This is a genomic window from Shewanella scandinavica (assembly GCF_031932065.1).
Lineage (GTDB): Bacteria > Pseudomonadota > Gammaproteobacteria > Enterobacterales > Shewanellaceae > Shewanella > Shewanella baltica.
Map to the genome: position 1 here is coordinate 173,014 of NZ_JAUOES010000006.1, position 57,671 is coordinate 230,684.

General features: G+C 46.2%; 49 protein-coding genes and 7 tRNA genes (1 of these 56 running past the window's edge). 22 read left to right on the top strand and 34 right to left on the bottom strand.

What is annotated here, in order from left to right:
- Nucleotides 1-81: 81 nt before the first annotated feature.
- Entirely contained in the window at nucleotides 82-315 is a 234-nt protein-coding gene (locus Q4Q50_RS07050; protein WP_106650271.1) for a sulfurtransferase TusA family protein, read from the bottom strand.
- Nucleotides 316-428: 113 nt separating this feature from the next.
- On the opposite strand from Q4Q50_RS07050, the gene bepA reads away from it, so the two are divergent.
- The 4 genes from bepA (at nucleotide 429) to Q4Q50_RS07070 (ending at nucleotide 5,052) form a co-directional block, all read left to right on the top strand.
- Nucleotides 429-1,898, top strand: coding sequence for a beta-barrel assembly-enhancing protease (gene bepA, locus Q4Q50_RS07055; protein WP_259581719.1), 1,470 nt, complete (start codon nucleotides 429-431; stop codon nucleotides 1,896-1,898).
- A gap of 128 nt (nucleotides 1,899-2,026) precedes the next feature.
- A complete protein-coding gene (arsC, locus tag Q4Q50_RS07060; protein WP_106650269.1) occupies nucleotides 2,027-2,377 on the top strand; it encodes an arsenate reductase (glutaredoxin) in 351 nt (116 codons plus the stop codon).
- Between the two features lie 47 nt (nucleotides 2,378-2,424).
- Nucleotides 2,425-2,799, top strand: coding sequence for a DUF2069 domain-containing protein (locus Q4Q50_RS07065; protein WP_107947135.1), 375 nt, complete (start codon nucleotides 2,425-2,427; stop codon nucleotides 2,797-2,799).
- A gap of 297 nt (nucleotides 2,800-3,096) precedes the next feature.
- A complete protein-coding gene (locus Q4Q50_RS07070; protein ID WP_311898905.1) occupies nucleotides 3,097-5,052 on the top strand; it encodes a hypothetical protein in 1,956 nt (651 codons plus the stop codon).
- Nucleotides 5,053-5,226: 174 nt separating this feature from the next.
- Here Q4Q50_RS07070 and hda read toward each other — a convergent pair whose 3' ends face one another.
- Both hda and Q4Q50_RS07080 read right to left on the bottom strand, forming a co-directional pair.
- The gene (hda, locus tag Q4Q50_RS07075; protein ID WP_006081292.1) at nucleotides 5,227-5,937 is read right to left on the bottom strand and encodes a DnaA inactivator Hda; all 711 of its coding nucleotides are present in this window, start codon (nucleotides 5,935-5,937) and stop codon (nucleotides 5,227-5,229) included.
- 68 nt (nucleotides 5,938-6,005) lie between these two features.
- Entirely contained in the window at nucleotides 6,006-7,097 is a 1,092-nt protein-coding gene (locus tag Q4Q50_RS07080; RefSeq protein WP_259581717.1) for a DUF2066 domain-containing protein, read from the bottom strand.
- A gap of 216 nt (nucleotides 7,098-7,313) precedes the next feature.
- Here Q4Q50_RS07080 and Q4Q50_RS07085 point away from each other — a divergent pair, with 216 nt between their 5' ends.
- On the top strand, nucleotides 7,314-8,564 hold the full coding sequence (locus Q4Q50_RS07085) for a uracil-xanthine permease family protein (RefSeq protein WP_006081290.1): 1,251 nt from the start codon (nucleotides 7,314-7,316) through the stop codon (nucleotides 8,562-8,564).
- Between the two features lie 147 nt (nucleotides 8,565-8,711).
- Here the strand turns inward: Q4Q50_RS07085 and grxD are convergent, their stop codons facing one another.
- A complete protein-coding gene (grxD, locus tag Q4Q50_RS07090) occupies nucleotides 8,712-9,044 on the bottom strand; it encodes a Grx4 family monothiol glutaredoxin (protein ID WP_006081289.1) in 333 nt (110 codons plus the stop codon).
- A 224-nt stretch (nucleotides 9,045-9,268) separates the two neighbouring features.
- On the opposite strand from grxD, the gene sodB reads away from it, so the two are divergent.
- The 4 genes from sodB (at nucleotide 9,269) to Q4Q50_RS07110 (ending at nucleotide 14,944) form a co-directional block, all read left to right on the top strand.
- A complete protein-coding gene (sodB, locus tag Q4Q50_RS07095; RefSeq protein WP_028760317.1) occupies nucleotides 9,269-9,853 on the top strand; it encodes a superoxide dismutase [Fe] in 585 nt (194 codons plus the stop codon).
- A 285-nt stretch (nucleotides 9,854-10,138) separates the two neighbouring features.
- Complete coding sequence (locus Q4Q50_RS07100; RefSeq protein WP_006081287.1) at nucleotides 10,139-12,073, top strand: PrkA family serine protein kinase; 1,935 nt, start codon at nucleotides 10,139-10,141, stop codon at nucleotides 12,071-12,073.
- Between the two features lie 66 nt (nucleotides 12,074-12,139).
- Complete coding sequence (locus Q4Q50_RS07105) at nucleotides 12,140-13,408, top strand: YeaH/YhbH family protein (RefSeq protein WP_311898906.1); 1,269 nt, start codon at nucleotides 12,140-12,142, stop codon at nucleotides 13,406-13,408.
- A 9-nt stretch (nucleotides 13,409-13,417) separates the two neighbouring features.
- A complete protein-coding gene (locus tag Q4Q50_RS07110) occupies nucleotides 13,418-14,944 on the top strand; it encodes a SpoVR family protein (RefSeq protein WP_259512880.1) in 1,527 nt (508 codons plus the stop codon).
- Between the two features lie 84 nt (nucleotides 14,945-15,028).
- On the opposite strand, the gene fadR is transcribed toward Q4Q50_RS07110, so the two are convergent.
- Nucleotides 15,029-15,745: a fatty acid metabolism transcriptional regulator FadR gene (gene fadR, locus Q4Q50_RS07115; protein ID WP_311898935.1), complete on the bottom strand. Its 717-nt coding sequence runs from the start codon at nucleotides 15,743-15,745 to the stop codon at nucleotides 15,029-15,031.
- Nucleotides 15,746-16,046: 301 nt separating this feature from the next.
- Between fadR and nhaB the strand changes: the two genes are divergently transcribed.
- From nhaB to Q4Q50_RS07130, 3 genes are all read left to right on the top strand, one after another.
- Nucleotides 16,047-17,648, top strand: a complete 1,602-nt coding sequence (gene nhaB, locus Q4Q50_RS07120) for a sodium/proton antiporter NhaB (RefSeq protein WP_006081283.1) — start codon at nucleotides 16,047-16,049, stop codon at nucleotides 17,646-17,648.
- An 89-nt stretch (nucleotides 17,649-17,737) separates the two neighbouring features.
- Nucleotides 17,738-18,265, top strand: a complete 528-nt coding sequence (dsbB, locus tag Q4Q50_RS07125; RefSeq protein ID WP_012587866.1) for a disulfide bond formation protein DsbB — start codon at nucleotides 17,738-17,740, stop codon at nucleotides 18,263-18,265.
- 181 nt (nucleotides 18,266-18,446) lie between these two features.
- Nucleotides 18,447-21,077, top strand: coding sequence for a PAS domain-containing protein (locus Q4Q50_RS07130; RefSeq protein WP_311898907.1), 2,631 nt, complete (start codon nucleotides 18,447-18,449; stop codon nucleotides 21,075-21,077).
- Between the two features lie 10 nt (nucleotides 21,078-21,087).
- On the opposite strand, the gene Q4Q50_RS07135 is transcribed toward Q4Q50_RS07130, so the two are convergent.
- The 8 genes from Q4Q50_RS07135 to Q4Q50_RS07170 all read right to left on the bottom strand — a co-directional run bounded on the left by Q4Q50_RS07135 (nucleotide 21,088) and on the right by Q4Q50_RS07170 (nucleotide 28,040).
- The gene (locus Q4Q50_RS07135) at nucleotides 21,088-21,450 is read right to left on the bottom strand and encodes a SpoIIAA family protein (RefSeq protein WP_311898908.1); all 363 of its coding nucleotides are present in this window, start codon (nucleotides 21,448-21,450) and stop codon (nucleotides 21,088-21,090) included.
- Nucleotides 21,451-21,924: 474 nt separating this feature from the next.
- The gene (locus Q4Q50_RS07140) at nucleotides 21,925-22,281 is read right to left on the bottom strand and encodes a DUF3802 family protein (RefSeq protein WP_259573508.1); all 357 of its coding nucleotides are present in this window, start codon (nucleotides 22,279-22,281) and stop codon (nucleotides 21,925-21,927) included.
- A gap of 176 nt (nucleotides 22,282-22,457) precedes the next feature.
- Nucleotides 22,458-23,033: a YceI family protein gene (locus tag Q4Q50_RS07145; RefSeq protein ID WP_311891168.1), complete on the bottom strand. Its 576-nt coding sequence runs from the start codon at nucleotides 23,031-23,033 to the stop codon at nucleotides 22,458-22,460.
- Between the two features lie 155 nt (nucleotides 23,034-23,188).
- Nucleotides 23,189-23,641 (bottom strand): YaiI/YqxD family protein, encoded by a 453-nt coding sequence (locus Q4Q50_RS07150; protein WP_220776286.1) that lies wholly within the window; start codon nucleotides 23,639-23,641, stop codon nucleotides 23,189-23,191.
- 73 nt (nucleotides 23,642-23,714) lie between these two features.
- Entirely contained in the window at nucleotides 23,715-24,353 is a 639-nt protein-coding gene (gene pdxH, locus Q4Q50_RS07155) for a pyridoxamine 5'-phosphate oxidase (protein ID WP_220592711.1), read from the bottom strand.
- A gap of 28 nt (nucleotides 24,354-24,381) precedes the next feature.
- Complete coding sequence (locus tag Q4Q50_RS07160) at nucleotides 24,382-25,323, bottom strand: adenosylmethionine decarboxylase (protein WP_311898909.1); 942 nt, start codon at nucleotides 25,321-25,323, stop codon at nucleotides 24,382-24,384.
- A gap of 163 nt (nucleotides 25,324-25,486) precedes the next feature.
- Entirely contained in the window at nucleotides 25,487-27,400 is a 1,914-nt protein-coding gene (speA, locus tag Q4Q50_RS07165) for a biosynthetic arginine decarboxylase (RefSeq protein WP_311898910.1), read from the bottom strand.
- A gap of 487 nt (nucleotides 27,401-27,887) precedes the next feature.
- Nucleotides 27,888-28,040: a hypothetical protein gene (locus tag Q4Q50_RS07170; RefSeq protein WP_011846564.1), complete on the bottom strand. Its 153-nt coding sequence runs from the start codon at nucleotides 28,038-28,040 to the stop codon at nucleotides 27,888-27,890.
- A 714-nt stretch (nucleotides 28,041-28,754) separates the two neighbouring features.
- On the opposite strand from Q4Q50_RS07170, the gene Q4Q50_RS07175 reads away from it, so the two are divergent.
- From Q4Q50_RS07175 to Q4Q50_RS07195, 5 genes are all read left to right on the top strand, one after another.
- A complete protein-coding gene (locus tag Q4Q50_RS07175; RefSeq protein ID WP_006086322.1) occupies nucleotides 28,755-29,597 on the top strand; it encodes a CvfB family protein in 843 nt (280 codons plus the stop codon).
- Between the two features lie 133 nt (nucleotides 29,598-29,730).
- Nucleotides 29,731-30,402 carry a YceH family protein gene (locus Q4Q50_RS07180; RefSeq protein ID WP_311898911.1) on the top strand — a complete coding sequence of 224 codons (672 nt, stop codon included), beginning with the start codon at nucleotides 29,731-29,733 and terminating at the stop codon, nucleotides 30,400-30,402.
- Nucleotides 30,403-30,640: 238 nt separating this feature from the next.
- A complete protein-coding gene (locus tag Q4Q50_RS07185; RefSeq protein ID WP_311898912.1) occupies nucleotides 30,641-31,471 on the top strand; it encodes an ABC transporter permease subunit in 831 nt (276 codons plus the stop codon).
- Complete coding sequence (locus Q4Q50_RS07190) at nucleotides 31,468-32,379, top strand: ABC transporter ATP-binding protein (protein WP_012088908.1); 912 nt, start codon at nucleotides 31,468-31,470, stop codon at nucleotides 32,377-32,379. Before Q4Q50_RS07185 ends, Q4Q50_RS07190 begins: the two co-directional genes overlap by 4 nt.
- A 280-nt stretch (nucleotides 32,380-32,659) precedes the next feature.
- Entirely contained in the window at nucleotides 32,660-32,935 is a 276-nt protein-coding gene (locus Q4Q50_RS07195) for an HU family DNA-binding protein (RefSeq protein ID WP_006086318.1), read from the top strand.
- 164 nt (nucleotides 32,936-33,099) lie between these two features.
- On the opposite strand, the gene bioD is transcribed toward Q4Q50_RS07195, so the two are convergent.
- The 4 genes from bioD to bioB form a co-directional block, all read right to left on the bottom strand.
- Nucleotides 33,100-33,840: a dethiobiotin synthase gene (gene bioD, locus Q4Q50_RS07200; RefSeq protein ID WP_311898913.1), complete on the bottom strand. Its 741-nt coding sequence runs from the start codon at nucleotides 33,838-33,840 to the stop codon at nucleotides 33,100-33,102.
- A 180-nt stretch (nucleotides 33,841-34,020) separates the two neighbouring features.
- Nucleotides 34,021-35,109: a methyltransferase domain-containing protein gene (locus Q4Q50_RS07205; RefSeq protein ID WP_311898914.1), complete on the bottom strand. Its 1,089-nt coding sequence runs from the start codon at nucleotides 35,107-35,109 to the stop codon at nucleotides 34,021-34,023.
- A gap of 64 nt (nucleotides 35,110-35,173) precedes the next feature.
- Nucleotides 35,174-36,394 carry an aminotransferase class I/II-fold pyridoxal phosphate-dependent enzyme gene (locus Q4Q50_RS07210; protein ID WP_311898915.1) on the bottom strand — a complete coding sequence of 407 codons (1,221 nt, stop codon included), beginning with the start codon at nucleotides 36,392-36,394 and terminating at the stop codon, nucleotides 35,174-35,176.
- A gap of 151 nt (nucleotides 36,395-36,545) precedes the next feature.
- The gene (bioB, locus tag Q4Q50_RS07215) at nucleotides 36,546-37,598 is read right to left on the bottom strand and encodes a biotin synthase BioB (RefSeq protein ID WP_220592702.1); all 1,053 of its coding nucleotides are present in this window, start codon (nucleotides 37,596-37,598) and stop codon (nucleotides 36,546-36,548) included.
- A gap of 122 nt (nucleotides 37,599-37,720) precedes the next feature.
- Here bioB and bioA point away from each other — a divergent pair, with 122 nt between their 5' ends.
- Complete coding sequence (gene bioA / locus Q4Q50_RS07220) at nucleotides 37,721-39,073, top strand: adenosylmethionine--8-amino-7-oxononanoate transaminase (RefSeq protein WP_311898916.1); 1,353 nt, start codon at nucleotides 37,721-37,723, stop codon at nucleotides 39,071-39,073.
- 644 nt (nucleotides 39,074-39,717) lie between these two features.
- Nucleotides 39,718-41,319, top strand: a complete 1,602-nt coding sequence (locus Q4Q50_RS07225) for a methyl-accepting chemotaxis protein (protein ID WP_311898917.1) — start codon at nucleotides 39,718-39,720, stop codon at nucleotides 41,317-41,319.
- A 187-nt stretch (nucleotides 41,320-41,506) separates the two neighbouring features.
- On the opposite strand, the gene Q4Q50_RS07230 is transcribed toward Q4Q50_RS07225, so the two are convergent.
- Complete coding sequence (locus tag Q4Q50_RS07230) at nucleotides 41,507-44,947, bottom strand: hybrid sensor histidine kinase/response regulator (protein ID WP_311898918.1); 3,441 nt, start codon at nucleotides 44,945-44,947, stop codon at nucleotides 41,507-41,509.
- A gap of 174 nt (nucleotides 44,948-45,121) precedes the next feature.
- Here Q4Q50_RS07230 and acs point away from each other — a divergent pair, with 174 nt between their 5' ends.
- The 3 genes from acs to Q4Q50_RS07245 all read left to right on the top strand — a co-directional run bounded on the left by acs (nucleotide 45,122) and on the right by Q4Q50_RS07245 (nucleotide 49,370).
- Nucleotides 45,122-47,074 carry an acetate--CoA ligase gene (acs, locus tag Q4Q50_RS07235; protein WP_311898919.1) on the top strand — a complete coding sequence of 651 codons (1,953 nt, stop codon included), beginning with the start codon at nucleotides 45,122-45,124 and terminating at the stop codon, nucleotides 47,072-47,074.
- Between the two features lie 220 nt (nucleotides 47,075-47,294).
- On the top strand, nucleotides 47,295-49,049 hold the full coding sequence (radD, locus tag Q4Q50_RS07240) for a DNA repair helicase RadD (RefSeq protein ID WP_311898920.1): 1,755 nt from the start codon (nucleotides 47,295-47,297) through the stop codon (nucleotides 49,047-49,049).
- Between the two features lie 60 nt (nucleotides 49,050-49,109).
- Complete coding sequence (locus Q4Q50_RS07245; protein WP_006081259.1) at nucleotides 49,110-49,370, top strand: GrxA family glutaredoxin; 261 nt, start codon at nucleotides 49,110-49,112, stop codon at nucleotides 49,368-49,370.
- A 79-nt stretch (nucleotides 49,371-49,449) separates the two neighbouring features.
- Here the strand turns inward: Q4Q50_RS07245 and Q4Q50_RS07250 are convergent, their stop codons facing one another.
- The 16 genes from Q4Q50_RS07250 to Q4Q50_RS07325 form a co-directional block, all read right to left on the bottom strand.
- A complete protein-coding gene (locus tag Q4Q50_RS07250) occupies nucleotides 49,450-50,613 on the bottom strand; it encodes a DcaP family trimeric outer membrane transporter (protein WP_311898921.1) in 1,164 nt (387 codons plus the stop codon).
- A gap of 239 nt (nucleotides 50,614-50,852) precedes the next feature.
- Nucleotides 50,853-50,928: transfer RNA gene (locus Q4Q50_RS07255), tRNA-Lys, on the bottom strand.
- 60 nt (nucleotides 50,929-50,988) lie between these two features.
- A tRNA-Lys gene (locus Q4Q50_RS07260) sits at nucleotides 50,989-51,064 on the bottom strand.
- 37 nt (nucleotides 51,065-51,101) lie between these two features.
- Nucleotides 51,102-51,177: transfer RNA gene (locus Q4Q50_RS07265), tRNA-Lys, on the bottom strand.
- A gap of 188 nt (nucleotides 51,178-51,365) precedes the next feature.
- Nucleotides 51,366-51,441: transfer RNA gene (locus Q4Q50_RS07270), tRNA-Lys, on the bottom strand.
- A gap of 60 nt (nucleotides 51,442-51,501) precedes the next feature.
- Nucleotides 51,502-51,577 (bottom strand) — tRNA-Lys (locus Q4Q50_RS07275).
- A 59-nt stretch (nucleotides 51,578-51,636) separates the two neighbouring features.
- A tRNA-Lys gene (locus Q4Q50_RS07280) sits at nucleotides 51,637-51,712 on the bottom strand.
- Between the two features lie 58 nt (nucleotides 51,713-51,770).
- Nucleotides 51,771-51,846: transfer RNA gene (locus Q4Q50_RS07285), tRNA-Lys, on the bottom strand.
- 142 nt (nucleotides 51,847-51,988) lie between these two features.
- On the bottom strand, nucleotides 51,989-52,738 hold the full coding sequence (gene ybgF / locus Q4Q50_RS07290) for a tol-pal system protein YbgF (RefSeq protein WP_106650236.1): 750 nt from the start codon (nucleotides 52,736-52,738) through the stop codon (nucleotides 51,989-51,991).
- A gap of 24 nt (nucleotides 52,739-52,762) precedes the next feature.
- Nucleotides 52,763-53,299, bottom strand: a complete 537-nt coding sequence (gene pal, locus Q4Q50_RS07295) for a peptidoglycan-associated lipoprotein Pal (protein ID WP_220592695.1) — start codon at nucleotides 53,297-53,299, stop codon at nucleotides 52,763-52,765.
- Nucleotides 53,300-53,345: 46 nt separating this feature from the next.
- Complete coding sequence (gene tolB, locus Q4Q50_RS07300) at nucleotides 53,346-54,674, bottom strand: Tol-Pal system beta propeller repeat protein TolB (protein ID WP_006081255.1); 1,329 nt, start codon at nucleotides 54,672-54,674, stop codon at nucleotides 53,346-53,348.
- A gap of 13 nt (nucleotides 54,675-54,687) precedes the next feature.
- Nucleotides 54,688-55,710, bottom strand: a complete 1,023-nt coding sequence (tolA, locus tag Q4Q50_RS07305; RefSeq protein WP_311898922.1) for a cell envelope integrity protein TolA — start codon at nucleotides 55,708-55,710, stop codon at nucleotides 54,688-54,690.
- Entirely contained in the window at nucleotides 55,711-56,145 is a 435-nt protein-coding gene (gene tolR, locus Q4Q50_RS07310) for a protein TolR (RefSeq protein WP_006081253.1), read from the bottom strand.
- Nucleotides 56,145-56,831, bottom strand: a complete 687-nt coding sequence (gene tolQ, locus Q4Q50_RS07315) for a protein TolQ (RefSeq protein WP_006081252.1) — start codon at nucleotides 56,829-56,831, stop codon at nucleotides 56,145-56,147. Before tolQ ends, tolR begins: the two co-directional genes overlap by 1 nt.
- Complete coding sequence (gene ybgC / locus Q4Q50_RS07320) at nucleotides 56,821-57,222, bottom strand: tol-pal system-associated acyl-CoA thioesterase (protein WP_006081251.1); 402 nt, start codon at nucleotides 57,220-57,222, stop codon at nucleotides 56,821-56,823. The genes tolQ and ybgC overlap by 11 nt, the downstream gene beginning before the upstream one ends.
- A gap of 171 nt (nucleotides 57,223-57,393) precedes the next feature.
- A protein-coding gene (locus Q4Q50_RS07325; protein ID WP_311898923.1) for a prolyl oligopeptidase family serine peptidase crosses the window boundary here: on the bottom strand, nucleotides 57,394-57,671 show its 3' end. The gene runs 1,906 nt beyond the window's last position; only the last 278 of its 2,184 coding nucleotides appear in the window; the start codon falls outside the window, past its right edge; it ends in the stop codon at nucleotides 57,394-57,396.

Here is a 57,671-nt window from a genome sequence, read left to right on the forward strand (position 1 = left end):
AACTTATTTAGTGAACTTATCTAGCGTGCACATTAAATTAGGCCACGACTCGGAAAGGATTTAAACATGAAAATCCTCAATTTATCCCTGAGATAGATCAACTTTGGTGACCATCAAGGCTAACAGACTCACATCATTACGCAACTCTTGCACGACATGACCTTGTTTTTTTAAATATTGGGGAACATCTCGCCGCGAACCAGAGTCTGAGAGTAAGATATGCAATTGCTCGCCGTCTCGCATTGGCTTCAATGCAAGTTTCACTTTAACTAAAGGTACAGGACAGCGAAATAGCGTTAAATCAATAAAAATCATAATGAACTTGCTATAGACGAACTTGGGCTATTATCCTAAGTTGCACCTCAAACTACAAGCTAAGTGCAGTATCTCTGCCTTTAGTTGAGATAATTAGAAATAAAAGGATCCGCTTGCGTAATTTGACTTTTTTAACTCGATTAAAACCTTTTGTTGCAGGCGCACTCTCTTTGATGCTGCTAACCTTCGCCGCCAAAAGCTTTGCTAACAATGACTTACCGGATTTAGGTACGGCCGCAGTTAACACCTTCAGCCTTGAAAAAGAAATGGTTTACGGTGATGCCTATATGCGCATCATTCGCTCCTCGGCGCCTATGTTAAATGATCCCGTGTTGAGTCAATATCTTACTGAGCTTGGCAACAAACTGGTCGCCCATGCCACAGGGGTAAAAACGCCCTTCTATTTCTTCCTGTTACAAAATGATGAAATCAACGCCTTCGCCTTCTTCGGCGGCCATGTTGCCGTACACACAGGCTTATTTCTCAATGCCGATAACGAAAGCGAACTCGCCTCAGTACTCGGTCACGAAATTACCCACGTTACCCAACGTCACCTTGCGCGTTCGCTCGAAGCACAGCAAAAGAGCAATCCTGCGACGATTGCGGGTTTACTCGGCGCCATTTTACTAACCATCGCCGTACCACAAGCCGGTATGGCTGCACTGGCGACGACCCAAGCGATGGCAACACAATCAAAAATCAACTATACCCGTTTGCACGAGAAAGAAGCCGACCGCATCGGTATGCAAATTTTGGTGGATGCAGGCTTTGATCCCAACGCTGCAGCGGATTTCTTTGGCAAGTTAGCCACTCGTTACCGCTTTACCACCACACCGCCACAAATGCTGCTAACTCACCCATTACCAGAGTCGCGGATCACTGAAGCCCGTAACCGCGCCGAGCAATATCCTAAGCGTTATATTCCCGATAACCTGAACTTCCAGCTGGCGAAAGCTCGTATTCAAGTCCGTTTTTCCAGTTATAGCGACGAAGCGGTTTTGAGCATGTTTGACAAGCAACTAAACAAACAGACCTACAGCTTTAAAGAGGCGGCGCTCTATGGCAAAGCGCTGGCGTTATTTAGATTGAAGAAGTTTGATGAGTCGGAAAAAATCGTCGATGAACTGTTAAAAATTGATGATAACAACCTGTTTTATATCGATACTAAAGCCGACTTATTGACCGAACGTAAGGACTACGCAAAGGCGATTGCTATGCTTGAAGCCCAGCGAAAAATGAAGCCAACATCGCAAGTGATTAACGCCAACTTAGCCAATATTTACATCGAAGCTGACCAAGCCCCTAAGGCTATTCCTTTATTGGAGGACATGATATTCCTCGATAAACAAAATCAGCTGCCCTACCAATTACTGAGCGCTGTTTATAAAAAAACAGGCAATCAGGCGTTAGAATATTTTTCTACCGCTGAGCTCATGGCTTTGGGAGCTAATTATAAGGGCGCTATCGATCAGCTTAACTTTGCCTACCGTGCATCCGAAAGTAATCCCTTACAGCTTGCACGTATTGAAGCCCGTATACGCCAGTTCAAAATGGCCGATAAAGAGATGGAAGCGCTTAAGTAATCAGTTGTTTTACAAATTGATTTAACTTCATTACCCATTTATACGCCCCGAACACACTGACGGGGCGTTGTTTTTTCTGTTATCATCCGCTCAATTGTTATTTCAGCCCGTATTGAGCCTCTAGCACTATGACCCAAGCGACGATTTACCATAACCCACGTTGTTCAAAAAGCCGTGAAACCTTAGCTCTACTTGAGCAACAAGGTTGTGACATTACCCTAGTGGAATACTTAAAAACGCCTCCTACGGCTGAAGTCATTGGCGACATTCTGACAAAATTAGGCATCAGTGCTCGCGAATTAATGCGCACCAAAGAAACGGAATATCAAGCCTTGGGGCTTGCCGACACCTCATTGACTGAGCAGCAATTGATTGAAGCCATGGTGAACACGCCTAAACTCATCGAACGGCCAATTGTGCTCGCCAATCAACGCGCTGCCATCGGCCGTCCTCCAGAGAATGTGCTCGCTATTCTTTAATTATGATTTTTATAAAATCGCTTTAATTTTAATTCTTAGGTAGACATATGACGTCCAACACCTTATTTACTCTTAGCCGTTTAGGTTACTTTGCGCTCGTCCTGCTATTAGGCGGCTGGTTTGTTGGTCAGGGTATTAGCGGTGAGTATACTCTGCTATTTAGCCTCTTATGGATAGTGCCATTGTTACTGCCTGCAAAAGGGGTTTTTCAAGGTAATCCATATACTTATGCTTGGGCGAGTTTTATTCTGTGCCTCTATATGCTACATGGGCTGACGCTGCTTTATGTCACTACCGATGCCTTCGCCTTTGCATTAATCGAAGTATTGTTGATTGGTGTACTGCTGATTGCCTTCCCCTTCTACGCTCGGATCCGTGGTCGAGAACTGGGATTAGGCCTGAAGAAAAAATCCAAAGAATAAGCCATTGCATACAATGTGATTTCAGCGCCGTCTTGCCTTACTGGGTATGACGGCATTTTTAAATCGCAACGCCAAACTCCGCTGCAGATCTGGGTTCAAATATCCTCTTCATCCTCAGTTCAATGCACAGTTAATCGAACAACTAAATCGCATAAAAATTAACACTTAACATACCTATAGCGACTTTTTGCAACTTAACCCCCATGCTATAGTCAGTTTTTCATCGTGGAGTATTGATGTCCCGCGAGTTACAAAAAGCCTGATTGCACCGCTGAGTTAACATGGGAGAATGTTGTAATGGGGATATCGATACCACTGAAACTTTTAGGATTAATAACCTGCTCTAGCCTACTTATGGCGTGCGGAGGCGGTGGAGACAGCAACACAGATAATGGCGGAGTCACGCCCCCCTCTAGCTCGTTGCCACGCTGCACAGAAAGCATTTCGCCGCTTCTTGTTACCACATCATCCTCAATCCGTTTTCAAACTGAGCCGACGTATGTGGCAGGTCAATCCAGTGCCATCATTGCCAACATCCTTAATCGCGATAGCCAAAACTTAACCTTTCGCTGGCAGCAAATCGATGGGCCGAACATACAATTAGTCAGTCAAAACAGTCCAGTATTAGCATTCGATGCTCCTACCGCTGGCGACTACCGTTTTAGCTTGCATGTGACGGGAAGTAATCTAGATGTCAGCGGAGAAATCGGCATTAATGTCGACCCAGCATCGTCGGCTATACTGAACGTTCGCCAAGATCACCAAGTGGTTGAAGGCAACAGTGTCAGCTTAAGGCTCGAACAACAATCAGGATTAAGCGCAGCGAATATCTCTTGGTGCGTGGCGTCTGGCCCAGATTTAATGGTCGATTTGAGCGACCCATTTAGACCTTTATTTACCGCGCCATCAGTCGCCCAAGATACAATCACTCGGCTCAAAGTGAACGCCAGTATCAACGGTAACCCACTCAGTGATGATGCTTTTGTGCTAACAACCGCCGCGCCGGCGATCAGCTCGCAGTATTTCGATACTCCAGTGGCGCGCACTCACGCCTATCGTCCCGCCTCGCCTTACGCCAATGTGCTAGCGGGCTGTGTTTACTCTAATCAGCTCAATGATAGTTGCACTATCAATACCTTACCTTTGATAGGACAAACCTCAAGCGATCTAAATCGTGAGACCATTCTTAATCGTGTACTGGTTTCCCACGACTGGATGGGCGATAACTTTGCCGCCTTTTTAGCTCAGATGGACCCCAACAGCGATTTTGCTCGCCTGTTACAATCCGTCACGGCCGTGGTGATTAGCTATGACGTGCGCCCTTCCTTCTATTGGGTAGTTACAGGAGCGATTTATCTCGATCCCGACGATTTATGGCTTACGCCAAGCCAGCGTGACACCATTAATGAGGCGCCGGATTACCGCAGTAATTTCGGTGATGATCTTAACTTTGTGATGCCTTGGCGTTATGTGAAAGACAATCAATATGCGTCACTTGGCGTACCTATCGCCGTCAGAGCAGACCGAACATTAGCACAAATCAATCCCGATCTAGCCTCCTTGCTGTATCACGAGCTAGCCCATGCCAATGACTTCTTCCCCCGCAGCGTACATGCCTCACTCACAGGGCCAAGACTGCTAGATGATTACAGTCGCCGCAATGCCAACAAGAGCCTGATATCTGATCAAGTCAGCACCAGCTATCCATTAATGAGCACTGAAATGATGGGGCTTGCCAATGTCAGTTTCCTCGGCGCAGCGGCGAGTAATGCACAGAAGGCCTATCAGCCATCGGATGTGAGTACTTTCTTTTCTACCGATATCGCCAGCGACTTCTATGCCTATTCCAGTACCCGTGAAGACACGGCTATGCTATTTGAAGAAGCCATGATGAGTTATCGCTATCAAATATTGCGTGATGTCGCCGTCACCAACAAACCTGCGGTGTTAACTGCGGATACGCTGATTATTGATTGGGGACAAAGAGGTCGAATTGCACAAGACAGTCTAGAAAATCGCGCCGCACTGGTGATTGATGAAATTCTACCAGAGCTTGATGGGATCAGTCTGATAGAAAGCCTGCCCGAGCCGATTGCCATGACCCAAGGTCAAAGCTGGCGTCAAACATTAGCCACATCGCCTGCGAATGCGCAGCTCAAAGGCCAAAACAATGCACCGACAAACGATGTACAGCCACGCTTTGAGCCTGAACTTCACTTAAGTGGCGACCGTCACCGTCATCCTCAACAATAGAGTGTTTAAGTTTTAGATAAACAAAAAGCCCGTCTGCATTCAGCATGACGGGCTTTTGATTGTTAGGCTTTAGGCTTTAGGTTTTAGGTTTTAGGTTTTTTACATTTTCTAGCGTTTACATCGCTCAAGGCTAATTCAAAACCACTCAAACCGTGTCTCTAACCAATCATGCTTTTAAAGATGCAGCATCTCTTTGGCAAAGGGAATGGTGAGCTTGCGCTGGTGCACTAATGAGGCTTTATCTAACTTATCCAATACATCGAACAAGGTACGTAAATCCCGCGCCATTCGGTTCAACAAAAAACGCCCAACGTCTTCTGGTAATTGCAGACCACGCATAGCGGCGCGGCGTTGCAGAGCGGCAAGTTTCTCATCATCAGCCATAGGTTGCAGTTGATAATTTAACCCCCACTGCATGCGTGAAACGAGATCAGGTAACAGGAAACCCGCGTCCGCAGGTGACGAACTGCCACTGACAACTAAAGCACAATTTTTATGTTCGGCGACGCGATTATAGAGATCAAAAATCGCTTCTTCCCAGACGGGGTGACCAGCGATGGCATCGACATCATCGATACAGACTAAATCTAACTGTTCTAGTCCTTCAAGCAAGGCGGTCGAAATGCTCGCATGTATGCCTAAGGGAATATAAAAGCTGCGACGCTCAACTTCGTTGGCGTGAGCACAAGCGGCGTGCATTAAATGAGTTCGACCCGATTTAACTGGGCCCCACAAATAAATGGCGGCTTCACCCTGTCCTTCGGCATTGGCTCTCAGTTTTTGAATAAGTTCATCATTACCCGCAGCGGGGTAATAACTATTAAAGGTTTCGTCATCTGGCAAATGCACAGGTAACGAGAGTTGCAGAGGTGAGTTTAAGGGCACTCGGTCTTCTCAATATCAAATAAAAACAATGCCGTGCTTAGCATAACTCAGCACGGCCGATAACATCTTTAAGGTAAACGCCATTCATATACAGGCTTGCCTGTTTGGTTAGAGACAGGGCTAAATTCCCCCGAACTCACAGGTGCGACCACAGAAATCCGCGGCTCTAAGCTTAATAAACGTTGTAAATCCGTTTCTGAGCCAAACAAATCTAACGAGAAGGTCGCGGTATGGCCTTGAATATGCGTTAAAGTGGCATTTTTAATCGCGCTAAGTTGCTTCAAATATCTTTCAACTTCTACTAATTGCGCCATTTTTTGAATATTAACAAAAGTGACACTCGCGCCTTGCTGTGTACCAGTATCAGCAATCGCGTACTTAGTAAAATAGTATTCGCCTAACGCCGCCATCATGGCTTCAATCGCCTGAGTCGAATTTTCAGCAGTGCCGTTGTAGCTGAATAACGGTGGCGTCAAAGAGTCAATGGTGGCCTTAGTATAGAGATTTAAACGATAACGAACTTGACTGCCAGCGGCATCAATCGCCACCAGCGCCAAAAAGTCAGCTTGATAGCGGCCGGAGACACTGGCCACGATATCTGCAAACATACCTTTGATATCGTTAGGATTAATCCCCATCAACTCATCAAGATCTAAGATAGGCAAAAGTACAGGAATACCACGTGCATCGGAAAAATCACTAAAGAGTTTACGTTCGGCTAACGCAGACGAGTCACCCAATATCACAGTGTCGCCATCACCTGGCATTGCGACCCAAAATAAGGTCAGCGGGCGTTGTGTTCCCCAAACCGGTAATTGCGCCTGACGCAGTAGCGCCACGATGCGACGGTGTTCAAAACTGGCAGTTAGCAGTAATTGGCCATTCTGCTCGATATAACCATACTGGCTCAGCAAGGTATCAGGATTACTGAGCTGTGATTGGATCAGACTGTTGTCGAGGGAACGCGCCGTCCCAGTATTCTTGATAATGACTTGCTCAAGTGCACTTTTTAGGGCTTTGTCGCGTTCTGCAACCGCGCGCGAAGACACAGGCACATTGGCCTCATCTAATTTACTCACCTCAACAGCATTGACGCTATTAATCGTGAACAGACAATATAGAAATGCAATTAAGCTCGGCTTCAATAGGAATTTCAGCATCTTTGAGTAGTTGAAGTAACGTCAGATGGGGCAAATTGTACCATAGTTAGCGCCTTAAGCGAGTCTTGGCAAAATTTAGCCCCATTTCAGTGCCAACCATGGCACGGAAAACCCAAACAGTGATCCGAGTCGGCAAAACGGGCGATTTTCTTCTGCTCAAAATCCAACAAACTGATATCATTTGGCGGTTTACCCTAAAATTAACGAGAATAATAAATGAGACGACTCGCTATCCCCCTTCAGGGCGCGCAAATGCTGTTTGTGGCCTTCGGTGCCCTAGTGCTAATGCCGCTGCTGACAGGACTCGACACCAGTGTGGCATTGTTTACCGCAGGTATCGGCACCCTACTGTTCCAATTGATCACTAAACGCCAAGTGCCTATCTTCCTTGCCTCTTCCTTCGCCTTTATTGCCCCCATACTCTATGGCGTGCAAACCTGGGGTATTCCCTCCACCATGGGCGGCATTATGGCCGCGGGCGTGGTCTACGTCATGCTCGGCGCCTTGGTCAAAGTGCGCGGCACCGACTTCATCCATAGGCTGTTACCGCCTGTGGTGGTAGGTCCTGTGATCATTATCATCGGCCTTGGCTTAGCACCTGTCGCTGTGAACATGGCCTTAGGTAAAAGTGGCGATGGCAGCTTGACTCTCGTTGACACCAATACTGCGTTATTTATTTCGCTTGCATCACTCTGCACCACTATAGCAGTGGCGATTTTTGCCAAGGGCTTACTGAGAGTGATGCCAATTTTAGCCGGGATTATCGTGGGTTACGGCTTAAGCCTTGCCTTTGGTATTGTTGACTTTGCGGTTGTGACTGCCGCCAGTTGGATTGCGATTCCTAAATTTGTCGCCCCCGAATTTAACTGGCATGCCATCGCCTTTATGATCCCAGTCGCCATCGCTCCGGCGGTTGAACACATTGGCGATATTCTGGCGATATCCAATGTCACAGGTAAAGATTTTATGAAAAAACCGGGACTACACCGCACGCTAACAGGTGATGGTATTGCCACAATTGCGGCGGCAGCCTTTGGTGGCCCGCCAAACACCACTTACTCAGAAGTCACTGGTGCTGTAACCCTAACGCGCAATTTTGATCCGAAAATCATGACTTGGACCGCTATTACCGCCATCACGTTGGCCTTCGTCGGCAAATTAGGTGCGCTGATGCAAACCATTCCTGTCCCAGTCATGGGCGGTATTATGTGTTTGTTATTCGGCTCAATTGCAGCCGTTGGCCTCAACACCCTTATTCGCAATCATGTGGATTTGTCTGAGCCGCGGAATTTAAGCATTGTCGGTGTTACCTTAGTATTTGGTATCGGCGGCATGGCATTTGGCATAGGTTCATTCAGTCTGACTGGTATCAGCTTGTGCGGCATTGTCGCAATTACCATGAACTTATTATTACCCGCGACCAAGCCACACGATAAGCACAATGAGTCTGATGTCACCCCTCACTAGTCGTTGTTTGAGGAATCGCCGTTTTATTAAAGTGTTTGTTGTAATGTTTTTTTAGCGATAGCTCTTTGAAAAACAGCGACAAAAAAGCCGCCGTGATATTAATCATGGCGGCTTTTTCATTCATACTTATAAAAAAAGCATTAACGCTTATTCTTCAGTCTTGATTTTAGCGGCAGCGGCTTTGATCAAAGGTTGTAATTCGCCTTTTTGGAACATGTCCACCACGATATCACAGCCGCCGATCAACTCACCTTCGACCCACAATTGTGGGAAAGTCGGCCAGTTAGCAAACTTAGGTAATTCTGCGCGAATGTCTGGATGCTGAAGAATATCCACGAATGCAAACTGCTCACCGCAGTTAATCATGATCTGAGCTACCTGTGACGAGAAGCCACAGCTAGGCAACTTAGGAGAGCCTTTCATATAAACAATGATAGGGTTTTCCGTGATCTGCTGCTTAATTTTCTCTACTGTTTCCATTTTGATTCCTAAGTAGGATGACATTGACTCAATGCGACTATTGTACGTCAGCTAGAGGCAGAACAAAATCCCACAGTTTGTAAGGTTATGCCCACATTTGATTTTTCGATGGCGTCTATCTAGTCAATTAGCTAAACAATGATTCACATCACAAATTTTATCGGTACAATAGTCCTAAGTGAGCACGTTTAAAAACGATAACCTAAGACCATGGAGAGATACTAATGGCTTTCGAATTACCCGCATTACCATATGCAAAGAACGCACTAGAACCACACATTTCTCAAGAAACCATTGAATACCACTACGGCAAGCATCACAACACTTATGTTGTTAAGCTAAACGGCTTAATCGAAGGAACTGATTTCGCTGGTAAATCTTTAGAAGACATCATCAAAACTTCTACGGGTGGCGTATTTAACAACGCAGCTCAAGTGTGGAACCACACTTTCTACTGGAACTGCCTAGCACCAAACGCTGGCGGCGAGCCAACTGGCCCAGTTGCTGATGCAATCAATGCTGCTTTTGGTTCATTCGACGCATTCAAAGCGCAATTTACTGATTCAGCAGTAAACAACTTCGGTAGCGCTTGGACATGGTTAGTGAAAAAAGCCGATGGCACTCTTGCTATCGTTAACACTAGCAATGCAGCAACGCCACTGACTGACAGCACAGTAACGCCAATCATGACAGTTGACGTGTGGGAACACGCTTACTACATCGATTACCGTAACGTGCGTCCTGACTACCTTGCCCACTTCTGGCAATTAGTTAACTGGGACTTCGTTAACCAAAACTTCGCTGGTTAATTCATTTAACCTATCGTTGTTGACTGCTGTATGAGCAGTGGGTTAATCCCAGTAAAAAGAGCCCTAGTGGCTCTTTTTTTATGCCCCTCGTTTGCCGTCCATCCCTTCTCCCGCTGATTGCCCCTCCGTAAACTACAAGTGCAATAATTGCGTTTGCAACTATTTGTTATTGTTTTATTTGATATTTTTTTGACACAGATAGTGAGTTTATGTCTAAGATTAGAGTAGGAAGCTGGCTAGCCAGTTATCCGTTCCATGACATCACTGGCGTTTCAGGGGGTTTATATGGGCATTTTCGAGCATTACCAAAAGCGCTACGAACAAAAACTCGATGAAGAATATTCTTTGCAAGAGTTTCTGGATATCTGCAAAGGAGATCGCAGCGCTTACATGTCAGCATCAGAGCGACTACTGCTTGCAATCGGTGAAGCAGAAGTCATTGATACCGCAAAAAATCCAACACTTAGCCGTATTTTTTCGAATCGACTTATTTCACGCTATCCCGCATTTAAAGATTTCTTCGGCATGGAAGATGCCATAGAGCAAATCGTGGCTTACCTAAAGCACTCGGCTCAAGGATTAGAAGAATCCAAACAAATTTTATACCTACTGGGCCCTGTGGGCGGCGGTAAGTCATCGCTCGCCGAAAAACTAAAAGCCCTCATGCAAAAAGTACCCATTTATATTCTGAGCGCAAATGGGGTACGTAGCCCTGTCAACGATCATCCCTTCTGTCTGTTTGATTTAGAAGAAGATGGTCAGCTGTTAAAAGATGAGTTCAACATTCCCAACCGCTATCTCAAAACCATCATGTCGCCTTGGGCGGTAAAACGTCTGCATGAGTTTGGTGGTGATATCTCCAAATTTCGCGTGGTGAAAGTCTTTCCATCAATTCTGGACCAAGTGGCGATAGCGAAAACAGAGCCCGGTGATGAAAACAACCAAGATATTTCATCCCTCGTCGGTAAAGTGGATATTCGTCAGCTCGAGCATTTCTCCCAAGATGATGCCGATGCTTACGCTTATTCGGGTGCATTATGCCGCGCCAACCAAGGGGTGATGGAATTCGTCGAGATGTTTAAGGCACCGATAAAAGTGCTGCATCCGCTACTGACTGCAACGCAAGAAGGTAACTATAACGGCACAGAAGGCTTATCGGCCCTGCCCTATAGCGGAATTATTCTGGCTCACTCAAATGAATCAGAATGGTCAACCTTCAAAAACAACAAAAACAACGAAGCCTTCCTCGACCGTGTTTACATCGTCAAAGTCCCGTACTGTTTGCGGGTTTCGGAAGAACTGCAAATCTATCAAAAACTGCTGATCAACTCTGAATTATCAAAAGCGCCCTGTGCTCCAGGGACCTTAGAAACCCTAGCGCAATTTAGTGTGTTGTCGCGCATCAAGCCACCTGAAAACTCCTCCACCTACTCTAAGATGCGGGTGTACGACGGTGAAAGCCTGAAAGATACCGATCCTAAGGCTAAGTCTTACCAAGAATACCGTGATTACGCGGGTGTCGATGAAGGCATGAATGGGCTATCCACCCGTTTCGCCTTTAAGATTTTGTCGCGGGTATTTAACTTCGACCATTCAGAAATCGCGGCCAACCCAGTGCATTTATTCTATGTACTCGAACGACAAATTGAACAAGAACAGTTCCCCGGCGATACCGCCGAACGTTATCTGGAGTTTCTAAAAGGTTATTTGATCCCTAAATATGTGGAGTTTATCGGTAAAGAAATTCAAACCGCTTACTTAGAGTCTTACTCTGAATACGGCCAGAATATCTTCGACCGCTATGTCACCTACGCCGATTTTTGGATCCAAGATCAAGAATACCGCGATCCAGAAACGGGTCAGCTATTCGACCGCGCCGCCCTCAATGCTGAACTAGAGAAAATTGAGAAGCCCGCGGGGATCAGCAATCCTAAAGATTTCCGTAATGAAATCGTCAACTTTGTGCTGCGCGCCCGCGCGAACCATGAGGGTAATAATCCGCTCTGGACCAGCTACGAGAAACTTCGCACTGTGATCGAGAAGAAAATGTTCTCCAACACAGAAGATTTACTGCCTGTTATTTCCTTTAACGCTAAAACATCGAACGACGATCAACGCAAACACGATGATTTCGTCAATCGCATGATGGAGAAAGGCTATACCAAAAAACAAGTCCGACTCTTGTCTGAGTGGTATTTACGGGTTCGTAAATCTTCTTAAACTTGCGCTAACTAAGTACAGGGCTTTGGTGTTGCCAAAGCCTTCGCTGGGTTTTGGGAGGTGCGTATGGCGAACTTTATCGATAGACGGTTGAATGCGAAAGGAAAAAGCACAGTCAACCGCCAGCGCTTTATCAATAGATATAAGCAACAAATTAAAAAAGCCGTCAGCGATGCAGTGACTCGCCGCAGCGTAACTGATGTAGATAAAGGCGAAAAAATCAGTATCCCCACTCGGGATATCAGTGAACCTATGTTTCACCAAGGCAAAGGCGGTATCAGAGACAGAGTGCATCCCGGTAATGACCAATTTACCCGTGGCGATAAAATTGACCGGCCACCCGGTGGTTCTGGCGGCGGTTCGGGCAAAGGTGAAGCCTCAAATTCGGGTGAAGGCGACGATGACTTTGTGTTCGAAATCTCTAAAGACGAGTATCTAGAGTTATTGTTTGAGGACTTAGAACTCCCCAATCTACAAAAAAATCGCCTTAATAAACTGGTGGAATACCAAATCTACCGTGCAGGGTTCACCAATGATGGCGTCCCCGCTAACATCAATATTGTCCGTTCATTACGTTCATCACTGGCACGTCGCATTGCGATGTCGGCCAGTAAAAAGAAACTATTAAAAGAGTTAGAACAAGAACTTACCGAGCTGGAAAATATTCCAGGCACTAAGGCCGAGTTGATTTTGGATTTAAAAGCCCAAATTGAGGAGTTAAAACAAAAAATTGCCAGAGTGCCGTTTATCGATACCTTCGATCTGCGCTTTAATAATTATGCCAAACGAGAAATCCCTTCTAGCCAAGCTGTGATGTTCTGCTTGATGGATGTGTCTGGTTCTATGGATCAGGCAACCAAAGATATGGCAAAACGCTTCTATATCTTGCTGTATCTGTTCCTCACCCGTACCTATAAAAATTTAGAAGTGGTCTATATTCGTCACCATACCCAAGCTAAAGAAGTCGATGAACATGAGTTTTTCTACTCCCAAGAAACGGGCGGCACTATAGTATCGAGTGCATTGAAATTAATGCATGAAATTCAACAAGCCCGCTACCCCGCCGATGAGTGGAATATTTACGCAGCCCAAGCATCCGACGGTGATAACTGGGCCGACGATTCACCTACCTGTAGGCAATTGTTAGAACAAAAAATCTTGCCACTGGTGCGCTACTACAGCTACATCGAAATCACCAATCGCGCCCATCAAACCCTGTGGCGTGAATATGAATCCCTGCAACAGCATTACGACAACATCGCCGTGCAGCACATACGTCAAGCCGAAGATATTTACCCTGTCTTTAGGGAGCTATTCAAGAAACAAGCGGTTTAAGGGGGCACTATGGGGATAACTAAATCAACACCTTGGACACCACTGAGCGATGGTCCCGACTGGAGCTTCGAGCTACTGCAGGACTATCTCAAGGAAATTGAACGGGTAGCGGCACTGTATAAGCTCAGCACTTACCCAAATCAAATTGAAGTCATCACCGCTGAACAAATGATGGATGCTTATGCGGGCATAGGTATGCCCATAGGTTACACCCATTGGTCCTTTGGCAAACGTTTTATCGAAACCGAGCAAGGTTATAAACGCGGGCAAATGGGGCTCGCCTACGAGATAGTCATTAACTCTAATCCTTGTATTGCCTATCTTATGGAGGAAAACACTATCACAATGCAAGCACTGGTGATCGCCCACGCTTGTTTCGGACATAATAGTTTCTTTAAAAACAATTACTTATTTAAAACATGGACAGATGCGAGCTCGATTATTGACTACCTAGTGTTTGCTAAAAACTACATCAGTAACTGCGAACAAAAATACGGTGTAGAGCAGGTCGAAAGTGTCATAGATTCCTGCCATGCGCTAATGAACTATGGTGTAGATCGCTATAAACGCCCCTCTGAAATATCATTCCGAGAAGAACAAGCAAGACAAAAAGATCGCGAAGCGTACCTGCAAAGCCAAGTAAATGATTTATGGCGCACTATACCTAACCAACACCAAGAACTGTCTCAAACAAAAAAACGTCGTTTCCCCGCAGAACCGCAGGAAAACATCTTATATTTCATCGAGAAAAATGCCCCTTTACTTGAACCATGGCAAAGAGAAATAATCCGTATTGTGCGTAAAATGGCGCAATATTTTTATCCACAAAAACAAACTCAAGTGATGAACGAAGGCTGGGCCACCTTCTGGCACTACACTATTTTGAATCACTTGTACGACGATGGTGTGGTCACTGATCGCTTTATGATGGAATTTTTGCAAAGCCACACGGGTGTGGTTGCCCAACCCGACTACAACAGTCGTTATTACAGTGGCATCAATCCCTATGCTTTAGGTTTTGCCATGTTCACCGACATTCGGCGTATTTGTGAAAATCCAACCGATGAAGATAAAGCTTGGTTTCCCGACATTGCCGGCAGCAATTGGGTCGAAACCTTACACTTTGCAATGCAAAACTTTAAAGACGAAAGCTTTATTAGCCAATATCTTTCACCTAAAGTTATCCGCCAATTTAAATTGTTTGGTATCCATGATGATGAGAAGCGCAATTATCTGTCGGTATCGGCTATTCACGATGAACAAGGTTATCAAGATATTCGCCAGTTATTATCGCAGCAATATAACTTGTCGAACATTGAACCAAATATCCAAGTGCATAATGTGGAGATCAACGGTGACCGTTCCTTAACCTTACGCTATGTGCCAAATAACGATATTCCCTTAGCCAGCAGCCATAAAGAAGTATTAAAGCATTTACATAGATTATGGGGTTTTACTGTCACCTTAGAGCAAAAGAATGCTGATGCGAGTATTACCGTATTAGCATCCTGCCCTGAAGTGGCTAAAGCAGAATAATAATAAGCCTAATAAAAAGCCGTTTCCATTGGAAACGGCTTTTGTGTATTTATCGCTATTTTAATGCGACATCAATAGCCGCAATTAATTGTCCTGTGCAATAGACGCGGGCATATCATCGCGTAATTGTAACCACATCTTACCACTGTTCATACCGTAGGTGCGCATCAGCGTAGGGACGTCGAGATAATTTTTCGCCTGGGCCAGTAGCTCTAATTCTTTGTAAAAGTTCAAAGCCAATAAACGCGCATCGGAACTGGTAAAATAATAGCGTCCGACTCGGCTATACAATCCCTTAAATCCATTTAATATCAATACGTAAAGTGGATTCCCAGAGGAGAAAGCTAAGGTGTGATGCAATAAATAGTCAAATTCGGCATAGGATTCAGCCGTATCTTCAAGCTGATGAATTTTGGCGAGCACATCCACAGCCGTGTCTGGGTTATAACGCAAAGCACCGCGGAAATAGATAGCGCTGACGTTAGTACGGGCTGACAAGAGTTGGTCAACCAATACCGGAAATCCTTCGGGATTGAGATCGGCAATCGTCTCAAGAATGTTTAAGCCTGAGGTTTCCCAGAAGTTGTTCACTCGCGTTGGTTTACCGTGTTGGATTTTCAACCAACCGTCACGAGCCAAGCGCTGTAGCACTTCACGCAGAGTGGTGCGAGTCACACCTATCAATTCCGAAAGCTCACGTTCAGCCGGTAAAATGGACCCTGGAGGAAATTTATTATCCCAAATGGATCTCACAATATACTTCTCTGCAAAACTTGCAGGTCCTTTGGCATTGATAATCATCAGCCCACTTATCCAGTTGTTGTGCGTCGTAATGGTCACTGATCATACCAGAGCGGTAAAAAATGGAAACCATTCACTTAAATTCACTGTGTTATCGCCGTGTAAATGTCACACAATCGCTCAAAAAAACGACCAAGATCAAGGCAACAAACGTCAATTTTGCCGATTAGCTCCGCTTTTTGAAATGTGGGTATCAGTATCTCGTTACATTAGCTTTCTCTTTAGGCTAGACTGATTTAACAAACGCAGGTATTGATATTAAACACGTGCAATTTTTAACATAATTAGAAGAGAGGCTGCCATGCCGGCGACAATGAGTCAGGCGTTTATTGGGAACTTCTTAGGAAACTCTCCTAAGTGGTACAAAACCGCAATACTGTCATTTTTAATTATCAATCCACTACTCTTTTTCTATGTCGACCCCTTCGTGGCCGGCTGGGTATTGGTGCTTGAATTTATTTTTACCTTAGCAATGGCATTAAAATGTTATCCATTACAGCCTGGCGGGTTATTAGCAATTGAAGCTGTCGCAATTGGCATGACATCCGCAAGCCAAGTCTTACATGAAATAGAAGCCAACCTCGAAGTATTATTACTCTTGGTGTTTATGGTCGCTGGTATTTATTTCATGAAGCAATTGCTGCTATTTGGCTTCACGAAAATTATTACCAAAGTGCGTTCTAAAGTTTTAGTGTCACTGATGTTTTGTTTGGCATCGGCGTTTTTATCTGCCTTCTTAGATGCGTTAACGGTTATTGCCGTGATTATCGCGGTCGCTGTGGGTTTCTATTCTATTTACCACAAGGTCGCTTCTGGAAAAGATTTCGGCGCCGATCACGATCATACCTCCGAAGGTAAAAACGCTGCGGGCGAAGATCAGTTAAACGAAGAAGAACTCGGTGCATTCCGTGGCTTCCTGCGTAATCTGTTAATGCATGCGGGTGTCGGTACTGCACTCGGCGGTGTATGTACTATGGTGGGCGAACCTCAAAACTTGATCATTGCTGCACAGGCCAATTGGCAGTTCGGTGAATTCGCCGTACGTATGTCACCTGTTACAGTCCCAGTATTGATTTCTGGCATCTTAACTTGCTACTTAGTTGAAAAATTTGGTATTTTTGGTTATGGCGCTAAATTACCAACGGCCGTTCATCGGATCTTATGTGAATATGCCGCCCATGAAGATGCGCGCCGTACCAACAAAGACAACATGAAGTTAATCGTCCAAGCCCTAGTGGGTGTCTGGTTGATCGCAGGTCTTGCCTTGCATTTAGCTTCAGTGGGCTTAATTGGTCTTTCTGTGATTATTTTAACCACAGCCTTTAACGGCGTCACCGATGAGCATGCCCTTGGTAAAGCCTTTGAAGAGGCACTGCCTTTTACCGCATTATTAGCGGTGTTCTTTGCGGTTGTTGGCGTGATTATCGATCAACATTTATTCGCCCCCGTTATCCAATGGGCACTGGGTTATGAAGGCAATACCCAATTAGTGATTTTCTATATCGCCAACGGATTATTGTCTATGGTGAGTGATAACGTGTTCGTCGGTACTGTGTATATCAATGAAGTGAAGGCGGCATTAATTAACGGCCAAATCACCCGTGATCAATTCGACTTACTGGCCGTTGCGATTAATACCGGAACTAACTTACCTTCGGTGGCGACACCTAATGGTCAAGCGGCGTTCTTGTTCTTACTGACGTCAGCCTTAGCACCGCTGATCCGCTTATCCTATGGCAGAATGGTTTGGATGGCATTGCCCTACACTATCGTGCTATCCATTGTGGGCGTTATGGCGATCCAAACGGGATTCTTAGAACAAGCCACTCAATATTTCTATGATTCCCATACAATCATCCATCACAGTGCAAAAGAAGTGTTGGGCACAGTGTCCGGACATTAATCTTCTCTATTGACTGAACTTTATTAAATAAGTAGAGTCCAAAAAACGCCCCATGTCTGAGGGCGTTTTTTGTTGATATGGAGCTCACTTTGACTGTTATTACTCGCTTTGCCCATTCCCGTTCATCTTGGTTTATTCTCGCAGGCACAGCCCTAGGCTTAGAGTTAAGCGCACTGTATTTTCAACATATAATGAAACTCGACCCCTGCGTTATGTGTATTTATCAAAGACTCGCAGTCTTTGGTTTATTGGCGGCTGGTCTTATCGGCATGACGGCGCCAAAATATCGCATCGTAAGGATTCTCGCGGCCATTGTTTGGGCAGTCAGTGCGACTTGGGGATTAAAGCTGGCGCTATCGCTGGTAGACATGCAAACCAACCCATCGCCGTTCTCAACATGTTCATTCTTACCTGAATTCCCAGCTTGGATGCCATTACACGAATGGTTCCCCTCCATTATGATGCCTACTGGCATGTGTACTGATGTGCCTTGGGTCTTTATGGGTGTAACCATGGCCGAATGGATGGTAGTGGCTTTCAGTGGCTTCCTAGTGGCTTGGTTACTCTTTATTGTGCCTATCCTGAGTGGTTCAAATAAACCTTCTCTTTATAAATAACCCGTTTGAGATGAGGCAGGGATCAACCCTGCCTTTAATTAACGATTTTATTCACAGTTTACGACTGATTCCCGCCGCTTATCCTATTCAATCGCCGCAACTTAAACATCTGCTCATAGCAAAACAGCGAGAACGCGCTACACTGGCTCAATGAAAAGTGGTGATTTGGAAACTGGTGATTATGGGAAAAAGTTCGACATCTGAGCCACACACTGCCTTAACCCAATGGCAAAACAGTTTGCCGTTCAAATTTAGCCTTATCCAACTCGTCATTGCCGCTATTTTGATTTGCAGTACAGCTTGGGTCATTCTGAGCATTCAGCGTCAACAAGTGCTTGATCAACAAGCCGTATTAAACCAAAACTATGGCCAGTTAATCATCGCCAAACTGCAGGAAATGACTTCACAGGTCGAAACCGTTGTCGGTTCAATTTCCAGTATTGCAAAACTTTACCGCTATGATCATGAACAACTGGTGAAAACCATCCCCAGCCTGCTGACGCTCGCTAACCAACAACGCATTATCTCTGGTGGCGGCGTATGGCCCGAACCCGGCGCGTTTAATCAACAAAAATTTCGCGATAGCCTATTCTGGGCCCACAATGTCAACGATGAATTAGTTGCCATTGATAGCTATAACAAGGACACGTTTCCGAGTTATCACACCGAAGAATGGTATCGCCCGACACGCTATTTCCCCGCGGGCAAAATTTTCTGGTCAAAATCTTATTTCGACCCCACCACCCATGAGTCCATGATCACGGCGTCAGGTGCTATGTGGATGGACCATCAGTTTATTGGTGCAGCAACCGTAGATATCAGTTTAGAAAAACTCAATGCCCTATTACGCAATGTGATGGTGGATGTTAGGGGTTATGTCATTGCCTTAGATCATCAAAATCAAGTGCTCGCCTATCCCCATGGCAATAATAATCTTCAGCATCAAGCCAATACCAGCCACACCTTTGTCACTTTTAATCATCTCGTTGACCAGCAGCCAGACTTCAGCCCCATCGAAGCGGCATTACACAATGCGGATAAAGCCTTTATCGCAGAAGCCGTGGCCGAGCGCGTCTTTACCCAAGAACAGATGCAACATTTGACCCGACTAAGTCATCAAGATGAGCGCGACATGTTAGCCGCCATCGTCAATAACAATGCCTTAAACCATTTCACCACACCAAAATTACTGACCTCAGTGACCTTAGCCCATGATCCCATTTTGAAAACGGCGTCCCTGGTTTCGGTATTTTTGATGCCAAATACCTATTGGAAAGTGTTAGTTGTCACCCCAATTTCACCACTGCAAGATACCGCCAAACACTTAGTTGAAAAGGTCGGTATTTATTTAGTGTGTATCCAGCTTTTAGGCTTAATCCTATTATTCTTGCTCCAACATAGGTTGTTTATTACCCCAATTATTGAAATCGTCCAAGCCTTAAAACGTAACGATTCCGCCTCAATTGAATTTAAAGCTAAAAACAGCCAAGATGAAATTGGCTTATTAGCCAAGACATTCCTGTCGCGTACGCAACAACTTGAAGTGGCCATGGCGAGTTTAGATGCCAGTAATCTTGCCCTAGAACAACAATTGCAGAGCCAAAACCTGTTCCAACTTGAATTAAAACGCCATAAGGAACAACTAAGGGCTTTACTGAAATTTTCCCAAAATCTTATCTATGTCAAAGATCTGCACGGCAAATATATTTTAGTGAATGACAAGTATTGCGAAATCTTAGGTATAGAACGCAAACGCATAATTGGCGCCTCGGATTTCGAGGTATTTCCTAGCCAATTTGCCCACGAGTATCAACAAAACGATCAACGCGTACTGCACAATAACGAAGCCATCAATTTTGAAGAAGCCATTCCCTCACCACTGGGGAATCTTATGTATATCGTGACCAAATTTAAGATCAAAGATGATGACGATACTGTGATTGCGGTCGGCGCTATCGCCTTTGATATCACCTTGAAAAAAATTAAAGAGCAGGAACAGGAGAAATTACTCTTAGGACAAGTTGAGGAGCTCAATCATCTACAAGAGCAAGTTAGCCTTATCAATCAACATAATAATGAGCTTTACCAAGAGCAAGAAGCATTAACTAAAATGCTCGAAAAGCATCATCAACTCAATCTAAGCCGTGAACAAAGCCAACAGTTAATGCAAAACTTCTTAGCTGAAATGATGACTCAGGTCATGCATGAGCAAGACCAGCTACTCGCCAAAGTTTGTCAACTGCAACAAACGAACGGGACAAATTACAGCACTCAGATCACCGAAGTCATGGTAACTCAAGCAGAAAAACTGCGACATATTGCTCAGCTGCTGACCAATCATCAAAACGATATTCGTCCATTGCATCTGGCGCAATTTATGCGTCATTTACTAGGTTTACTAAAAGTGCAACTAGCAAAAGCAAACGTAGAGATTGTGCTCAATTGTGAGGAAAACATCATCATCGATGGCCCAGCTTGGCAATATCTGCAACTCTTCTATCGCTTAATTACTAACACTTTGAATCATGCTTTCAAGACTCACAACGAACAGCGTGAAATCACCATCGCGGTAGGCAAATCGAACGACGTGCTACAAATCAGTATTCTCGATAATGGCATTGGTATGACACAGGCGCAGCTCACACAATTGCGACAGGAACTGGAGCAAGAACTCTGCCTCGGAACCTTAACCTGCATCAATCTGTGGCTCAAAAACGATCTCAATGGCAGCCTTACCATCAGCAGCCAGTTAAACCAAGGCACACACATACAGTGTCATTGGCCGCTTAGTACAAGCTTAGCGTCGCAATAAAGAAGTCGGCTTACTGATCAAGCCATGCCTTAGCTTGGGTTTGCTCATCGGCAGCAAAAACCTTTACAGGACACGGCAACATGCAGGCAAGCGCATTGACCATAGCGCTTGTTTGAGCTTGGTTAGCAATCATGACCACTCTTGAGAAATCACTTAAGTGAAATAAGCCGAGTACTGCATCGTCCCACAGGGCAGCGACGGATATGCCTTCAAATTCAGGGGAAAACTCGTACCAGAGGCGAATACTGGCGTGATCTTGCAGCTTAGCTTCAATGGCGGGAACTAGATAGCCTTCCACATCCCCATGATTAACACGGCCAGATGCGACAACTGCCAATATGTCATGGGCATGGCCTGAAGAGATCGTTAGCATTGAACACTCCTTATCAATACACGAAGGGGAAAATAGTTAAAGCTCACACACTAAAGATACACAGACAATGGCATAAATGCAGGAAAAGAGAGTGGTTTATTTTACGTTAAGCCGATTTAGTCTTCACCACTCAGCTATCCAAATCACTTAGGATAAGTCTAAGCCAGCAGCATAAGGTCGCTGAACAAAGTGGCAATACAAGGCTGAAAAGTAATGAACCAGTAAAATAACTCGAAGGGTAACGAATAGCAGATATAGCCTCACACTAAAGGTTTTAAGCTAAACGCTAACTCGCGCAGCGACTTAAGACTAGATTCAAGGTGAGGAAACACATGGCACTTAAGCGTGGCAATCAAGCAGCAAAAACATGACGGTTAAAATAGGCCGTTAACACTAACTGTTACAACGAGCTGAAATTACACCTTAATGTCAATGCCAGCACGCTTGCCACTCAAAGCTAGAGCGCCCTTCTGACTAGACGCTGACTTGCTGTTTAGCGATTTCTTGATCGAACAAATTCTTAATTAAACCGGAAAATTCGGTAATAAATAACGTCTGAGCAGGTGTAGCTTTATGATTGGCAACTGAAGCTAAAATCTCTTCTAAATCATACACAATCGCATCCACTTCGCGGATAATCATGTTGCGCTGCGCGAAAGACAATGACGGATTTTGACCACACACCATAATGATCTGCGCCGACAATTGCTCTTCAAATAATTCCATCACAGTATCGTCTGAAATCACCTCAGAACTTGGTGTTTCAAATAAGCCAAGATGTTCAGTTAAATACTGGACCAAATGCATGTAACCATCTTTATCTGTGACCATTTTTTACCCTTTAAACTCATTAACTTAATATCTAGTGTGGTGCTATTAATACCACAATCGGAAATATCAAAGAAGCCGAAAATTCGGCTTCTCATCGAGATCCAGCATACGCCACTTATTTAACTCTAGCCTATCTTCGATAACTGACGTATTGATCTACACCAATCTTATTGAAGTTACTGAGTTAAGGTTAGTACAAATGACACAGGAACAGCTTGGCTAATGCTCGATAAACCCGCAATTTCACGTAATTTATCAATGCCTGCGACAAGATCAAACTCATTGGCATTCACAATTATCGGCTGAAAACTGTTCACTAACAGCTTTTTATCAGAAACTTTAGTGATAATTACCGAAAAAGTTTTAGTTTGCGATTTACCATGCAATGCAATTTTACCATCGATATCAACGACTTTAGTCTCACCAATGCCGAGATCTTTTAGCATTTTAGTGTCAACTTGAGACGACAGTTTAAGCTCAGGATATAAAGACACTTCGAACAATAAGTTCTGCATCCGCTCATCGCGGACATCAATACCTGTGGCGACGCCAATTAACGGAATGGTTAATTCGAATTGACCATCCTCTTTTAACGTACCTTTGAGTTGTTTAAAGTGATGGACTTCACCAATGTCACCTTTCTTTACCGAAATAAAACTGACTCGCGAATCTTGATCCATCACTTGCCATTGCGCGGCGCAGCTAAAACTGGCCATAGCCGATAAGGCAACAATTCCCATCCATTTTTTCATCGTATCAGTCCTCAAAAAGTGAGTTTAAAAGCCATGCAGTAAAGCAAATCGACATCTGCAGCAGGCGAAAATCCTGCCCAGTTAACCGTGATCCACATCACCTAACTTAAGCTAAAGATACTCTTTTTATCCATTAGCGACCAGTAAACTATGCTTCATACTCTAACTAACCATTTATCTAAGCTATTGGCAAAAGCCTGTTTATCCGCTTGGGAAAACGAATCCGGTCCGCCGGTATGCACGCCTGAGCCCCGCAAGTCTTCCATAAAATCACGCATCGTCAGCTTTTGTTTTATGTTATCGACGGTATAAAGCTCGCCGCGGGGATTGAGTGCCAAGGCGCCCTTTTCGATGACTAAAGCCGCTAAGGGAATGTCCGCGGTGATCACTAAATGCGTTGGCTCAACATGGTCGACAATGTATTGATCCGCCACATCAAAACCCGCTCCAACGCGGATTTGGCTGATATAGGGCGATGGCGGTACGCGGATCATTTGATTAGCCACCAGCACCAGCGGCAAAGCTTTACGCTCCGCCGCACGGAACAGGATTTCTTTGATAGGATTGGGGCATGCGTCCGCGTCAACCCAAATTTTATAATCACTCAATGTCTTTTCACTCTGTTGCTGTTAGGTTCACAGACTCAGTTTTAGGCAATGCAATACCGAAGGGGGCACCCTACTATGGCGCTAAACGATCGATTTCCCACTCAGCATCAAGGCGAGTATAAATAAAACGATCATGCAGCCTGTGTTCTCCACCCTGCCAAAATTCGATACTCGAAGGTCTGACTAAGTAACCGCCCCAAAAACTGGGTAAAGGCACATCGCCCTTGGCGAACTTAGCCTTCATTTCGAAGAATTTACCTTCAAGTACTTGTCTCGCGCTAAGTTTACTCGACTGCTGCGACACCCAAGCGGCAATTTGGCTGTCCTTAGGACGGGTCATAAAGTATTTAAGCACTTCGGCGGTAGACAACGACTGCGCTTCACCGAGCACCGACACTTGCCGCTCTAAAGGATGCCAAGGGAAATGCAAACTGACTTTATTATTGGCGGCAATTTGCTGGGCTTTGCGACTACCAAGGTTAGTAAAAAATACGAAACCTGTGTCATCAAAACGTTTAAGTAACACTATCCGTTGAAAAGGTTGGCCGTGTTCGTCCACAGTCGCCACACACATAGCCGTTGGATCGCTAAGCTCAGCATCCCTCGCCTGCGTCATCCACAGTTCAAACAAGTCCATTGGGTTTTGCGGTAAGTCGGCACGACGTAAGCCGCCTTTAGCATACTCGCGGCGGATATCACTGAGATCTGTCATGGGGTTTCCTTAAGTAAATGCCAAAAATTTACATGAATTCAGGGATCAGCACTTCAGCATCAAGCTGCTGATAGTGGCTAAAGCGAATATCATAACCTTGCTCAGTCGTTAATGAGCCACGCCCTAAGCATAAATGGGCAGGAAATCCCTGCGTTGAGTCGTTGATATTAAAGCCGATAGTGTCCCAACTGATGGGAGAAAATAGTGCTAAGAATCGCCCTAAGAGTTGTTGCGGATACTGGGTTAAATCCAGATTCGTTTCAAAGCTCACATAGGAGCTAGCGCAGGCATTCTCGCTTTGGGGCGTAATATGCAAGGTCACATAATACTTGCCCCAGAGACCGTTCATAGAAAAACCTGATGGATCAAATAAATGGGCGTCAAGCTCAAAGTCTGGGAATAAATCGTTAAGTTCGAGTGCGGCACAAATTTCAGCTTTGCTTTGCGAGCCACCATTTAGATAATCGGCTAGCTCACCACGAATGTGGTACATCAACAGCTCACAGCTTTGATCATCCTTTGGTGCACGATAATCACTATCAGAGCAGAAAAAATAATGATGATGACTGTCTAAATGCCCCACTCTCATTGCCTTACCCGCGATACGCTGACGCAGCTTGCCAACATCATCAGCAAAACTCGTGGTTTGCAGGTGGGCTTGGTATTCGTTTTTACGCTGATAACTCACCAACGCCATGGCAGGCACGCCAAGCGCGTCGATAAAATAACAGGCGGCGTCCACTAAAGTGCTATTGCCGCAGGTGAGCATGACAAATCTGTCGTGCCAGACAAACAAGCTAGATTCGCTCAACAGGTAGGCATCGCAATCAGCATTACTTATCTGCGACAAAATCTCGGCATGGGCACAATTGACTAAGGCTGACCAAAAACTCACATCGAGTTCGCGTAAATTCGGCGTAGACGCCGCCACGATGATCTCAAGTTTCTTTTCTGAGCCTTCAAAAAACATCAAATCCTTAACTCCATTAAACGCTATGCGCCCTTGCTGTTGACATCCTTTACGCCGTAATAGCACCCACGGACGATAAATAAATATCGTCCAGAAAGCAAAAATCAGCCTAAGTGACCTTAGGCTGATTTATTTTAACACACTAAATCTTAAGAAAAATATCTTAAGAAAAATCTTCCAAGTAAGTGTAGCCTTTCAGGCCAACTTGCAGTTCTTCTAAAATTTGTGCGCGTTCATCTTCGGCAATATGCAGATTCACTAACTCTTCGTAAGTGCGCATAAAGGCCACCGCATCTAAGTTAACGTAACGCAATACGTCAGCGACAGTATCACCCGCCAATACCGATTCAATGTTCGTCACACCGTTATCTTCGATGCGAACAACCGCAGAGTTAGTATCACCAAACAAATTGTGCATATCACCCAAGATTTCTTGGTAGGCACCCACAAGGAAGAAACCAATCAGGTACGGGCTATCCGCACTCCAAGCTGGCACTGGCAATGTGGTTTCAATCCCTTGACCATCAACGTATTGATCAACAATACCGTCAGAGTCACAGGTGATATCGAGCATCACAGCACGGCGCTCAGGGGCTTTATCTAAACCCGATAACGGCAATACTGGGAACACTTGGTCAATACCCCAAGCATCGGGTAATGACTGGAATAATGAGAAGTTAACAAAGAACTTATCGGCTAACTTTTCATTGAGTTCGTCGATGATCGGTCTGTGATAACGGTTCTTCGCACTCAATAGCCCTTGCACTTCATGGCACACACGCAGGTTAGCTTGTTCAGCCCACGCACGCTCCGCTAAGCTCAATTGACCTAAAGCGAACAGCGAATGCGCTTCTTGTAAGTCACTTTGGCTATCGTGGTAAATCTCAATCAAGGCGCGTTGATCGGCGCGGCCGCTGATCTCTGACCATGAATGCCACATGTTATGCAATAACTGTGGTGACTCTTCAGCTGGGGCTTGAATATCTTCAGGCTGATAGGCTTCAGTACCAATAACATCGGTAATAAGCACAGCATGGTGCGCCGTTAAATAGCGACCCGATTCTGAAATAATACGTGGCATAGGTTGCTCGTATTCATTACAGATGTCGGTCAATACGTTAACGATATTGTTGGCGTATTCGGTAAGACCATAGTTCATCGAGTTATTACTTTGGCTACGTGTGCCATCGTAATCTACCGCTAAACCACCACCGACGTCGAAGCAGTTAACGCTTGCGCCTAATTCACGTAGTTCACAGTAGAAACGACCCGCTTCACTCACACCTTGGCGAATATCACGGATGTTCGCAATTTGCGAACCTAAGTGGAAATGCAGCAATTGCAACGAATCCAGCATATCGTTTTGCTTTAGCTGTTCAACAACCAGCAAAATTTGCGCAGCTGATAGACCAAACTTAGACTTCTCGCCGCCGCTTGCTTGCCATTTGCCTTTGCCTTGGAATGCTAAACGCGCACGCAAACCTAAACGCGGTTTAACGCCCAAACGTTTAGATTCAGCTAACACCATTTTCAGTTCAGACAATTTTTCTAAAACGATGTAAACCTTGTGGCCTAACTTTTCACCAATCAGTGCTAAACGGATATATTCATTATCTTTATAACCATTACATACAATGACTGAACTGGCTTTTTGCGCCATGGCTAACACAGCCATCAGCTCAGGCTTACTGCCCGCTTCTAAACCCAGTTGTGGTACTTCTTTTGATGCCTGACTCGCCAGGATCTCTTCCACCACAGTTTGCTGTTGGTTTACTTTAATCGGGTAAACCAGCAAATAGTCCGCCTGATACTCGTACTTCTGTATCGCTTGGTCGAATGCTTGGCACAAACTGTTCACTCTGTGGTGCAGGATCTGCGGAAAACGAACTAGTACAGGCAAAGCGACGCCCGCTTTAACCATGTCTTTGGCTAGCTCATTTAAGCCAATCTTGTAATCAGGATTTTTTGGGTCCGGTGACACTGTCACCTCACCGTGATCGCTGATCCCATAAAAACCTTGGCTCCAGTGAGTAACATTGTACCCAGCACGAGCATCATCAATAGACCAATCATTCATTATTATTTAGCCCGTCTATTAAAAAATGGGTTAAACGGTTATGACTTAATAGCACAACCGCCCGTTCGACAAACCCAGGCAAAGGGACACCTTACCTGACATACACGAAGGTAGATTTTACCTTCTACTTAATGCCGCAACGTCACGCTAGTGTAAGTGACATTGCCGCGATTTTCATTAATAGCGCAAGAGACAATTCATCTTAACGCACTATATCCTATCATATTGATGAAGAAGCTTATTCCCTTCTCCCAGTAAAGCTATCTTTACTTGCCTCGCTTGCATTTATCTTAAGGCTAAAGGCCGCAAATACCGTCAAAAAGCCGAATGAAGTCCTGAGTCGTATCCTTAAAACATCAAGCTAATAAGCAGCTTAAAGACGTTCGAAAGAAGTTAAGACCTTCAGAAACCGATAACACAAGTAGAAAACGAAAACCGACAACACCGAACTAGCGAAAACGCCAAACCAGCTTATCTCTAGGCAAGATTATTTTAACAGGGGACTATTGGCTTCTTCGCGGCCAGAATTGATGCGGATCAACGTGAGATGCTTAAGGCCAGTATCATCGTATGGCACGACAATCGAGCGTTGGCATTGTGACACTTTTAGGCAAAGTGCAAAAAATGGATGCTTGTGCATTAGCTAATAAAAACCCTCTTAACCCCATGTAATTCGATATGTTGTCAATTACACGGTTAATGACTGCTGAACCATAAAACCTTTACTACTCACGTAATATTTGTAATGTCTCTAACGAGCGAAGTCGTTGAACGGCGCAATTAAACCGCGCAATGTCACAGAATGCAAGCAAGAATCTCATTTAATATTTCGCATTAAAATATAAAAAACACCCGCTTAACAACCACCTACTGAGTATTAGCGTTAAGCTGAATAATATTAGCCAGTTAGCGCATGAACGCCGTACTCGTCTGTTCAATATTTTTTAATAGCCTTTGTAACTTTTTTGACATTTATTGCCGCAAATAACCCTTCATTTTGTGTGTCACTTTAGCCCCGCCTACGTGCAGCCATTGGCTAAAGCCTAGCGCTCAATATCACAGTGCAAAATTCAGCACCAATAAGCCATAAACCTAAGCCATAAACCGAGATGCAATTCCACCTTAAAACTTAAGACAATCCCAGATACCAATATGAGGTCATTCCTAGTAACAATCCTCATTACTTTTCCAACCACATTTCTTGTCATAGCCCTTACCAACATCCAACTAAACAGCGGTGATGATTAACGGCTGAATCGCCCTAAGATAAAACCCAAAGACAATAATGCTGCAGTTTCAGCACCGAAGTGTATAATCGCAGCCGAATCACATTCCATTATGCACAGAGAGATCCATGGTACAGATAGGTAAAACCTGCAAACTTGAGGTTGTAAAACAAGTCAGCTTTGGCGTGTATTTAAACGCCCACGAATTAGGGCAAGTACTGCTGCCAAACAAAGTCACCCCAAAAGACTGCCAAGTCGGTGATCTGCTTGACGTGTTTCTGTATCTAGATTCTGAAGATATCGTGATTGCCACCACGCGCCGTCCATTGGCACAGGTAGGCGAATTTGCCTATTTAAAAGCCGTTGCAACCGGTCCTTATGGCGCCTTTTTAGACTGGGGCTTAGATAAAGACTTATTACTGCCCTTCGGTGAGCAACATAAGCCTATCGAAGAAGGTCGCTCTTATCTGGTTTATGTACACGCTAACCGCGCCGATGAACGCATCATGGCCTCTTCAAAAATCGATAAGTTCCTCGATAAGACAGAGCCAGAGTACACAGTGGGTGAGCAGGTCGATTTATATATCGGCGGCACCACAGATTTAGGCTATAAAGCCATTATTAATCATGCCCATTGGGGCGTGATTTACGAAAACGAAGTGTTCCAAAAACTGCGTTTCGGCCAAAGACTCAAAGGTTTCATCAAACAAGTGCGCCGCGATGGCAAAATCGATCTTGTGCTGCAACAAGGCAGTAAACAAGAGTTAGATAAGCACGCCCACATTATCCTGATCAAACTCAAACAGGCTGGCGGCTTCTTAGCCCTAACCGATAAAACCGATGCTGAAATCATTTACGATCAGCTTGGTATGAGCAAAAAGGCCTTCAAAAAAGCCATAGGTGGTTTATTTAAGAATGGGCAACTGAGCATAGATAATGATGGTCTGCGTTTAACTGAAACCGCAGAATAATCAACTCTATTCAGGACTTAGCGTTAAAGTTGTACAGTTTACCGCCACTAAGGCAGAGTTTGACTGACAACTCCTAGGATATTAAGCATGGCTCTGTTATAAACAAAGCCATGCTTTTTTCTTTGGAGCTTATATGGAACTCACGTTACACGAAGCCAGAGTCATCGGATGCCTGCTTGAGAAAGAAATCACCACCCCTGAGCAATATCCACTCTCGCTAAACTCTTTGACCTTAGCCTGCAATCAAAAAACCAGCCGCGAGCCGGTACTCGAACTCAGCGAAACCCAAGTGCAAATCGCCGTCGATTCCCTTAATCGTAAACGTTTGATCAGCGAACAGTCGGGATTTGGCAGCCGCGTCATGAAATACAAGCACAGATTCTGCAATACCGAATTCAGTGAACTTCAACTGTCCTCCGCCGCACTCGCCATCGTCTGTTTGTTGCTATTACGTGGCCCACAAACGCCGGGAGAACTGCGCACCCGCAGTAATCGCCTACACGAGTTTAAAGACGTGATCGAAGTGGAAGATTGCATCCGCCAATTGATGAGCCGCGAAAAACCTTTCTTAAAACAATTGCCCAGAGAAGCCGGCCGCCGCGAATCCCGTTATGTGGAATTATTCTCTGCAGCCTCATCGCAACTCGAAACTGCGCAGCCCGAAAGTGCGAGCCATACCGTCGCCCATGTCGCTGTGTCTTTGGATGCTGAGCCGCTTGAATTGACCAAAAGAGTGACCGAGCTTGAGCGACAAGTGGCTGAACTGACGCAAAAACTTGATGAGTTAATTGCCTCGTTGAGCTAATCACCTTTTAAAGAGAATCAAAGCGTTGTTTAACTCGCTTTTAATGCTGGAACCTAGTCTGTATGTTATAGCAAGATGTTTTGATCATATGTTTGAGAGCATCAATAGGAAGTCGAAAACCGATTGAATACAGTGCCATTTGGGCAAAATGGCACTTATGGACTAATTCACTGTCTACCCAAGGGTGAGAAACTTAACTGCCCCAGAATCATAGCGCCAAGAATAATAGAGACAGCACATGACCAATAATCCACCAAGCAGTTTCAACAACATGCTTATCATCGCCATGTTTGAACTGCGCAAATTTTTATTTAATACCCGAGGGATCATCGCCTTGGTCGCCTTTGGTTTAGTGTGGGGCGTACTCCTGCTTTATCCCATTCAAAGCGCATCGGCGATGTTATTACAGCCGAATGTGAAAGATGTCATCGACAGCTTATTTGGTGCCAATACCCTCAATGTGCTCTTTGAGTGGCCCGTGGCCGAAATGGCGGTGTTTTGGTGCTTTGCGCTGTATTTGTTCCCTATGTTCAGCATTTTGATCGCCGCCGATCAGTTCTCCTCCGATAAAACCCGTGGCACACTGCGTTTTTTAACCATACGCACTAGCCGTGACAGCTTATTGTTCGGGCGTTTTCTCGGCCAAATCCTGATCCAAGGCTTGCTGATCCTATTAACGATTATCGCCACTGTCGCCCTCGCGCTTAGCCGTGACAGCCAGCTCTTTTTGCCGGCGTTAAGCTCTGGCGCCTTAGTTGGCCTTAACCTCATCATAGTGATCTTGCCCTATACGGCAGTGATGACGTTATTGTCCCTGTATGCGCGCACGGCACGCCAAGCTATGGTGTTTGCGACCATTTTATGGACAGTGATTTCCATCGCCATCATGGTGTTAGGCAGCAAATCTAGCGTATTGGCTCAGCTGCAATGGGTATTACCCGGTGCTCAGCTGTCAGACATGCTCAATACTAATGGGCTCAACAGCTTAGCTTATGCCCCTATTCCACTGTTCCAAACCGCTGCGGCCCTCTTGCTCGGCAGAATGTATATGCAAAGGAGCTCGCTATGAGTCTGATCCAATGCCAAGGGCTGTCGCAACTTTACGGCAGCAAAAAGGCGCTGAATGATGTTAACTTCAGCCTAGAAGCAGGTGCGCCCATCGCCCTTGTCGGTCCAAATGGCGCGGGTAAAACCACGCTTTTTAGCCTGTTATGCGGCTATTTGTCGCCAAGTGCAGGGACGATAACCCTGCTCGGTGAAGCGCCTAATAGCCCTAAACTTTTAGGCAAAATTGCCGCTTTACCCCAAGATGCGGTGCTCGATCCCAATTTGACCATTGTTAGCCAGTTAAGCTTTTTCGCGCGTCTGCAGGGCATGGGCGTAGAACAAGCCAGACAAGAGGCCATTCGCGTATTGACCTTAGTCGATTTGGCGGATGTCGCCGAGCAAAAACCACCAAGCCTCAGCCACGGTATGAGTAAACGCGTGTCGATTGCGCAGGCGTTGATTGGCTCGCCAGAGTTAGTGCTATTGGATGAGCCGACCGCGGGGCTCGATCCTGCCAACGCGAAAAAAGTCCGCGAACTGGTCAAAGCCTTATCGCCCACCACAACTTTTATGATCAGCTCGCATAATCTCGATGAGCTCGAAAAGCTGTGCGATCAGGTGTTGTATTTAGACAAGGGACAATTGAGCCAAGCCGTGTCTATGCATGCATCGACCGACAGTGATTACCTGACGTTAACCATGCAAAGCTGTGACAGTGATTTACTGCAAGCGGAAGTGGCAAAACTAGCGGGCGTGGTGAACGTCAGCTCAAAACAGAGCAAGGTGTTTATTATCCAGCTCGCAACGGATGAAGAAAAAGCACAGAGCAGTGATATCGAAATGCGCCTATTTGCCCTGTTTAACCAACATAAGTGGCAATACAAGATGCTACTGAAAGGCCGTACCTTGGAAGAAACGCTCTTTTCATAGGCGAGCTTTAAAAAGCTGGCTTCTCATCAGCCAGCTGTTAAATAGTGTTACTCATAGCTTAAGCGCAATACGCCTTGCGCTTAAGCCTTTTAACTCAGCCTTTAGGCCACTCAATACTGACAAACGGCTGCCACTTTCGCAACACTCAGCCACCAAAAGCATCACAAGTCTGTCAATAAAACACCAATCAACCGCGCTAAGCTAGCTATGACTTTCAATCTTAAGGCGAGCTTGTTATAACTCCCCTTCGATTGAACCTAAGCTGACTTCAGAGGTTTCTATGAACAAAGCACAACTTATCCAACGTATTGCCGCCGAACTCAATGCATCGCAAGCGAGCACTAAACCTGTGGTTGAGCAGATATTGCAACAGATCCACGTCGCCTTAAGCGAAGGCGAGAAAATTTTCCTGCCGCAATTTGGCACCTTTGAACTGAGATACCATGTTGCTAAAACGGGCCGTAATCCACAAACGGGCGAGGCTATTGAAATCGACGGTTACAATCAGCCCAGCTTTAAAGCCTCAACGGCATTGAAGCAACAGATCAATCGCTGATAGCAACGCTTAGCTTTAATGTGCAGTCACTCATTTGCGAGCATTAATCAGTAGCCTTGATATAAATAAGCCTCAACGTAATGTGAGGCTTATTTTTTTGTCTAAAGACATTAGCAGTACCGCTCATTAAGCCGCTCAGCGGCTAAACATTAGTTAGGCACTGCCTATGCATTAGCCTCTGCGCTTTGAAAAAGCGGTGAAGTATCAAGATAATCGGCGGCATTTTCAGCACTGGGATCATTAAGAAAAGGTACACTGCCGAGGAAAGGCGCTGACATCATCTCTTTAAGGCTCGCCAAGTTTTCCGCAAACATACTCATATTCGGGTCGACACAATTGGCGACCCAACCAGCAATCTTAAGTCCATCGGCCAGTATTGCCTCTTGAGTGAGCAGTGCGTGATTTAAGCAACCGAGCTTCATGCCCACCACGAGTATCACTGGCAGTTCTAATCTCTGTACCACTTCCGATAAATATCGGCCCTCGCCTAAGGGCAAACGCCAGCCACCCGCGCCCTCAATCAGACAAAAATCCGCTTGAGCAAATGCCGCTAAATCCAAACTTTCGATAATGGCTTCAGGTGCTAAGCTCACGCCCACTTGGGCGGCAGCAATATGCGGCGCAATCGCAGGTTCAAAGGTAAAAGGATTAATGACAGGATAAGTAAGTTTCAGCGACGATGAAGTCATCAACTGCAGTGCATCGGCATTACGCAAGCCTTCGGAGGTTTGTGCGCAGCCAGAGGCAATGGGCTTAACACCTAAGGTCGACAGCGTGTTAGACGCTAAAATACTCACAGCCGAGTCAGCACTGGCTATCGCGCCCAAACGGTTTACAGCAGTTAACAGCGCCGATGAAACTAAGGTTTTACCACTGTCGGTATCTGTACCTGTTACAAAAAACATATTAGATCCTTATCTGTCGCTACTGAGTGGTCTTTATGAAATACACTCGGGATGAAGCTAAAAGCAACCAATCCATAAATCTACACACTAAAGCCCCTATCGCTCACCAATGCTAAATATATTTGCATGATAACTGCTGTAGCTAGAACACTGCTGTAGCTTAAACATAGCGCGAAACTGTTATATCCCGCGCCGAGCACGTATCTGCACTATCTGATAGGTTAACGGTAAACCTTGGGGTACACGAAAAGATTCGGCTTTGGCCTGCATTGCCAGCCAATCTTGGCGACCACGCAGCCGCGGAGCTAAATCTGCAGCGGCGATTGCACCAGCAACTTCTCCTGCTGCTTGCGTTGTTGAGTCAATTAAACGGGTTGAGTTGGCTGAACTGATTGAATGAGCTGAATGGCTTGAGCTGAGCGATTGCACTGATGCGCCTACCCCTTTAATGGAATAGAGTAAGGTTTTGAGCGTATCAAAATGCACTGTCATAGGAATGAGCTGCACCTCTAACGACTGCCATGTATCGAGTTTAAATGCCGCTTTTAGCGACTCTAGCGTCGAAAAGTCATTCACTCTTAAGCCTAATTCGGCTAATTGATTCAAACTTCCCTGCGCTACTAGGCTCAAATGACACTCGCCATTTGGCTTAAGCACTCGCGCCATTTCGGTGACCGCAGCGGCGAAATTCCCACACCATTGCAAAGCCAGATTCGAATAAATCACATCGATGCAGCCATCGACAAAGGGTAAACACTCGGCATCGGCGCACACGCCGTAATAATCGGGATAAGATTGTTTCAGCTTGTGCAACATGCCAAGGGCGATATCCACAGCAAACACAGTCGTCTGTGGATTTTGCATCAAACTCTGCTCAGCGTGATGCTCAGAGTGATGTGCAAAATCATGCGCCGAAAAATCGGTCCCAGGGCCAGCGCCAATGTCCAACAGATGACCTTTGGCGGTAAACTCACTGAGTAAACTGGCGGCGCTCAGACGCTGTAACTGATTATGGTCTTGATAACTATGGGCCGCTGCAGAGAATCGTTCGGCAATCTGAGCGCCGTGTGTATTGGCTACTTTCTCAATTGCTCTTTTTCCCACAGCTAGTTTTGCAATCGCTTGTTTTTCAAAAGCTGGTATTACAGCAGATTCGCTCACATTCATCTCGTGAGATATTGACCCGCAAGAGCTGGGCTCACTAGATTTGAGCACGTTAGAGCTTAATTTACTCGCGTTGGGCTTGCTGGATTTAATCGGGCTTGGCATTGCAGTTAACACTCAACCATAAAAACTTAAAATTCAATAGAATAACGCGTTCTATAGCGTACATTTATCTGTGATCATCCGTAGCTTGTCGTTCAGTCACAAGCGGCACACCGATGCGACTGAGCACTTGAGCTAATTGCGCAGCACAGGCCGCGATATCTTCCACGGCATGGGCTGCCGTTAAGGTAATGCGTAAACGTGCTGAGCCCACAGGCACGGTCGGCGGGCGAATCGCGCCAACCCAAATCCCTGCAGCCCTTAGCTCCTCGGCTACTTGCAATGTTTGCCGCGCATCACCAATGACCAGCGGCTGAATCGCGGTATCTGAACCTAAAAGGGGCACATTCGCCTCAAGGCATAATCGTTTGAACAGCGTGATATTCTCATGCAGTTTTTGCTGTAACTCGGGATGTGCTGTGCAGTACTGAGCAGCGGCTAACGCTAATGCGGCATTGGCGGGCGATAAGGCGGTCGAGTAAATGTATTCACGGGCGTTACTGACTAAATAATCGATCAGCGCCTGACTCCCCAACACGGCCGCGCCTTGGCAACCTAAGGCTTTACCAAAGGTCACTACTTGCACATCGATAAGCTTGGCGGCATCTGCATTGTTATAGCCATCGAGCACCGCAAAACCATGGGCATCATCGACAATCAACCAAGTATGATGTTGGCGACAAAGCGCCGATAACTCAAAAATCGGCGCACAATCTCCGTCCATGCTAAACACGCTTTCAGTGATTAACGCCGATGTCTGATTTCGAGCGAGTAACCGCTCAGCGCTTTCTAAGGAATTGTGTAAAAAACGTTTCAGCTGCGCGCCGCTATCTTGCAAACCATCGATAATGGAGGCGTGCACTAGCTTATCGGCAACCACAATATCGTGCTGATCAAACAAGGTTTTCATCAACGCCGTATTGGCACTAAAGCCCGAGCAAAATAACAATGCAGCTTCATGCCCCGTTAAGGCGCAAAGTTCACGCTCCAGCGCCAAATGTGCGTCACAGTAACCTGTCACTAAGGGCGATGCGCCGCTGCCCACACCGTAGATTTGTGCGCCAAGGTGCAAGGCCTCAGCGAGTTCAGGTTCGCGGGATAAACCTAAATAATCATTACTACTGAAATTGACATAAGTGCGACCTTCAAACACAAAACGTGGGCTCGAAGTGGATGCGTTGGTGTTAATGGCATGATCGACACTCAGCACTTTACGTTGGCGCAGTAATCCTTGCTCACGCAAAGCATGCTGACGGGCGGCAATTTTAGTCTCAAGCAGAGAACTCATCAATTTAGCCTCAAGAGTGTGCGATTTAAGCAGATTTATCTTAGGAATAGAACACATTGAATAAACCTGTTGGCCGCAGTCAATACAGACTGCGCCGACAGGATTGATATGTTATTCAAGATATACGTCAAACAACATGAAGTCAGTGTGCTTACAAAGCCGCCGCGTCATAGAATTGTGCCGATGACTTATCTTGATAGGCCGCCGCTTTGGCTAGAACAGCACTTTCTTCTTCCAATTTTGCCGCAGCGCCCTGTTCTGGACGTAAGCCTAAACGTCGGAATAGCCCCATATCATCGCTTTCTTCTGGGTTTGGCGTGGTCAGCAATTTACAACCGTAGAAAATCGAGTTGGCGCCAGCAAAGAAACACATGGCCTGCAGTTCATCACTCATATTTTCGCGACCCGCCGATAACCGCACGCGCGAAAGCGGCATTAAAATACGTGCCACGGCAATGGTACGCACAAATTCGAGTGGATCGAGATCGTCAAGCTTCTCAAAAGGTGTGCCCGCCACTTTGACTAACATATTGATCGGCACTGAATCAGGATGCTGCGGTAAATTGGCCAGCTGTTGCAGTAAACCTGCGCGATCCGTCGCCTTTTCACCCATGCCGACAATCCCACCAGAGCAGACTTTCATGCCAGAGGCACGCACATGTGTCAGGGTATCTAAACGATTTTGATAGGTACGAGTGGTGATCACATCGCCGTAGTATTCAGGCGAAGTATCTAAATTGTGGTTGTAATAATCTAAGCCTGCGCCAGCTAAATCGTTCGCCTGCTCTTCAGAAAGCATGCCAAGCGTCATGCAGGTTTCCATGCCTAAGGCTTTGACTTCTTGTACCATTTGCTTAAGGTACGGCATGTCTTTTTCTTTCGGGTTACGCCAAGCGGCGCCCATACAGAAACGAGATGCCCCCGCGGCTTTAGCACTGCGCGCTTCGGTCAGCACAGTTTCCATTGCCAGCAAACGCTCTTTCTCTAGACCTGTGTCATAACGGGCGCTCTGCGGGCAGTATTTACAATCCTCAGGGCAAGCACCGGTTTTAATCGATAACAAGCGGCTAATTTGCACTTCATTGGGATCGTACACTTCACGGTGAATGCTGTGGGCTTTAAATAACAAATCATTCATCGGCAGCGCAAATAAGGCTTCGATTTCTTCCCGCTTCCAATCATGACGAACTTGCAACTGCGACATTGAACACCCTCTTTATTCTGTCTTTTATCTTGGCTAGGATAACCTCAGCCCTTAAACTGTCAACGCCAACCAGTGAATCCAGTTTACTAATGGCTACTTTACCACCAACTTAGTGAGCATTTATGCGCAATTTACTCGATTTTGATTTTGATAGCGCCCATATTTGGCATCCTTACACCTCAATGACCCGTTCTCTTCCTGTTTTTGGTGTACATAGCGCAAAGGGCTGCGAGCTCGAACTCGTCGATGGCCGCAAGCTGGTCGATGGCACTAGCTCATGGTGGGCCTGTGTACACGGTTATGCGCATCCCGAGATATTAACCGCGATGGAAAAACAGCTGCATCAGCTGAGCCATGTGATGTTTGGCGGCATCACCCATGAACCCGCCATTGAACTGTGTAAAAAACTTATCGCTATGACCTGCGAGCCGCTGACGAAAGTCTTTTTATGCGACTCTGGCTCTATCTCAGTCGAAGTGGCGATCAAAATGGCGCTGCAATACTGGCAAGGTCAGAGCTCGCAGGGGCAAGGCGCACATGAAGAACGGCCGCAAAAACAACGTATTCTTACCGTTAAGAAGGGTTACCACGGCGATACCTTTGCCGCTATGAGCGTGTGCGATCCCGAAGGTGGCATGCACACTATGTTTGGCGATGCGCTTACGAAACAATCCTTTGTGCCCGCGCCACAAACCGCCTTTGGCGAAACCTTACAAGCCGATGATTTAACCGCTATGCGCAGCTTTTTAAGTGCAAATCACCATGATATTGCCGCTGTGATCATAGAGCCGATCATGCAAGGTGCTGGCGGGATGCGTTTTTACAGCGCGGATTATTTAGCGGGTATTCGCGCCCTGTGCGATGAATTTGGTGTGTTGTTGATCTTAGATGAAATCGCCACAGGCTTTGGCCGCACAGGCAAGCTATTTGCCTATGAACACGCCAATATCACTCCAGATATCTTATGTTTAGGTAAAGCGCTAACGGGCGGTTACATCAGCCTAGCGGCAACGCTATGTACCGATAAAGTCGCCCAAGGAATAAGCCAATCTCCCGCTGGCGTGTTTATGCATGGGCCGACCTTTATGGGTAACCCGCTGGCCTGCGCGGCGGCGTGTGCGAGCTTAGACTTAATTAACCGCAATGAATGGCAAACGCAAGTGGCCGCTATCGAGCAGCAAATGCGCTTAGAACTTAAGGATGCGATTGATTTACCGAGTGTAAAAGACGTGCGAGTGCTTGGGGCAGTAGGCGTGTTAGAGATGCATGATCCCGTCAATACCGCTGAGCTACAGCAACAATTTGTTGATTTAGGCGTGTGGGTTCGCCCCTTCGCGAACCTTATCTATATCATGCCGCCCTATATAATTAGCCCGGCGCAATTAAGCCAACTCACAGGTGCGATGAAGCAAGTCGCGGCAGGCATTAAGGCATCATCAAGCGGTGCCGAGCCACAACTTATCAGCCACGGTTAATGCCAACAGCATAAGCATTCAACATAAGAATCCTTCAAATAGACAACACTCAGCGCACCATTCTAGGTGCGCTGGGGTTTAAACTGAGCAGCTGTGTTAAGTGACTCGGCAGTCACCTTATACCAATCACATTAAATATCTAATCAGTTCAGAGCCTCACAGGCATCTCAATCCAAGGCGCATTGACGCAGAAATGGTTATTCCCTTTTAAGTCAATGCAACACCGGAGTGCGATGCCTGTGAGGCTCCCGAAGGTCGGCTGATGTTAACGGCGTAGCAACGCGCTTTATACTGCGTTTAAGGCTTTCGACAGAGCACCACTATGCCTTCAAGCCTTCGCCTTGTCTAAAGCGCGTTGAACTCCCGCTGAATGAACAGATATTTAATACGGTTGGTATTACCCCTTTTTCAAACCTCGCATCCTCTCAATAGCTAAAAGCACTAAGGTTGCAATTGCAACATTGCTCACAATTCCTATTAAAACTCCGCAATTTAGCCGATTAATTTAATCCATCAACTGGAAATTTTACCAAAGCCAGCAATGCTTATATCGCTAACTTTACCCCACACATCTTTCGCCAATATCCGCCAACAAATTGAGCTGAGGAATGGCTTAAATAGCTACACCAAGACATGGAGATCATATGTTCAAACTCGCTGACATAGCCGTCAATCGCAAACTCGCATTACAGCTCATTATCGCCCTCGCAGGCGCCTTAATTTTACTCGTTATTTCTGTTACCGCTTTAAAGCACAATCTGATGGCGGAGCGTGAGGCACGGCTTAATGCCGTATTGTCCCTCGCCAGCAGCCGCATTCAGGCGTTATCCCAATCACTGCCCTTAGAGCAAGCACAGCAAGCCGCCAAGGACATGTTGAACGACATGCGCTTTGATAATGATAACTACTTGTTTGTGATTGATGAATCGAGGCGCGTCATCGTCCACCCCATCAAAAGAGAATTAGTTGGCCAACAAATGGGCAATCAAGGCGAAGAAAACTACTGGTACAAAATGGTCGAACTCGGCCGTGATGGCAAACAAGGCTTAGTCGAATACCGCTGGACGACAGCTAACGGTAAATCGGCGCAAAAAATGTCACTGGTAATGGGATTTAAACCTTGGGGCTGGATCTTTGGCTCAGGCATGTTGCTCCAAGATATCGAAGCCACCATTTGGCATGAATACCTCACCATGGGTGGTATTACATTTGTCATTATTGTGCTTATGGCTTGGCTAGGTTATGCCATTAGTCACTCTATCACTCGGCCACTGGATGATGTAAATCAGGCGATGCTCGCCATCACAAAAGGGGATTTAACCACGCAATTAAAGGTCTATGGTAAAGACGAGCTTGGCACCTTAGCCCATAACATCAACCAAAGTATTGGCTCGATTCGTAGCACCTTACTGGAAGCAAGTCATAGCGCTGATAATGTTGCCCAGGCCTCGGCTCGTATCGCCTCAACCGCGGAGGAAACCAATCAAGCGGTGAATAATCAGCGGGATCAGCTTGCCCAGCTCGCCACTGCCATGAATGAAATGAGCGCAACTATCGCCGATGTGGCGAATAATGCGGAGAGCACGGCCAAAGATACCAAAGAAGCCACATGGGAAGCAGGCCTTGGCGACCAAGATGTCCACGCCAGTGTGGACGGAATCCATGCCCTCGCCAAAGAAGTGGAGCAAGCGACGGATCAAGTGAACATGCTTAAAGAGGAAGTCATGCAGATCAGCGAAGTGACCTCAGTGATCAGCGCAATTTCAGATCAAACTAACTTACTCGCACTGAATGCCGCCATTGAAGCCGCCCGCGCAGGTGAGCAAGGACGAGGGTTTGCAGTGGTCGCCGATGAAGTGAGACAACTCGCCAGTCGCACCAGACAATCAACCGAAGAAATTCAGAACACGATTTCATTATTGCAACAACGGGCTGTGAGCGCCGCTAAGGCAATGGATGCAAGCCGTGCACTGGCAGAAAACAGTGTAAGTCAATCGGCAAAAGCGGGAAGTGATTTATCGCTTATCGTAGCTCACATCAAACATGTGAGTGACATGGCGACCCATATCGCTACCGCCGCAGAAGAACAAAGTGTGGTCGCTGAAGACATGAACAGAAACGTGTGCGGGATTAATAACTCAGCGCTCGAAGTTTCTGAATCGGCAACCTATCTCGCCCAAGAAAGTGAAAGTTTGGCGGAGTTATCACTGAATTTAAACGGCAAACTCGCCGTTTTCAAACTCTGATCATTCACTTGATTAGGGATGAACTAAAGAACGATGACAAACCTTTAGCCAACCAAACTTTTAGCCCTGTGTTTAGTCCAGATAGTCCGCATAGCAACTGCGCGGGTTATCTAGACTTTCGATTAACGTACCGACTCCACTAAACTCATGTTTCTAATCTGATTTGACTAAGCTGTTCAGACTAAGCTCATTTCACTAAGCTAGAAATCAATGCACGCAGCGCGGCAGGTTTTATCATTTTCGCCATATAGTGATAGCCGCGGCGCTGCACATCTTCAACCAGCTCTTTGCGGGTATTGGCGGTGATCAAAATACCGGGTAAGTCTTTGCCATACAGGGCACGAATACCGTCCATCGCATCAACGCCATTTTGGCCATCATCTAAGTGATAATCGGCGAGCACAATATCGGGCGCGACGCCTTTCAGCCCCAGCTTAATGCGTGCATCGGATAAATCTTTGGCGCAAATAACCTCACATTGCCAACGACTTAATAGACTTTCTAAGCCAGCCAGAATCGCCTCTTCGTTATCGATACACAGCACTTTGATACCCGATAACGGCTGCAGCAGCGATGGCAACGCCTTCACTTGCGGCTGACGTACAGTCTCCCCGAGCGGCACACAAATGGAGAATACCGAGCCGCGCCCTAAATGGGACGAGACTTGAATACCGTGTTCCAGCACTTTACTGATGCGATCGGCAATGGCTAAACCTAAGCCTAATCCGCTGACATTGTTGCTCTTAGGATTATTCAGCCGTTTGAATTCTTTGAAAATCTCTTGGGTTTCTTTTTCATCGATACCACAACCCGTGTCCAATACTTGGATCTCAAGGTAATGACCGCGATGGCGACAACCAAACAAGACTCTGCCGCCACGGGCGTAACGGTAGGCATTGGTTAAAAAATTTTGTAAGACACGCCGTAATAGCGAAGGATCAGAATTAACAGTCGCACTGCATGGGATCATCTTAAAACGGATTTGGTTGTCCGCCGCCATCGCTTCAAATTCAACGGATAAACCGTTGATTAGTTCAGAAATAGCAAAGTCACGACGATTAACATCTACCATGCCAGAATCGAGTTTAGAGATATCCAGCAGATCGGTAAGCAACTCGCCGGCGATCTTAAGCGAGCTGTTCACATGGGATAAGGTGGTTCTGGCCTCGCGATCGAGATTAGGATACTGAGATAAAGATGCGGTAAACAACCGCGCAGCATTAAGCGGCTGCATTAAATCATGGCCAACAGCGGCCAAGAAGCGACTTTTAGAGGCGTTGGCGATTTCTTCCTGCGCCTTAGCTTCCAGTAACTCACTGTTCAACATGGCTAATTCATAGGTACGCTCGTTAACGCGACTTTCTAAGGTTTCATTGGCCTCGAGCAGTGCGCGCTCCTGCTCGCGATACTGAGTAATATCGGTAAAGGTCATCACAAAGCCACCGTCTGGCATGGGATTACCTTGAATTTTAATCACTTTACCGTCTCTGCGATGGCGCTCAGAAGTGTGTGGCGTGCCATTACGCATATGCTGTACCCGCTGGGCGACCTGCTGTTCAATTTCCCCTTCACCGCAATAACCCCGCGACGCATTAAAACGGATCACTTCGCTGATGGGCATACCCTGCTGCAAGAATCCATCGGGATATTGGTACAACTCCACATACTTATAATTCCAAGCCACGAGATTGAGATCATTATCTATCACGCTCATGCCTTCATAGGCATGCTCAATCGCGCCGCGCAGCATGTCTTGGCTGAGCATAATTTTCGATGACGCTTCATCCACTAGACTGAACACTTCATCCAGCGCCAAATCACGCCCTTGCAGCACAGAATCCATCACCAGCGCTGCGCTTGAGGCGCCAAGTACGCCCGCTAATAAACGTTCTGTGTGGAAAATCAGCTCAGGCGGCGCTGCTTTATGCCAGCTATCACTTTTTACCGCATCAATCGAAAAACGGCTAAAGCTTTCATAGGCGCGTGTTGGGCTGACGAATCGACTGGCGAGAATGAGTAAGTCCTGCTGTGAAATCGGGCCATTTTTCTTATTGGCACTGTTCTTCAATTTGCCAGGGCTCACAAAAGCACTGGCCTGAATACGCTCAGCCACACCCGCCCTAAACCAAATCGATCCCAAAATATAACAGGCGATATTGGCAAAAAGTGCCGTCAGAGCATCACGCACATTGGGCGTTATCGAATCTAGCAAGCCTATCTCACCCGTGACTCCCGATACTAACGCTGATGAACTTTGCACATCTGTCATGCCCTGCAACATAATGTAAAACCACAACGTAAAGCCCACGCCGAGCCCTAAAAATACCCCAGCACGATTACCGTGCTTCCAATAAAGTCCGCCCACTAAGGCAGGCGCTAACTGAGCAAAAGCGCCAAAGGACAACATGCCGAGATGGGATAAGGAATCACTGTCCGCTAAGGCCAGATAACTGCCATAACCTAAGCCAAGAATGATCACGATCGCCAAACGGCGGGCATTGAGTAGTAGCTGCGAGAACTGACTGAAGTTTTTCTCGCGGATATGGCCCGTCCGCAGCATCACGGGCACTAGCCATTCGTTACTCACCATCACACTAATGGTCACCACAGCCACTATCACCATGCCGGTTGCCGCCGAAAGTGTGCCCAGCAGCGCAATCACAGCCAGCAAAGGTTGGTCTAAGGCGAGTGGCAAATTAATCACATAGGTATCGGCCGACACTGAATCGCCGAGGATGATCTTCCCAGCTAATGCGAGCGGTCCAACGAATAAACCAAAAAGTGCTAAATAGATGGGAAATAACCAACGTCCCTTTGACAACACTGACTCATCGGCGCATTCCACCACCATCACATGGAACTGCCTTGGCATACACAAAAACGCCGCCATTCCGACGAGTAACTCAGGCATTAAAGCTTCGATACGAGGATTAGGATAATTGATCAACGACTGCGCATTCGCCTGCTGCCAAATATCCCCAAAACCATCGAACACCCCAAAACTAATGACGACGCCGACCAATAAAAATGCGGCGAGTTTCACCAGAGACTCAAAGGCAATCGCGAGCATCATGCCGGGATTATGCTCGGTGGCATCGAGTTTGCGGGTACCAAATAAAATGGCAAATATGGCTAATAAAGACGTGATCAGTAACGGAATCGTCACGCCATCGAGGGGATCGTCCGCGGGTTGAAACAGGTTAAGGCTGAACACCATCGCCTTAAGCTGCAGGGCGATATAGGGCATGATGCCAAACAAGGCTATTAAGGTGACTAAGGCGGCTAAGGTTTGGGATTTGCCGTATCGGGCGGCAATAAAGTCGGCCACTGAGGTGATATTTTGTGCCTTAGACACTAATACCATCTTGCGTAACATGCCAAAACCTAAGGTGAAAATCAGAATGGGGCCGATAAAAATGGGTAAAAAAGACCAGAGATCCTTAGCCGATTGACCAACTGTGCCTAAAAAACTCCACGAAGAGCAGTAAACCGCTAAGCTCAGGCCATAAATACCGACCTGTAGCTTTTTGGTGATCCGGCTAAACCAACGCTCCGCCCCCCACGCTAATAGGAATAAAAGCGAGACATAACAGACGGCAATAACGGCGACGACTAAGGTTAAATTCATACTTTGCTCTTTTTTCTGATTATTGTGCGATAAAACCTGTCTAAAATCTAGCCGGATTTTTAATGCAACAGACTAAATATAAAGGAAAATTTAAAACTAGACCAAGGTCTAATGGAGTTGCCGCCCCCTTGCATACCATACTCAGTCCACGCAATTTTTCAAAAGGGAAGCCCTATGAGCTCGCAGTCTCTCTACAAAGTCTCCGGCAATATCGCTGCCAATGCACTTGTAAACAACGATAAATATAAAACAATGTACCAAGAGTCGATTGTCAATCCTGAAGGTTTTTGGAGAGAACACGGCAAGCGTATTGATTGGATAAAACCCTATACTAAAATAAAAAAAACCTCTTTTGATGATCATAACTTATCGATCAACTGGTTTTACGACGGCACCCTAAATGCTTCTGCCAACTGTTTAGATCGTCACTTAGCCGAGCACAGTGATCGCGTGGCGATTATTTGGGAAGGCGACAACGCCAGCGAACAACGTAAAATCACCTACGGTGAATTACATGCAGAGGTGTGTAAATTCGCTAACGCATTACGCAGCCAAGGCGTGCGCCGTGGTGACATAGTCACGATTTACATGCCTATGGTGCCAGAAGCCGCAGTGGCTATGCTCGCCTGTGCCCGTATCGGCGCTGTGCACTCTGTGGTCTTCGGTGGTTTCTCACCGGATTCTATCGCCTCTCGCGTAATTGACGGCAAATCAAAAGTCATTATTACCTCAGATGAAGGTATGCGCGGTGGCCGTGCTATCCCATTGAAACGCAACATCGATGATGCCTTGAAAAACCCTGATGTCACTACCGTTGAAAAAGTTATCGTGCTTAAACGCACGGGCGGCAAAGTGGATTGGGTAGAAGGCCGAGATGTGTGGTGGCATTCACTGATGGAAACTGCATCTGAATACTGTCAACCAGAGGAAATGGACGCCGAAGCGCCGTTATTCCTGCTGTATACCTCAGGTTCAACCGGTAATCCCAAGGGCGTATTGCACACCACTGGTGGCTACATGGTTTATGCGTCTATGACCCATGAATATGTGTTCGACTACAAAGCGGGCGAAGTGTACTGGTGTACCGCCGATGTGGGTTGGATCACAGGCCACTCTTATATGGTTTACGGCCCACTCGCCAATGGTGCGACTGTGCTCATCCATGAAGGTGTACCGAATCATCCAAGCCCTGCCCGTTTAGGCGAAATGATTGACCGCCATAAAGTGAGCATTCTTTACACAGCGCCAACCTTAATTCGCGCGCTGATGGCCGAAGGTAAACATCACTTCGATAAGTTCGATGGCAGCAGCTTGAGGATCATGGGCTCAGTAGGCGAACCCATCAACCCAGAAGCATGGCGTTGGTACCATGAGGTCATAGGTCATGAACATTGCCCTATCGTCGATACTTGGTGGCAAACTGAAACTGGCGGTATTTTGATCACGCCGCTACCAGGTGCGACCGATACTAAACCAGGCTCAGCGACCCGTCCGTTCTTTGGCGTTCAACCCGCCTTAGTGGATAACATGGGGAATATTTTAGAAGGTGAGAACGAAGGTAACTTAGTGTTACTCGACTCTTGGCCGGGCCAAATGCGGACTGTCTATGGCGACCACGAACGATTTGTATTGACCTACTTTAAAACCTTCCGTGGCATGTATTTTACCGGTGACGGTGCCCGCCGCGATGAAGATGGTTACTACTGGATCACTGGCCGCGTCGATGACGTAATCAACGTATCCGGCCACAGATTAGGTACTGCAGAGGTCGAAAGTGCGCTGGTATCACATGAGCTGGTTGCAGAAGCTGCAGTAGTTGGCTACCCACATGATATTAAAGGCCAAGGTATTTATGCGTATGTCACGCTAACCCGCGGCACTGAAGAAACCGAAGAGCTACGACAAGAGCTGCGTCAATGGGTCCGTAAAGAAATTGGTGCGCTGGCAACTCCAGATCTCATCCAATGGGCGACGGGCTTACCTAAGACACGTTCGGGCAAGATCATGCGCCGCTTCCTGCGTAAGATTGCCGCTAACGAAGTGACCAATTTAGGGGATGCATCAACCTTGGCCGATCCAGCTGTGATCGAAACCTTGATTGAATCACGCTTGAATCGTACTGAGTAATATCCGAGTTACGAACAATGTCCACAACGCTTAGTCTATGCCCAATAGGCTAAGCGTAACCTGAACCTCCCTTTTTAAACCTCAGGTTAAAAGTGAACCCTGTTGAGAGAGTGTGTGATTGCTCCTTTCTCTAGCTTGCCCCTCCAACCAGGGGCATTTTTTTTGCCTGTTATGTTAAGCTTGCGACCTCACTTTTATTCAGCATAGATTTTTTATCAGCGTGTCAGTCAAACTCAGAGACTATCAACAGCAAGCGGTTAATGCCGCCATCGCCCATTTTAGGCAAAGCCAAGCTTCCGCCGTACTCGTATTGCCCACAGGCGCCGGCAAAAGCATAGTGATCGCCGAATTGGCGCGCATCGCCAAAGGCAGGGTCTTAGTGCTCACCCACGTGAAAGAATTAGTCGCGCAAAATGCTGAGAAAGTCGGCCTACTCACGGCACAAGCCAGTATCTATGCGGCGGGACTCAATCAAAAAGCCACTGACGGAAAAACCGTCGTCGCCAGCATTCAATCGGCGGCGCGGGGGTTAACCCAGTTCGATCAGCCGTTCTCATTAGTGATTATTGATGAATGCCACAGAGTCAGCCTTGAGAAAACCAGCCAGTATCAACAAGTACTCAATCATTTACGCACGAAAAATCCCCAATTAAGATTGCTCGGCCTCACCGCCACGCCCTATCGCCTTGGCACTGGCTGGATTTACCAGCAGCACTATCACGGCAAAGTGGGGTCTCCCGAACATGCTGTGTTCGAACATTGTGTGTTCGAGCTGCCCATCAGGCCACTCATTAAACAAGGTTACCTCACAGCGCCAACCCTGTTTGATGGCTTAAGTGCCCAGTACGATTTCAGCCAACTGAAAGCCAACGAGAATGGTGAATATGCCGAAGCCGAGGTTAACGATTTACTGGGGCATTACGGCCGCGCGACCACCGCGATAGTGAAACAGCTCATTGAACTGGGCCAACATAGAAAAGGCATAATCATCTTCGCGGCAACGGTGCGCCACGCCAATGAGATTTTTGGCCTACTCAACCAAGCTCATGCTGCACAGAGCGCCATTATCACGGCACAAACGCACGACAATGAACGAGATGCGACGATTGAACGCTTTAAAGCCCAAGAGCTTAAGTTTTTGGTCAACGTGGCTGTGTTGACGACAGGCTTCGACGCGCCCCATGTGGATTTGATTGCAATTTTGCGCCCTACCGCCTCAGTCAGTCTGTTTCAACAAATGATCGGCCGTGGATTGCGAATCGCTGAAGGTAAAAAAGATTGTCTTATCATCGACTACGCTGCCAATGGTTATGACTTGTATTTTCCTGAGGTTGGCCAAGCGAAACCCAACAGTAAATCGGTACCCGTGCAAGTGCATTGCCCTGTGTGCGATTTTGCCAATATATTCTGGGGACTCACGGACGACGATGGCGACATTATCGAACACTTTGGTCGCCGTTGTCAGGGCATTGTCGAACAGCAAGGTAAAAAGCTGCAGTGCGACTTTCGATTTAGATCAAAATCTTGCCCTGATTGCGGTGAAGAGAACGATATCGCCGCGCGCATTTGCCAGCACTGCCAATCGACCCTCATCGATCCCGATAAACGCCTGCGTCAAGTGCTCAGCCAGCAGCACCATCATTTGTTCCGCTGCCAGCATATGAGCCTCATCGACGAAGACGGCAATCTAAAAGTGCAATACCTCGATATCGACGGCAATGAATTCAATCGCCGCTTTAAATTGCAAACGCCGGCCCAGTGGCGAGCCCTATATGCCTTATTCATCTTTCCCCATAGCCGAACGCCGGGATTAAAACCAAAAAAGTACACTAAGGTGACAGAGTTAATCAGCGACGCGGATAAATTCCGCATGCCCGATCTCTTGCTACTGAAGAAACATAAAAAAGGCTGGGATCTGCTCGAAAGCTATTTTGATTATCAAGGCCGCTATCAAACTGAAAATAAACGCGGCTGACATTATCAATTCACTTAGGCCTATGGTATAAAACGACTAAAGTAATCCTAAGGAGCTATTATGTTCGTTGTTATTTTTGGCCGTCCAGGCTGTCCTTATTGCGTTCGTGCTGTGCAATTATCTGAGCAACTCGTTGAAAAACGTGATGACTTTAAGTTCAGATATGTCGATATCCACGCAGAAGGCATCTCTAAAGCAGATTTAGAGAAAACTGTCGGTAAGCCAGTTGAAACCGTACCGCAGATTTTTGTCGATGAAAAACACGTTGGTGGCTGCACGGATTTCGAACAATATGTTCGCGAAAACAATCTATTAGATTAAGCGCTACACATATGTGACTCGCTTAATGCAAAAGGAGACCTAAGGTCTCCTTTTTAGTTTTTATCGCAAGCAAGTAAGATTAGAGCACATACTTAGCCGAGAACATGATGCGGCTCAAATCACCATCATCGCCATTTTCTTTACTGTTCTTGGCGTACATATACTCGACCCCAAAGGTCAGCGGTTTGCTTGGCGAGTAAAGTAAGTTGATATAGCCAGAATAAGCATCCTTATTCACGCCTGAACCTGTTAGAGCCACATCGTTATCCGCTTGCATGCCTGACAAGGTTACACTGCTGCGCCACTGCTCATTCCACCAATGACGATAAGACACAAATCCACCGAAAGTACGAATCGACTCAATATCACCGTTGGCATCCAGCACACCCGCATTAATGTAATTGAGTGCCATATAACGACCTAAGCCTTCACCATAGGTGGCCGTAAAGCGAAGATCATCTTTGCCGACCGGAATAATGCCCGCCACACTGGCGCCATATCCTAGGGCAGAGCTATCAATCTGAGTCGCACCTATCTTAGTTTCTAAATTCAACTGACGGGCAATACCCGCAAAAGAGAACGCCGCGCCGCCTTCCGTTTTGAGGTTATACCGCGCGATAACATCGGGGATTACCCCGCTACCACTGGTAATGCGGGCACCGCCTTGATTTGGCGTGACTGTGGTTTCAGGATTTTCGATCGCGAATTGGAAATTACCTTGGGTATAGCGCAATAGCGTTTGGCGGGCGAACGGGGTGCCATCGGCTGCACCAACAAAATCGAGATTCTCAGGTAACGCCGCAGCATTTTGGAAGGTGGTCCACGTTTGACCTACGGTCCAATTGTCATAGGAGACAAATGCATGGCGAATACGAGGCGAATAGCTGTTGGAAGTGCGTTCATTGCCATCGGTGTGGGTCATAAAATCGAGTTCAATAAAGCCAGAAAGTTTATGACCATCAACATCGGTCGTCGCTTTGAAATTAAAACGCGTTTCGCGAGCTTGAAAATCCACGACTTGATTGCCATTACCCTCTTTTCCATAAATAGTACCAGGAACATAAAACTGCCTAGAGAGATCCCCCGAATCCGGTGCGCCATTGCCATAATCACTGAACATAATGTCAGCTTTGATATAACCGCCAAACTCAACATCCGTATCTTTTAGTGATGCCGCATTGGCCGAACTTGCTAATGCCAATAATATTGCACTACCCATCAAGCTTAGTTTTGCTTGTTTCATTTTTTGTCTTTCCCCAATTGTTATTATTTATCCGCAACCAATATGGACAAATTAACAAGTGAGAAACATTAGCAATAGGTCTATGAGACAAAAGTAGAAAATATCATGATAAATAATATGTTAGAAAAATATTTGAAACGAAATAAGTAAAACGAAGGTATTAAATCTAGTACTGGAAATTGAAGTTTAACTTGGAAAATTCAGTTGGTGACTTGAGAGAGATAAAGCGGGGTAAAAAGTGGTGGGTCGTGAAGGATTCGAACCTTCGACCAATTGGTTAAAAGCCAACTGCTCTACCGACTGAGCTAACGACCCATCTTGGTATTGCGATATAACTGTTCACTTATTTATTGCATTTATCATGCTGAAAATAAGTGGTGGGTCGTGAAGGATTCGAACCTTCGACCAATTGGTTAAAAGCCAACTGCTCTACCGACTGAGCTAACGACCCATCTGGTGTTGCACTGATTTATTCACTTTCAGTAAAGTGGTGGGTCGTGAAGGATTCGAACCTTCGACCAATTGGTTAAAAGCCAACTGCTCTACCGACTGAGCTAACGACCCATCTGGTGTTGCGCTGAATTATGCACTTTCAGTAAAGTGGTGTCTCGTGAAGGATTAGAACCATTCGACTGATTGGTTAAAAGCCAACTGCCCTAGCTTTATAAAAAAAGCGACTGAGCTAACGACCCATCTAGATATTGCGATAAAACTACTCACTTATTTTAAGCATTCACAATGCCAATAATAAGTGGTGGGTCGTGAAGGATTCGAACCTTCGACCAATTGGTTAAAAGCCAACTGCTCTACCGACTGAGCTAACGACCCATCTTGGTATTGCGGTATAACTGTCCACTTATTTATTGCATTTATCATGCTGAAAATAAGTGGTGGGTCGTGAAGGATTCGAACCTTCGACCAATTGGTTAAAAGCCAACTGCTCTACCGACTGAGCTAACGACCCATCTAGGTACTGCGATAAAACTGTTCACTTATCCTGGCATTAACGAAGCGAGTGATAAGTGGTGGGTCGTGAAGGATTCGAACCTTCGACCAATTGGTTAAAAGCCAACTGCTCTACCGACTGAGCTAACGACCCATTGAACTACTGCCTATCTCGCTAAATACCACTAACTTATTCTATTTATTAGAGTAAGTGGTGGGTCGTGAAGGATTCGAACCTTCGACCAATTGGTTAAAAGCCAACTGCTCTACCGACTGAGCTAACGACCCATTTACTGGTATTTTACGCCCCGAACGACCTCGCCGCTCTGAGGGCGCCTATAATACCTTTTTCATCTTCTCATGCAAGCGCAAATTCCCAATTTTTTGTCGTTTGCATGAAAAACAGACTAAGAGTATGTTTTTTGGTTAATTACGCTTTAATTGCAGCCAGTTGCTGCTGTGCAATGCGTGCTGCTGCGCTGTTTGCGTAATCTTTGACGACTTGTTGGTAGTATTGCGTCGCCCCAGCCTTGTCACCGGTTTTCTCGGCGATCATGCCAAGCTTCACTAAACTGTCACCGCGTTTATTAGAATCACTAAAACGGTCAACCACAGTTTTGAAGGCTTGTTTGGCTTCTGCAAACTCGCTCTTATTAAATAACAGCTGTCCTAACCAATAGTTAGCATTCGCGGCATACACAGAATCTGGATATTGTTTGATAAAAGCACGGAAGGCAGGAATCGCATCATCATACTTACGCTCTTTCAAGACTAAGTTAACCGCACTCTCATAGCTTGCTGTTTCACTTAAACTACTTGAAGCAGCATTCGTCGCGGCGACTGAGGGTGTGGATGTCGCGGCTGCGGCTGCTGGAGCGGCAGATGCCTTTGAGGATAAATTAGCAAGTTCATCATATAACTGACGCTGACGCTGTTGCATCTGCTCAATCTGATAATTCTGTTGTTCGGTTAAACCACGTAAATCGAGTACTTCCTGCTGCAGTGTATCAAGACGGCGCTGCATTTCGAGCTCGCTTTGTTGTCTTGATTTTACAATACGTTCTATGCGAGCAAGTCTGTCATCACCCGAACCACCAGCAATATCTTCCACAGGAGCAGGTGCTGCAACAGCAGCACCTGCACCAAGGAACATTGCCGTAATTAAGACGGCACGTTTCATTGTGTTACTCTCCGAGATTCAATCTTAGTAAACTAAAACTGCACGACGGTTTTTGCCAAAACCTTCATCAGTGCGAGAAAAATCAAGTGGTTTTTCTTCGCCATAGCTGACTATGCTCATTTGGCTTGGCTGTACGCCCATACCTTGTAGGTATTTAGCAACGGCTTTAGCACGACGCTCGCCCAGAGCAATGTTGTACTCAGGCGTGCCACGCTCATCCGCATGACCTTCAATCAGTACGCGCACACTTGGGTGCTCAACTAAGTAAGTGCCATGGGCTTCTAATATTGCGGCGAAATCAGTTTGAACTTCACTGCGGTCAAAGTCGAAGTAAATGATGTGTTGCTTTCTTAAGTCTTCTAACTGCTGGCGTTGTTGCTCTTCAGCAGACAACATTGCGCCTACACCACCAGTTTGAATGCCACCACCATTCAGCTCACTACCTGAACCGTTTGTTGAGCCCATTGCATCAGTTTCTGATTCTGAAGTTGAGCTACATGCACTAAGAGCCATAATTGGAAGTGCTACCAACATAGCTTTTAACAACTTATTCAGATCCATTACGTGTTCCTTATAAAATTAAATGTGATTAAATCAAGGTATAACATTAGAGAAACGGTGACCAAGAAGGTGATTTCACCTCACCTTGACCTGCCGGTAATCTTGCTTTAAAACGTCCATCCGTAGAAACAGCTGCTAATACTTGCTTGCCTTGGTATGTAGTGCCATAGATCACCATAGTACCATTAGGGGCCACACTTGGAGATTCATCCAAACGTGTCGATGTCAGCACCTGCATAAAACGCGTACTTAAATCCATACGCGCAATATTAAATTTACCGTTCGTGCGATTAACAAAAATCATACTGCGCCCATCAGGGGTAATTGAACCACCGAGGTTCCATTCACCTTCAAAGGTCTCGCGACTGACTTTACCTGAGCTCAACTCTACGCGATAAATCTGTGGTCTACCACCGCGCTCTGATGTAAAAATCAGCGACTTTCCATCAGGATACCATGATGGCTCAGTATCGATAGCATAGTGATTGGTAATACGCTTAATCGCTTTAGTTGCAATATCTATGATGTAAATTTCAGGCTGACCGTCTTTAGATAAAGTCACAGCCAAAGATTTACCATCGGGTGAGAACGCCGGCGCACCGTTAATACCAGGGAAAGAGCTCACTTTAGTGCGCACTTGGGTATAAAGGTCTTGCACGAAGATCTCCGCTTTTTTGTTTTCAAAGCTTACGTACGCTAGACGACGACCATCGGGTGACCAAGTCGGTGACATCAACGGCTCTGGCGAGCGCAGTAACATTTGTTCATTGACGCCATCATAATCAGCAACCATCAATTGATATGGGGCTTTTTGAGTATGATTGACCACAACATAGGAGATCCGCGTTAAGAATGCGCCGCGAATACCGGTTAACTTTTCATAGACGATATCGCTGATCCTGTGTCCATATTGGCGAAATTGCGCCGCTGAAATCACAGTTTGACGGCTGTCCATCAAAAATTCTGTTGCACTAACTGGGCCTTTCAACGCTTGGTTTTGGGCTTTGACTAAATCGATTAAATCAAAGCTCACCAAATATTGATCGGTACCATAAGGTTTAACGGTCCCTAGCACTAACGCTTCGGCGCCAACACTTGACCAAGAATTAGCTTGAAACTGTGCCACAGTGCCAATATTACGCTGAGGCAGTCCAAGTTCGTCTAAAGGTTTAAACGTACCGCTACGTACTAAGTCTGACATCACTACATCCGCAATTGCTTGCGGCGCGGCGCCAGGACCTTGCCAAACAAAAGGCATCACAGCGATAGGACGCGCAGCGTCAACACCTTCTGTGATCACAATATCCAATGCCGCTTTTGCGGGGGTGGTGCAAAGCAGAACCGCCAATGCTAACCATTTTGCCAATATTTTCATGGGACTCCTTTAATTAAAACGTTGGTTCAACGATTAAGTTAATTTCTTTCATCAAGTTATAAACCGCAGGGTCCGGAGACACTGGCAATTTACCCGCCTTCAAAATCGCTGCTTTTGCTGCACGACAAACATTTGGATCACCGCCTTTAGTCTGACTGCTGATCACAAAACCATCATTTGCTAATCGTACAGAGACAGTACAAGTCTTGCCACGCATAGATTCATCCACCACCAAATTTCGTTGGATAGTCGATTTAATCATTGCCTGATACTTACCCACTTCACTCTGCATCTGCTTATTCATGGTTTGCGACAACGCCGCCTGCTCCGCCGCTAATGCATCAGCCATTTCTTGCTCCTGCTGAGCTCGGGCTTTGGCTTCAGCATCGGCTTTGGCCTTAGCATCCGCTTTAGCTTTAGCATCCGCTTTGGCCTTAGCTTCGGCTTTCGCTTCTGCATCAGCCTTGGCTTTTTCAGCTTTGGCCTTAGCTTCCGCCTCCTTCTGCTTACGATCGGTCTCGGCTTTTGCTGCTGCGGCTTCTTCCACTTTGCGTTTTTCCGCAGCTTTCTGCGCGGCATCTTCAGCGACTTTACGCTCCTGCTCTTTCAGCTTACGGTCGGCTTCGGCTTTAACTGCCTTTTCCTTTTCCTGCTGCTGTTTTACTTGAGCGAGCTTGGCCGCTTCGTTGGCCTTTTGGGTTTCAATTTCCTGCTGCTTACGTTCTTGCTCTAACTGTTTAATCTGAGCTTGTTCACGTTCGCGCGCTTGCTTCGCTTCTTGCGCTTTGCGCTCAAGCTCGGCTTGACGTTCTTGCTCACGGCGCTCTGCATCACGCTTTTCTTGCTTAAGTTTCTCAACTTGATTAGCGACTTTTTGCTGATCAACCATCACGGCTTTAACCGCTGGCGCACTAACTTGTTGCATAGGATCAGGTTTGTGAGAAAAATCTATCCCCAACGCCAGAATAATTATCACGCCAATATGAATACCCGCTGAAATTGACAGAGGTAATGTTACATCTGACTTATCTGCCACCTATTTCTCCTTGGGTGAATCCGTCATCAAACCGACTGATGGCACGCCAGCACCTTGCAAGGTCACCATCAACTGAATCACTTTATCGTAAGGAATATTTCTATCGGCCTTAACCACCACTGGACGCTCAGGCTCTGTCACCATAAGCGCAGCAACTTCCGTCGCGAGCTCTTCCAAGTCCATCGGTACGTTGGTCGAACCGCCTTTATTCAGATAATAATCACCGTCACCGTCAATCGAAGCCACCACAGGTGGCTTACTGTCAGCAGGTAAAACTTCCGCTGCCCCTTGAGGCAGCTCCACTTTTACCCCTTGGGTGACTATGGGCGCTGTTACCATAAAAATAATTAACAGCACGAGCATCACGTCGATATAGGGCACCACGTTGATTTCGGCAACGGGGCGACGACGTTTGCGCTGATAAGCTGGTTGCATTATGCCCCTTCCTTCTCACTGTATGCTTGGCGATGCAAAATGCTGGAGAACTCTTCCATAAAGTTTGCGTAGGCCATTTCCAATTTATCGACTTGAGTCGAGAAACGGTTGTACGCAATAACCGCAGGGATTGCAGCAAATAGACCCATAGCCGTTGCAATCAAGGCTTCAGCAATACCGGGGGCAACCATAGCTAAGGTCGCGTTTTCCATCGAACCAATGGCGATAAATGAATTCATAATCCCCCATACCGTACCAAATAAACCGATATAAGGGCTAGTCGAGCCAATGGTCGCTAATAAGGGTAAGTTAGCTTCTAACTTTTCCATTTCGCGAGAAAGTGTCACACGCATAGCACGTGATGTACCGTCCATCACGGCATCGGGCACTTTGCTATTTAATTTATTCAGGCGTGAATATTCCTTAAAGCCAGTCACAAATAATGACTCTAAACCGCTATTATCTGGACGAGTCGATAATTCTTTATATAAACGGTTTAAATCAACGCCTGACCAAAATTTGTCTTCAAACTTCGCCGATTTACTTTTTGCGGATGTCAGTAAGCTACGGCGTTGTAAAATCACCGTCCAAGACATCACTGACAAGCAAAGTAAGGTGAACATAACAAATTTCACTAATAAACTGGCTTGTAAAAATAACCCAACAATCGACATATCAGCTTGCACTGTCAAACTCCTGCACAATATTTAAGGGAATAGCTCGGGGACGCATTCGTGACAGCGCAACACAAACAACCAGCACTGTGCCTTCACAATAACAGTCTCCCTGTTTATCGACCAAGCGTTGATGAAAGATCAACGAGGCCTTTTTCAACTCTATGACCTTAGTTTCAACAATAAGGTTCTGTTCAAAACGTGCCGCTTTGCGAAAATCTAATTCCGCACGCTTTACCACAAAGGCGGTATCGTCGGCTAAAAGCGCAGTCTGACTCACGCCAAGGGCTTTTAGCCACTCGGTTCTCGCCCGCTCAAAAAAGTTGAGATAGTTCGAATGATAGACAACGCCGCCAGCGTCGGTGTCTTCGTAATAGACTGAAATAGGCCAATGAAACATCATTTGAAAATAAGCAAATTTTGGTTGAAAAATTGACGCTTACTATACCTAGGGAAACAAGACTTGTGAATGACCCGACGAAGATATAGATAGGAATAGCGCGGGTTTCAGATGAATAGGGGCAATTGTAAAAGACAATGGGGTCAAAGGACCCCATTTTATTAACATAGTTAGTTATTTTGCGATAGTTTGTGGCAGTGTTAAGCCAAAACTCTGCCACAAGAAACTGTAGATATCGGCAAATTCGTCAATCTTCATCGCCGTCGGTTTACCAGCTCCGTGACCCGCATTGGACTCGATACGCATAATCACAGGTTCAGTGCCTTGTTGCTTATCCTGCAACATGGCTGCGAACTTGAAACTGTGTAATGGCACGACGCGATCATCATGATCGGCAGTCATCACCATAGTCGCTGGGTAAGCTTGCGCTTTCACATTGTGATAAGGCGAAT

Excerpts from the sequence above, each read along its gene's own strand:
- Q4Q50_RS07100 (WP_006081287.1), top strand. The coding sequence starts at position 10,139 with ATGGGCATTTTCGAGCATTACCAAAAGCGCTACGAACAAAAACTCGAT.
- sodB (WP_028760317.1), top strand. The coding sequence starts at position 9,269 with ATGGCTTTCGAATTACCCGCATTACCATATGCAAAGAACGCACTAGAA.
- Q4Q50_RS07230 (WP_311898918.1), bottom strand. The coding sequence starts at position 44,947 with ATGAATTTAACCTTAGTCGTCGCCGTTATTGCCGTCTGTTATGTCTCG.
- Q4Q50_RS07135 (WP_311898908.1), bottom strand. The coding sequence starts at position 21,450 with ATGCTAACGATCTCTTCAGGCCATGCCCATGACATATTGGCAGTTGTC.
- Q4Q50_RS07105 (WP_311898906.1), top strand. The coding sequence starts at position 12,140 with ATGGCGAACTTTATCGATAGACGGTTGAATGCGAAAGGAAAAAGCACA.
- Q4Q50_RS07140 (WP_259573508.1), bottom strand. The coding sequence starts at position 22,281 with ATGGTCACAGATAAAGATGGTTACATGCATTTGGTCCAGTATTTAACT.
- bioA (WP_311898916.1), top strand. The coding sequence starts at position 37,721 with ATGCGCAATTTACTCGATTTTGATTTTGATAGCGCCCATATTTGGCAT.
- pdxH (WP_220592711.1), bottom strand. The coding sequence starts at position 24,353 with ATGACAGATCTCAGTGATATCCGCCGCGAGTATGCTAAAGGCGGCTTA.
- bioB (WP_220592702.1), bottom strand. The coding sequence starts at position 37,598 with ATGTCGCAGTTGCAAGTTCGTCATGATTGGAAGCGGGAAGAAATCGAA.
- Q4Q50_RS07185 (WP_311898912.1), top strand. The coding sequence starts at position 30,641 with ATGACCAATAATCCACCAAGCAGTTTCAACAACATGCTTATCATCGCC.
- Q4Q50_RS07065 (WP_107947135.1), top strand. The coding sequence starts at position 2,425 with ATGACGTCCAACACCTTATTTACTCTTAGCCGTTTAGGTTACTTTGCG.
- Q4Q50_RS07070 (WP_311898905.1), top strand. The coding sequence starts at position 3,097 with ATGGGGATATCGATACCACTGAAACTTTTAGGATTAATAACCTGCTCT.
- Q4Q50_RS07195 (WP_006086318.1), top strand. The coding sequence starts at position 32,660 with ATGAACAAAGCACAACTTATCCAACGTATTGCCGCCGAACTCAATGCA.
- Q4Q50_RS07160 (WP_311898909.1), bottom strand. The coding sequence starts at position 25,323 with ATGTTTTTTGAAGGCTCAGAAAAGAAACTTGAGATCATCGTGGCGGCG.
- arsC (WP_106650269.1), top strand. The coding sequence starts at position 2,027 with ATGACCCAAGCGACGATTTACCATAACCCACGTTGTTCAAAAAGCCGT.
- Q4Q50_RS07080 (WP_259581717.1), bottom strand. The coding sequence starts at position 7,097 with ATGCTGAAATTCCTATTGAAGCCGAGCTTAATTGCATTTCTATATTGT.
- ybgF (WP_106650236.1), bottom strand. The coding sequence starts at position 52,738 with ATGAAACGTGCCGTCTTAATTACGGCAATGTTCCTTGGTGCAGGTGCT.
- Q4Q50_RS07190 (WP_012088908.1), top strand. The coding sequence starts at position 31,468 with ATGAGTCTGATCCAATGCCAAGGGCTGTCGCAACTTTACGGCAGCAAA.
- fadR (WP_311898935.1), bottom strand. The coding sequence starts at position 15,745 with ATGATTATCAATGCCAAAGGACCTGCAAGTTTTGCAGAGAAGTATATT.
- Q4Q50_RS07130 (WP_311898907.1), top strand. The coding sequence starts at position 18,447 with ATGGGAAAAAGTTCGACATCTGAGCCACACACTGCCTTAACCCAATGG.
- Q4Q50_RS07085 (WP_006081290.1), top strand. The coding sequence starts at position 7,314 with ATGAGACGACTCGCTATCCCCCTTCAGGGCGCGCAAATGCTGTTTGTG.
- nhaB (WP_006081283.1), top strand. The coding sequence starts at position 16,047 with ATGCCGGCGACAATGAGTCAGGCGTTTATTGGGAACTTCTTAGGAAAC.
- Q4Q50_RS07245 (WP_006081259.1), top strand. The coding sequence starts at position 49,110 with ATGTTCGTTGTTATTTTTGGCCGTCCAGGCTGTCCTTATTGCGTTCGT.
- speA (WP_311898910.1), bottom strand. The coding sequence starts at position 27,400 with ATGAATGATTGGTCTATTGATGATGCTCGTGCTGGGTACAATGTTACT.
- Q4Q50_RS07205 (WP_311898914.1), bottom strand. The coding sequence starts at position 35,109 with ATGCCAAGCCCGATTAAATCCAGCAAGCCCAACGCGAGTAAATTAAGC.
- Q4Q50_RS07145 (WP_311891168.1), bottom strand. The coding sequence starts at position 23,033 with ATGAAAAAATGGATGGGAATTGTTGCCTTATCGGCTATGGCCAGTTTT.
- Q4Q50_RS07110 (WP_259512880.1), top strand. The coding sequence starts at position 13,418 with ATGGGGATAACTAAATCAACACCTTGGACACCACTGAGCGATGGTCCC.
- pal (WP_220592695.1), bottom strand. The coding sequence starts at position 53,299 with ATGGATCTGAATAAGTTGTTAAAAGCTATGTTGGTAGCACTTCCAATT.
- bioD (WP_311898913.1), bottom strand. The coding sequence starts at position 33,840 with ATGTTTTTTGTAACAGGTACAGATACCGACAGTGGTAAAACCTTAGTT.
- Q4Q50_RS07180 (WP_311898911.1), top strand. The coding sequence starts at position 29,731 with ATGGAACTCACGTTACACGAAGCCAGAGTCATCGGATGCCTGCTTGAG.
- acs (WP_311898919.1), top strand. The coding sequence starts at position 45,122 with ATGAGCTCGCAGTCTCTCTACAAAGTCTCCGGCAATATCGCTGCCAAT.
- Q4Q50_RS07175 (WP_006086322.1), top strand. The coding sequence starts at position 28,755 with ATGGTACAGATAGGTAAAACCTGCAAACTTGAGGTTGTAAAACAAGTC.
- tolR (WP_006081253.1), bottom strand. The coding sequence starts at position 56,145 with ATGCAACCAGCTTATCAGCGCAAACGTCGTCGCCCCGTTGCCGAAATC.
- Q4Q50_RS07170 (WP_011846564.1), bottom strand. The coding sequence starts at position 28,040 with ATGCACAAGCATCCATTTTTTGCACTTTGCCTAAAAGTGTCACAATGC.
- Q4Q50_RS07250 (WP_311898921.1), bottom strand. The coding sequence starts at position 50,613 with ATGAAACAAGCAAAACTAAGCTTGATGGGTAGTGCAATATTATTGGCA.
- ybgC (WP_006081251.1), bottom strand. The coding sequence starts at position 57,222 with ATGATGTTTCATTGGCCTATTTCAGTCTATTACGAAGACACCGACGCT.
- tolB (WP_006081255.1), bottom strand. The coding sequence starts at position 54,674 with ATGAAAATATTGGCAAAATGGTTAGCATTGGCGGTTCTGCTTTGCACC.
- grxD (WP_006081289.1), bottom strand. The coding sequence starts at position 9,044 with ATGGAAACAGTAGAGAAAATTAAGCAGCAGATCACGGAAAACCCTATC.
- Q4Q50_RS07225 (WP_311898917.1), top strand. The coding sequence starts at position 39,718 with ATGTTCAAACTCGCTGACATAGCCGTCAATCGCAAACTCGCATTACAG.
- Q4Q50_RS07210 (WP_311898915.1), bottom strand. The coding sequence starts at position 36,394 with ATGAGTTCTCTGCTTGAGACTAAAATTGCCGCCCGTCAGCATGCTTTG.
- Q4Q50_RS07050 (WP_106650271.1), bottom strand. The coding sequence starts at position 315 with ATGATTTTTATTGATTTAACGCTATTTCGCTGTCCTGTACCTTTAGTT.